The organism is Nonomuraea sp. NPDC049141, assembly GCF_040648415.1.
In the GTDB taxonomy this organism is placed as follows: Bacteria; Actinomycetota; Actinomycetes; order Streptosporangiales; family Streptosporangiaceae; genus Nonomuraea.
The window spans coordinates 1-57,671 of the sequence record NZ_JBEZDR010000031.1 but is presented as its reverse complement, the minus strand read 5'-3'; the positions used below and the strand labels follow the sequence as shown (position 1 = coordinate 57,671).

The window sequence follows — 57,671 nt, the reverse complement described above, 5'->3', positions numbered from 1 at the left end:
TAGGCCTCCACCGCGGCCTGGCTCTCGGTCTGCGTGTTCTGGGCGGCGGTGTCGGCGGTGGTCCACGGCACGATGATCGCGATGGCGAAGACCAGCAGGAACATGGCGGACAGCATCGCGCCCGCGTGCCCGGCCGACGGTCCGCCGGCGTCGTTGTCGTCGCTGCCCTTCTTCGCGAGCCGGAACAGCGTGGCGGCGACAGCTACCACGCCTACCGCGGCCGCGGCCGCGATGATGTATTGCAGCATAAGGATCTCCCCAATCCCCACCGGACACTGAGCGTGACATTACTATCACAGATAGCACGGCTACTCAGGGGATACATTGCGGTACAGGACGTCACCGAATGGTCTCGGCCGGGCGCGAAGGTGAGGTCACCGGTCAGTCCGGCACTCAAGAGCCGGATTCGTGACAAGTCCCGATTCGTAGCCCCTGCGGCTGGACGGATCGCCGACGAGATCATGGCGCGGGGAGAGAAATGTCCAGGCTGACTCTCCGTGTCATGAAATATCGGGACCATGGGCGGCGTGAACCTTCTCAACGGCCGCAGATTCGTGATGGTGAGTTCGACGGCGAGCGTGGTGGACCTGGAGCGGCCCACCGAGTTCGACTACTGGGAGGCCGACGGGGTGGTGTGGGGCAGCTACACCGGCGACACCGTCGCGCACGGCCGTTTCGTCGGCACCAGGGACGGCGACGTCGTCTCCATCGCCTACGCGCACGCGCTCAAGGCCGGCGGCAAGGCGGGCGGCCAGAGCAACAGCCGTATCGAGACCGACGCCGACGGCCGGCTGCGCCTGATCGAGGAGTTCCAGTTCGAGGGCGACGACACCCGGCACGTCAGCGTGTGCACGGAGGTCGTCACCCCCTGACCGCCCAAAGCACGGTGAAGGCCCGGCCGATGCCAGGTCAGCCGTCCTTGCGCAGGGCGGCCCTGCCCTCCGCGGCGCCGACGAAGCGCATCTTGCCGAGCGGCACGTCGCCGGGGGCCTCCTGGGCCGCCCGCCGTACCGGACGGGCCTTGTCACGGTCGCTGGGCAGCACGTACGGCCGCCTGAGCACCTCGTCCAGGATGAAGACAGTCTCGGTCGCCTTCACGGCCGGGATGTTGGCCAGCCGGTCGGTCACCATGGCGTGCACCTCGGCCACGTCAGACATCCGCACCTGGATCATCGCGTCGTGCTGGCCGGTGGTGATCGCGCAGTACTCCACCTCGGGCATCCTGGCCAGCTCCGCCCTGAACTGCTTCCACATCTGCTGCCGCACGGTCACGAAGATCAGCGCGGTGATGCCGAGCCCCGTCCTGACGTGGTCGATCTCGGCGGTGAACCGCTTGATCGCGCCGTCGGCACGCAGCGCCTCGAAACGGGTGTACGCGTTGGCCCGGGAGATGCCCACCCGCTCGGCCAGTGCCGAGACCGAGATCCTGCCGTTCTCCCGCAGGACCTCGAGGATCTTCATATGGACCGCGTCGAGCTCGAGGCCGATGCCGATCCGTCCAGGCTGACCACCAGCACCGGCACCATTTCTGGAAATTTCACTCATAGTTACCCCCGGCCTATTTATATACGTCTCAGCGACCGCACAGCGCCTGGACGTTCTGCCGGACAATCCTCGGCATCTTTCGGCCAATCGTCCAACTGGAGGACTCAATGGCGACCCGCTCGCAGACGGCGGCTGTGCTGCTCGCCGGTGCACTCGCCCTCGCCGCCTGCGGAAGCGGCGGTTCCCAGACCCCCGCCGCCCAAGGTGGCGGCGGCAAGACCCTGGTGATCGACACCTCCTTCGACCTCAAGACGGCCGACCCCGGGCGTACGTACGAGCCGACGGGCCTGTTCGTGGAGAAGGCGATCTACGAGACGCTGCTCACCTTCGAGGGCGCCGACGTGACCAAGCCGGTCCCGGCGCTGGCCGAGTCGTACGAGCTGTCCAAGGACGGCAAGGTGCTCACGCTCAAGCTCAAGCAGGGCGCGACGTTCGCCGACGGCTCCCCCGTCACCGCGGACGACGTGGTGTTCTCGCTGACCCGGGTGCGGGACATGAAGGGCACCCCGTCGTTCCTGCTCGACGGCGTCGAGGTGGACAAGAAGGACGACTCGACGGTCACGCTGACCTCCAAGGCGGCCAACCCCGCGCTGCCGTTCATCCTGCCCAACCCGGCGCTCGGCATCATCAACAGCAAGCTCGCCAAGCAGCATGGCGCGACCGCGGACGCGCAGGACAAGGCCGAGCAGTACCTGAACTCGGCCGCCGCCGGGTCGGGCCCGTACACGATCGAGTCGTTCAACGTGAGCAGCCAGGTCGTGCTGAAGGCGAACGCGAAGTACTACGGCACCAAGCCCGCCTACGACAAGGTCGTCATCCGCAACGTCGAGGCCGCCACCCAGAAACTGAACGTCCAGCGCGGCGACAGCCAGGTGGCGCTCAACCTGTCGGGCGACCAGGTGACCGGCATGCCGGCGAACCTCCAGGTCAAGAAGACCGCCTCGGCCAACGTGATCTTCCTGCTGGCCAACCAGGACGACAAGGTCAGCAAGACCACGCCGAACGCCAAGTTCGTCGAGGCCGTGCGCAAGGGCGTCGACTACACGGGTCTGCTGGAGCTGGCCGGTGAGGGCTCCACGCAGGCGCCCGGCGTGATCCCGTCGCAGCTGCTCGGCGCGCTGCCCGCCGACCAGGCGGCCAAGCGCGACGTCGAGGGCGCCAAGGCGGCCCTGGCCGCGAGCGGCGTGGCCAACCCCACGGTGAAGCTGGAGTACCCGAGCGAGCTGACCGTGAACGGCCTGTCGTTCCAGCCGCTGGCCGAGCGGATCCAGGCCAATCTCAAGGAGGTCGGCATCACGGTGGACCTGCAGCCCGCGCCGGTCACCACCGCGCTGGACAACTACCGCAACGGCAAGGAGGAGATGGGGCTCTGGTACTGGGGCCCGGACTACCCGGACCCCAGCGACTACCTGGCCTTCCTGCCGGGCAAGACGGTGGGCCTGCGTGCCGGGTGGAAGACCGGCGCGGCCAAGGAGATCGAGGCCGCGGGTGAGAAGGCCGCGACCGCGATCGGCGACGACGCGCGCAAGCAGGCGTACGCCGACGTGCAGACGAAGCTGAACGCCTCGGGCCCGTTCATCCCGCTGATCCAGCCGAGCCAGAACATCGTGACGGCCGCCTCGGTGACCGGCCTTGAATACCACCCGGTCTGGACGGTCGACGTCGCCCGCCTGGGCGCGAAGTAAGCATGTCCGCCACGGACGACACGCCCCGCGCGCCCCGGCGGCGCGGGGCGCACCCCCTCGCCCGGTTCCTGATCCGGCGCATCCTCCTGGCGCTCCTGCTGGCCTGGGGCATCACGCTGGTGACGTTCGTGCTGACGAACCTGGTGCCCGGCGACCCGGTGGCCGCGAACCTGGGTCAGCGGGCCCTGGGCGACCCGGCCATCGTCGCGCAGTGGCGCTCCGAGCACGGCCTGGACAAGCCGCTGTGGGAGCAGTACCTGCTGCACCTCCAAGGCGTCGTCCACGGCGACCTCGGCACCAGCCAGCAGAGCCATCGGCCGGTGAGCCAGGACCTGGCCGAGTTCGTGCCGGCGACGCTGGAGCTGGCCGGGGCGGCGATCCTGGTCTCGCTCGTGCTCGGTGTGGCGTTCGGCGTGATCGCCGCGCTGCGCAGGGACCGGCTGGCGGACCACGCGCTGCGGGTGCTGAGCCTGATCGGCATCTCGGTGCCGACGTTCTGGCTGGCGCTGGTGGCGTTCTACGTGTTCTTCTACCGGCTGCAGATCACCCCGGGCAGCGGCAGGGTCGACGCGGCGCTGGGCTCGGCCCCGGCCGTCACCGGCCTGCAGACCGTGGACGCGCTGCTCGCGGGCCGGTGGGACATCTTCGGCTCGGCCGTCGGCCACCTGATCACGCCCGCCCTCGTGCTGGCCCTGTACACGATCGGGCTGCTCACCCGCTTCACCCGCTCCGCCGTGCTGGAGGTCCTCGGCCAGGACTACGTGCGGGCCGCCAGGGCCAAGGGCCTGCCCGGCCGGACGATCCTGTTCCGGTACGTGCTGCGCTCGGCGCTGGTGCCGATCATCACGGTGGCGGGCCTGGCGTTCGGCAGCCTGCTGTCCGGCACGGTCCTGGTCGAGGCGATCTTCGCCTGGCCGGGCGTCGGCCAGTACGCCTACAAGAGCGCCACCACCCTCGACCTGCCCGCCGTCATGGGCGTCGGGCTCGTGGTCGGCGTCGTGTACCTCGTCATCAACCTGATCGTGGACGTGCTGTACGGCGTCATCGATCCCCGAGTGAGGCTTCAGTGAAACGGGATCCCCTGGCCCGCAAGGGCCTGACCGGGCGGCTCCCCCACGCGTGGCGGCAACCGCTGGCCGTCATCGGCGCCGTGATCGCGATCCTCTGGCTGGTGGTCGCGCTGGCCGCGCCGGTGCTCGCGCCGCACGACCCGCTGGCCCAGGACCTGCCGCGGCTGGCGGCCCCCGGGCCCGGGCACTGGTTCGGCACGGACCAGCTCGGCCGCGACATCCTCAGCCGGGTCATGCACGGCGCGCGGGTGTCGATCCCGCTGACACTGATGCTGGTGGCGCTGTCGGTGCTGGTCGGCGGCCTGCTCGGCGCCTGCGCCGGATATTTCGGTCGATGGGTGGATGAGACGATCATGCGGGTGGCGGACCTGGTGTTCGCCTTCCCGACGGTCATCCTGGCCATGGTGGTGGCCGCGGCGCTCGGGGCGAGCCTGACCAACGCGGTGCTGGCCGTACTCGTCGTGGCCTGGCCCGCCTACGCCCGCGTGACCCGCGGGCTGGTGCTGGGTGTGCGGGAGCGGGAGTTCGTGCTGAGCGGGCGGCTGCTGGGCTTCTCGGCCTGGCGCTCGCTGCGCGTGGACGTGCTGCCGAACGTGACGGGCCCGGTGCTCGTCCTGGCCACGCTCGACATCGGCACCGCGCTGCTGCTGCTGTCGGGGCTGTCCTTCCTCGGCCTCGGAGCCAAGCCGCCGTCTCCGGAGTGGGGCGCGATGGTGGCCTCCGGCGTGGAGGTCTTCGACAGCTGGTGGGTGGCGACCTTCCCCGGCCTGGCGATCCTGACCGTGGTGCTGGCCTTCAACTTCCTCGGCGACACGCTGCGGGACGCCCTCGATCCCCGTACGGCCCGCGCCATCAAGGAGCGTGCGCTTTGACATCCTCCACCCGCCTGAAGACGGGGGATTTCAACAGCGACTACCTCGCGAGGAGGAGGTCGCGTTGAGGTTCGCGGTTCACGGGCCCGCCCAATGGCGAGCTTCCCCGCGCAGCAACGGCATGCCCTGCCGCCGTGTCGCGTACGTTCTTGGCCGCGTTGACGTCGGCGTTGTCCTGGTGCCCGCACGCGACGCACAGGAAGGGGGCTTGGCTCTCGCGGCTCTCCCTGGCGATGTGCTTGCAGGCGTTGCAGGTCTGCGACGTGTAACGCGGGTTAACCGTCTGGACACGACCCGGAGCCTTGTGCTCCAGCCGGACCGCGAGTCGGCCCCAACCGGCGGCGAGGATTGCCCTGTTGAGCCCTGCCTTCTGGCGGACGTTCCTGCCAGGCTCGGCCAGGGTGCCCTTCGCGGAGCGGGTCATGTTGCGAATCTGAAGGTCTTCGATGGCGATCATGTCGAACCGGCGGGCCAGATCGGTCGAGGTCTTCTCGATCCAGTCCTTGCGCCGGTCGCTCTCGCGGGCTTTAAGCCTGGCGATGGCCTGCTTGACCTTGACGCGGCGCTTCGACCCGCGCTGTGCGCGGGCCAGCTTCCGCAGCACCCGCAGCAGACGCACCTTCTCCGTGCCGTGGTATGTCGGCACGGACAGCAGTTCGCCCGTGGACAGAGCCGCCGACACGCAGACACCCCGATCTACTCCGACGACCTCGCCCGTACCCGGCGCGGGGATAGGCTTTGGGATCGCGGCGAAGGCGACATGCCAGCGGCCCGCCCGGTCACAGGTGATGCGATACGACTTCATTCCCTCGGGCATGTTGCGGGACCAGCGGAACCGAACCCAGCCCACCTTGGGCACCTTGACTTCGCCCACGTTGCGGGACAGGCGGCGCACATCTCCCGCCTTGACCGCCACGATCCGGAAACCTTCTCCCCGTCCGCGCTTACGCCAACTCGGGCGCCTGTGGGTCTTGCCGAAGAAGTTCGCCATCGCCTGCGCAAAGTCTTTGAGCGCCTGCTGCTGCACGATGATCGACCCGGCACGCAGCCACGCGAACTCTGCTCGCGCCTCCGTCAGTTGGCGGCACTGCTCGGCGAAACCGGGCGCGCTCGCGCCCCCCGCCTTCCAGTGCTGATGCTGCTCGACCGCGAGATTCCACACGAACCGGGCATGCCCGCAATGCTCGAGCAACGCCGCCTCTTGGGCAGGCGTGGGCTGGAGCCGGTAGCGGGACATGCCGATCAAGCTACAGATCAACACCGACAAAACCGGGAGCCAGAGTGTCTGTCCGCTTCGCGTTTCCTCCCTGTCCTAAAGGACGGGGCATCCACGCTGAAGGTGCTTGGTGACCCTGGACATCACCGATCTGAAGGTGACCATCGGCGACAAGAAAATCCTTCGCGGCGTGGACCTGTCGCTCCAGGAGGGCAGGGTGCACGGGCTGGCGGGCGAGAGCGGGTCCGGCAAGACGATGACCGGGCTGGCCGTCCTGGGCCTGCTGCCGCACGGCTCGCGGACCACCGGCAGCATCGCGCTCGGCGACCGTGAGCTGCTCACGCTGCCGCCGAAGGAGCTGAACCGGGTCCGCGGCGGCGAGGTGGCCATGGTCTTCCAGGACCCGGCCACGAGCCTGCACCCGATGCTCACGATCGGCAAACAGCTCACCGAGCACATGCGCCACCACCTCGGCGTCGACAAGCGGGAGGCCCGGCGGCGGGCCGTCGAGCTGCTCGGCAAGGTGCGCATCCCCGGCGCCGAGGAGGCGTACGGGCGCTTCCCGCACCAGTTCTCGGGCGGCATGCGGCAGCGCGTCGCGATCGCCATCGCGCTGGCCTGCTCCCCCAAGGTGCTGATCGCCGACGAGCCGACGACGGCGCTGGACGTGACCGTGCAGGCGGGGGTGCTGCGGCTGCTGCGCGGGCTCTGCGACGAGCTGGGGCTGGCCGTGCTGCTCGTCACCCACGACCTGGGCGTCATGTCGGCGGTGGCGGACGAGGTGAGCGTGATGAAGGACGGCCTGGTCGTGGAGACGGGGCCGCGCGGCCAGGTGCTGCGCGAACCCGCCCATCCGTACACCCGCTCCCTGCTCGACTCGCTGCCCGAGACCTCACTGCCCGAGACCTCACTGCCCGACGCCGAGCCCTCTCCCGCTCCCCGTTCGGAGGATTCATGACCCTGCTGGCGATCGACGACCTGGTCGTCGAGCACCGCTCGCCCGGGCGCCCGATCGTCAGGGCGGTCGCCGGGGCGAGCCTGTCCGTCGGCCCCGGCGAGGTCGTCGGCCTGGTCGGCGAGTCCGGCTGCGGCAAGTCGACGCTGGCCCGCGCCGTCTGCGGGCTGAACCCCGTCACCGAGGGGTCGATCACGTTCGACGGGCAACCGGTCACGCCGCTCGGGCTGCGCAAGCGGAAGCTGACGGGCATCCAGATGGTGTTCCAGGATCCGTACGCGTCGCTGAACCCGCGCCGCCGCGTGGGCGACCAGATCGCCGACGGCCTCCGTACGTCAGGCGACACCGCCACCGCGCCCGCCGACCTGCTGGAACGCGTCGGGCTGCCGCGTGACGTCGCGGGCCGGCACCCGCACGAGTTCTCGGGCGGGCAGCGGCAGCGCATCGCGATCGCCAGGGCGCTGGCGGCCAGGCCCCGGCTGCTGATCGGCGACGAGCCCATCTCGGCGCTGGACGCGTCGGCCCAGTCGCAGGTCGCCACCCTGATGCGCGACCTGGCCGTGGACTCGGGGGCGGGGCTGCTGTTCATCAGCCATGACCTGTCGGTGGTGCGGCTGATCGCCGACCGGATCGCGGTCATGTACCTCGGTAAGATCGTTGAGGTGGGCAACACGGCCGAGGTGTGGGCGAACCCCCGGCACCCGTACACACAGGCGCTGTTGCGCGCCATCCCCAAGCCCGACGGGATGGGCGTGCTGCCCGCCGAGCTGCCCGGCGACGTGCCGGATCCGGCGCACCCGCCGCGGGGCTGCCGGTTCAACCCGCGCTGCCCGCAGGTCATGGACGTCTGCCGGGACAAGGAACCCGACTTCGGACCGGTCGCCTGCTGGCTGCACGAGCCTGCGACGTGACCGAGCCCATCCTGGACGCCGTGCGGGCGGCCATGGTCGAGGCCGAGGTCGACGCCCTGGTTCTGCGGCCCTCACCCGACTTCAGGTTCCTGGGTGGGAAGGGCGAGGGGTTCCTCGTCGTCACCCTGGACACGGCCGCCGAGACCGCCGATCCCGGCCCGCTCGTGCCCCGCGCGGCGCGGCGGGTCGGCGTGGACCCCGAGATGCGGGTCCGCGAGCTGTTCGGGCTCACGATCGAGGCCGAGCTGGTGCCGGCCACGGCCGTGCTGGCGCCGCTGCGGCTGCGCAAACGGCCGGAGGAGATCGAGGCGGTCCAGCGCGCCGTCGTGGCCGCCGAATCGGTGCTCGGCCAGGCCCGTGAGCTGGCCTGGTTCGGCGCCACCGAGGGCGCGATGGCCGCGCGGCTGCGGCGGCTGCTGCTGGAGAGCGGCTGCGAGGAGGTCCTGTCGCTGCGGGTCGCGGCGGGTGAGCACACCGCGCGTCCCGCGCACCAGCCCGGCGGCCGGGTGATCAACCCCGGTGACGCGCTGCTGGTCTCGCTCTGCGGCCGATGGAACGGCTACTGCGCGGAGGTGGCGCGCGTGTTCGCCGTCGCCGAGCCGCCGGAGGACTTCGAGGCCATGTACTCGGTGGTACTCGCCGCGCGGGCCGCCGCCCTCCGCTCGGCACGGCCGTCGGCCGCCGCCGAGAGCGTGGCCAGGGCGGTCAGGGACGTGATCGACGGCAGCGGGTACGGCCGTTTCGCCGCCGCGCACTTCGGCCGGGGCGTGGGGCTGGGCCATGATGAGGGCCCGCGGGTCGTCCCTGGTGACGACACGCCGCTGGAACCGGGGATGACCCTGTGCCTGGAGCCCGCGATCTACGTACCGGACCTGTTCGGCGCCCGGGTGGCCGACGTGGTCGCCATGACGGCGGAGGGCCCCGTCGCCCTCGGCTCCGGCCACCACACCCTGCACGTCCTCGACCGCTGACGCCGCCTCCCCCACGGCTGACGCTTCACCGAGGCCGTCCGTGAGCTCGGCCGACCACCCGTCTAGGCTGATTCGGGGGATCATCGGAGGGCGTCTTGGACCAGTTCGTGCTGCTCATGCTCATCCTGCTGGGCGCACTGATCACGGTGCCGCTCGGCGACCGGCTCGGGTTGCCGTCGCCGGTGCTGATGACGCTGCTCGGCATCGTCCTGGCCCTGCTGCCGTTCGTGCCGGACGTGGACGTACCGCCCGACATCGTGCTGCCGCTGCTGCTGCCTCCGCTGCTGTACGCGGCCGTGCGGCGGACGTCGTGGCGGCAGTTCGCGGCGAACTGGCGGCCGATCTTCCTGCTCGCCGTGGCGCTGGTGTTCGTGACGACGGCGGTCGTGGCGGTGACGGCGCACGCGCTCATCCCAGGCCTGCCGATCGCGGCCGCGGCGGCGCTCGGCGCGCTGGTGGCGCCGCCCGACCCGGTGGCGGCCACGGCGGTGGCGGGCCGGCTGGGGCTGCCCAGACGGCTGGTGTCGCTGCTGGAGGGCGAGGGTCTGTTCAACGACGTCACGGCGATCGTGCTGTACAAGGTGGCGATCACGGCGGCGGTCACCGGCGTCTTCTGGTGGCCGGGCGCGCTGGGCGAGTTCGTGCTGTCGGCGGTGGTGGCGGTCGCGGTGGGTCTGACGCTCGGCTGGCTGGCCGGTCGGCTGATGGCCGTGCTCGGCGACGCCACGCTGCAGGTGGGGCTGTCGCTGCTGGTGCCGTTCGTCAGCTACGCGCTGGCCGACAGGTGGCACGGCTCGGGGGTGCTGGCCGTCCTGACCACTGCGTTCTACCTGAGCGAGCACATGTCGGACGCCGACGACGTGAAAGGCAGGTTCGCCTCGGCGACGTTCTGGCAGATCGTCGACACGCTCGTCACGGGGGTGGCGTTCGGGCTGATCGGGCTGGAGCTGCACACCGTGTTCGGCACGCTCGGCGGGCGGCTGGGCGAGGCGCTCGGCTGGAGCGCCGCCGTGGTGGGCGTCGTGGTGGTGGTACGGCTGGCCTGGCTGCTGCCGGCCGCCTGGCTGGCCAGGAAGACCCGCCGGGCCGGGGACGACGAGTCGGAGGTGCCGCTGAGCTGGCGCGAGACGGTCGTCATGTGGTGGGCGGGCATGCGTGGCGTCGCCTCTGTGGCGCTCGTCCTGGCGATCCCGCTGCGGACGGATGACGGGGCGCCGTTCCCGCAGCGGGCCATGCTGGTGTTCATCGCGTTCGCGGTCATCCTGGCCACGCTGGTCGTACAGGGGCTGACGCTGCCCTGGCTGGTGTCCAAGCTGGGCGTCAAGTCCGACACCGCGGCCGAGCGGGACCTGGAGCGGCGGCTGGCCATCAGCGCGGCGACCGCGGCCAGACGGCGGCTCAAGGAGATCGACGAGGCCGAGGACCTGCCCGAGGAGGTGGTGGAGCTGCTCGCCAAGCGGATGACGGACATCGGCATGCGGATCAGCGCCGAGGCCGCCGATGCCGAGCGGCGCGCGGCCTACGAGAAACGCGCCGAGCGGGTACGCACGGTCAGGCGGGTCGAGTCGGAGATGATGTCCGCCGCCCGCCAGGCGGTGCTCGACGCGCGACGCGACCCGAACGCCGACCCGGAAGTGGTCATCCGGGTGCTGCGCCTGCTCGACGCGCGGAGTCTGCACTGACCGTCATGCCGGCGCCGCCTGCCCGGTGAGGATCGACTGATGCAGCGCGGCCAGCCGCTCCCCAGGATCGAGCCCGAACTCGGCCCGCAGGTGCCGGGCATGGGAGCGGTAGGCATCGAGCGCTTCGGCCTGCCGCCCGGCCAGGTAGAGGGCGCGCATCAACTGGCTGTTGAGGCGCTCGCGCAGCGGGTGCCGTCTGGTGACCGCGATGAGCTCGGCGATGAGTTCATGATGGTTGCCGTGCGCCAGTTCGAGCTCGAAACGCTGCTCGCTCGCCTGAAGGCAGCGCTCCGTCAAGGCGGGGACCACCTGGTCGTGCAACGTCATCGACGGCACATTCGGCAGCAGCGGGTCGCGCCACAATGCCGCCGCCCGCCGAAGAGGGCTCAGCATCCGAGCCGGATCTCCGGCAGCCTTTCTGGCCAGCTCGCACAGCGTTTCGAACTCGGCGAGGTCCACCTCACCATTCAGCAGATAGCCGTCCCCCGAATTGTGGATCCCGTGGTCGTGGCCGAGAATCTGCCGCAGCCTCGAGATGTACACCTGAATCGCGCACCGCGCGCCGGCCGGTGGCTCGTCGTCCCATACGCGTTCGATCAATGTCCGCACCGTTACCGGATGGCCGGCGGCCAACGCCAGGCTGGCCAGAATCGTGCGCTGCTTGGCGGCGGGCACCGCGACGACCCGCCCGTCCCGTACGACCTTGAGCGGTCCGAGCACTTCGAACCGGAGAACGCTCCCCATGGGAACGACTGTGACCGATTCCAGCGTCGTGGGGCTGTCCGCCCGCTGACGCCGACCTGACGCCGCCTCAGTCAATCAGCAGGAGCCGCGACCAGGCGAGCGGCTCTCCGGCGGCGGCGGACAGCAGGGCGAGCGCCACGCCGGCCGCCCCTCTGAGCAGGCCGGGATGGTCGACCGCCACTCCGTTGTCCTCCACGTCGAGGTAGCCGAGGAGCGAGTCGGACCGGTAACGATTGAACAGTTCGCCGACCAGCCGCTGCACGGCGTGCCGGAAAGCGGGCTGGTCGGTGTCATGGGCGAAGGCCAAAGTGATGAGGAGCTGTCCGGCCGTACCGTGGCAGAGGTTGGGAGAGGGCAGCCACGGCGGTAGCGCGCAGTGGGTCAGGAAGGCGTCCACCGCGAACTCCTGATAGCGCGGCGCTCCGACGGCGGCGCCGGCCAGGTAGAGCGCGCGGGCGATGCCCGAGCCGCCGTGGCACCAGGATCCGGCGTTGACCCGCGGCCGGTCGGAGCTGCCGCTCGGATCCAGTTCGACGGCATCCGGCCAGAGGACCACCCCGCCCTCGGCCCCGGCCTGAGCCATCAGCCACCGGGCGCCCCAGTGGATGGCGGTCTCGACGTCGGGCCGCTGGAAGCGGTGGTGCCGTTCGAGCAGGGACAGCGCCGCGAGCGGTCCTGCCACACCGTGCGCCAGCCCGCAGTCGACCAGCCTGGCTCCCTCCCCCGGCCGGAACCGGTAGCTCAGCCGAGGGAGCCCGTCCTCGCTCAGGACCGCGACCAGCGCGTCGGCCACCGAGGCCGTGACCCGGTCGGCCTGTTTCGAGCCGGCGCGGCTACGCAGGTAGCCGCACCAGCCGGAGATTCCCGTGACCGTGTCGTATCCGCGAGGCGCGGGCCGCTCGTCGGCGGCCAGCCCCTGCGCGAAGCCGCCCATCCTGGCCAGCAGCCGGTCCTCGAAGGACAGGAACGACGCGCGGTGGGCACCGAGACCGGGCTGCCAGGCCGCGGTGGCGTAGCCGACGGTGCCGGAGAACAGCGACAGCGTCGCGTCCGGCGCCCTCGCCTGATCGAGGCCGGCCGCCAGGAACTCCTGTCCGAGCGCCTCCCACCCCGTGTCCGGGAACCGGTCGGCGAACGCCGCGGACATGAGCCCCAGCCCGGCGTCCCCCATGGACAACCCGGCCGCGGACCAGGTGTTCGCCTGCCGTTTCGCCGTGACGCGCGCCAGTGTGGCCAGAGCTTGCCGGCGCAGCCGCGCATCCGCCACCTGCCCGGCGACCTGCCGCGCGCACACCGCGATGAGCGTGTTCATGGTCAGCAGAGCTTCGATCCTGCTTCGCAGCAGGTGTCGTAACACGTCGCCCAGACCGTGCCGCACCCTTCCACGCCGTCCAGGCACAGGGTCTGATGCACCGTGTCCGCCATCGGGACGGTCGCCGCGACGGCCGGATCAGGCAGGCTGCGTAGCTGCAGATCAAATGAATTATCCATGTATCGAGTCCTCGAGTCTCAGCAGACGGTGGGCGGCGACTGGCAGGTGTCCTTGCAGGTTTGGTAACAGGTGGCGCCGCTGACGGTGGGGCAGTTGCGCGTGTTGCACATTTCGATGGTCATCGACATGTCATGGATCCCGTATTCCGCGGATTTCGTCGGCAGGCTGCGCAATTGCAGGTCGAAAAGCTTTTCCATGTTCCACTCCTCCGGCTGGCATTCGCATGCAGAACCCAGAACGTATCTCACGCTTCCTTCGTATCGTTTACGCGCCGCCTACGCGGCTCGCGAAATCGGCGCGTAAGCGGCAGGTATGCGCGGCCGATTAATCTGGGGGCGCGGTAATACCAAATGAAGGGGTTTCTGTGCCGGAGGAAATTGAATTCGCCGTGGCCGACTTCGCCCTGCTGCGTACGCCGGCCCTTTCCGCCGGCCATGCCGCGGTGACCCTCGAGGACCTCGACCCCGACGATCCGGGGCAGTGCGATCGGATGATCGACTATCTGCGTCGAGTGTCGGCGCCGCCGCTGGTCCGCGAGGCGCTGGAGGTGTCCAGCCGGTCCTTGGCCAGGATTCTCGGCAAGGTGGAGCGCGGCGAGGACGTCTCTCACGCCAGGCTGCGCCGGGCGGTCTACGCGGTGACCAAGTACGTGCTGCGCATGTCCACCAGGCCGACGCCCTTCGGGCTGCTGGCGGGCGTGGAGATCGCCGGGTTCGGCGACCGGACGCGGGTGTCGCTCGGCGGCGCGCACCGTAAGGTCGTGCGGCCGGACATGGACTGGCTGCTCGCCGTCGTTCGCAGGTGGGAACGGGATCCGGAGATCCTCCGGGGGCTCCGGGTGGTCGTCAACGATCTCGCGCAGGTTCGCGGGGATCGGCTGGTGCTGCCGTACATCCGCGCCGACGACCAGGGCGGGCACGCGCACGAGACCTCCGTGCGGCACTCCGCCGCGGTGCGCAGGGTCTGCGAGCTCGCCGGCACGGCGACGCCGTACGCGGAGCTGGTGGCGCTGCTGACAGCGGAGTTTCCCGAGGCGTCCGAGCAGGTCGTCGAGTCGATGCTGGCGGAGCTCGTCCGGCACGAGTTCCTGCTGACCGACCTGCGGCCGCCTTCGTACGGCCGCGATCCGGTCCGGCATGTGCTGGACCGGGTCGGCGCGAGGGAGCCGGAGGCCGTCGCGCTCGCCGAGATCGACCGCGCGCTGCAGACCTACGCGCGGCGGCCGCCCGGGGAGGGGATCGCGCAGCTCAGGGCCGTCATGACGGCCATGGACCGGCTGCGGGCCGCCGACCAGCCCGTACAGGTGGACCTGCGGGTGGACGCGCGGGTCACGCTCCCGGCCGCGGTGGTGAACGAGCTGGAGCACGCGGTCACCACGCTGCGGCGCGTCACGGCCGACACCGGGCTCACGCACCTGTCGCAGTACCACGAGGAGTTCGTGGAGAAGTACGGCATCGACAACCCGGTGCCGCTCAAGGAGCTCCTCGACCCGGCCAGAGGACTTGGTCCACCGGCGGGCTATCTGCGGCCGTCCGGCTCCCGGCGTCCGGCTCCGCATGCCGACGTGCCGTCCGGCAGGGCCCGGCTGCTGGCCAAGCTCGCGCAGCAGGCCGGCCGGGACGGGCGCCAAGAGGTCCTCCTGGAGGCCGACCACGTGCGACGGCTCAGCGTCAACGGCGCCGACGCGCCGCCGTCGGCCATGGAGCTGCCCGTGACGGTGCTGGCGGACTCGGCCCGCGCTCTCGACGAGGGTGATTTCCGGCTGGTGATCCCGGCAGCCTCAGGATCGTCGCAGTTGGGGGCGTTCTTCGGCCGTTTCCTGCACCTGTTCGCGGACTCGCCACGGCCGATCGCCGGCCTGCGTGATCTCCACACCACTACAGCCGGCGCGGTCGCGGCGCAGCTCACCTTCCAGCCGCACCGGACCCGCCTGGGCAACGTCTCCCAGGTGCCACGCGTTCTCGACCAGTTGGTCAGCGTCGGCGCCTACGTGGCGGATCCCGGTGTGCTGGGTGTGGACGACCTCGCCGTCTATGCCGACCTCGCGCGGCTCCGCGTGCTGTCCCTGTCGCTCGGGCGTGAGATCAGGCCGATGCCGTTCCACCTGATGAACCTGTACACGGGCGCGCCGAACGCCGCGCGGCTGCTCGCGGAGATCTCCCAGGCGGGCACGGGTGTCTGGCGCGGCTGGCAATGGGGCTCGCTGAACCATCTGCCGTTCCTTCCGCGCGTGCGGTACGGCCGGACGGTCGTGGCATCGGCGCGCTGGCTGCCGCCCGCGTCCCTGCGCGACCCCGCCCGGCAGGGCGGCCAGTGGCCCGGCCTGCTCGACGAGTGGCGAGCCCGATGGGCGGTCCCCGACCAGGTCAAGGCCACCCTCGGCGATCAGCGGATCACCCTCGACCTCACCTCCCCGCTGCATCGCGGGCTGCTCAGGCGCGAGCTGGCCCGGCAGCCGGACCTGGTGCTCCACGAAAGACCGTGCGGAGGCGAGCCGGGCACCGGCTGGCTGCACGGCCTGGCCAACGAGGTCGTCATCCCGTTCGTGCCCCGGCACCGGCCGCCGAGCGCACCCCGCGCTCCCGTCCGCCTCACCTCGTCCCGGCCCCGTCACCTGCCGGGCGGGCAGTGGCTCTACGCCAAGCTGTACGTCCCGGCCGAGCAGCAGGACGACCTCCTGGCCACGGCCGTTCCGCCGCTCATCGACGCGGTGCGATCCCGGATCGGCCGCTGGTACTTCCTCAGGTACGCCGACCCCGATCCGCATCTGCGGCTCCGCTTCCACGCCGGCCGGCGCGTGCTGCCGCTGCTGCACGACTGGGCGCGGGACCTGTGTGATTCGGGAAGGGCGCAGCGGCTCGTGCTCGACACCTACGAGCCCGAGGTGGCCCGCTACGGCGGGGAGAAGGCCATGGAGCTGGCCGAGCAGGTGTTCCATGCCGACTCCGAGGCCGTGCTGGCCCAGTTGCGGCTCCGGCTGGACGGGATGGACGGCCTCCCGTCCGAGGTGCTCGCGGCGGCCAACTATGTCGACATCCTGCGCGGGCTCGGCGACAAGTCGTGGCAGCAGTGGCTGCTGGCGAACTATCCCAAGGGCGCCCACCATCACGCCTTCCGCCGCCACCGCGAACCGGCCATGCGCCTCATCGATCCGGCGGGTGACTGGCACGCGCTGCGGGCGTACGAGAAGAACCTTCCGGCGCTCTGGGCACCCCGGTCGAGAGCGGTCTCCGAGTACGGCGAGGTGCTGCGCCCCGGAGAGCCGAGCTGGACGACGGCCGTCAACAGCCTGCTCCACATGCACCACAACCGGCTCGTCGGCGTCGACCGCGAGACGGAGAGCGCGTCCTACGCCATCGCCCGCGGCGTGGTGCGGGCGGCGCGCGACCGGCGGGCGTTCGGGACATGAACCTGCTCCAGGTGACGGCGGAGCACGTTCTGGGCCACGTCGCCGACGGACTGAGTGACCCGGGGCGAATGGCGAGCGCGGCGACCGTCATGTCGAGCCTGCCCCCCGATCTCAGGGTCATCGACACCGGCGCGCTGTCCATGAGCGGCGGCCACACCGGCGTCGCGCTGCTGTTCGGTGTCCTGGGCGACCGTGAGCGCGCCTACGCGCACCTCGCCAGGGCGGCTTCGCTGCCCGATCCGCCCGGCAGCGGCGGGCTGTGGACCGGGCTGCCCGCCCTGGCGATGGCGACCTGCCTCACCGCCGCCGCTCCCGGTGACTACGCGACACTGCTCGGGCAACTCGACACGTTCGTGGCCGGCGTCGTCCGGCGACGGCTGCGTGCCTTCCGCCAGGAGCTCACCCGGCGGCGGCCCCGAGGATTTCATCACTACGACATCCCCTACGGGCTGACCGGCCTGGGCAGGTATCTCCTCCTGCGCGGGGAACACGACCTCGTCGCCGACGTACTCGCCTCATTGGTCGAGCTCACCCGGCCCATCGCGGTTGGCGGCGACGAGCTCCCCGGCTGGTGGGTCGAGGGCGGTCCCACGCTGAGGGACGTCGACGGATACGAGCTCGGCCACGGCAACCTGGGCGTCGCGCACGGGATCACCGGGCCGCTGTCGTTGCTGGCCATCGCCATGGAACAAGGGGTCCGTGCCCCCGGCCAGGACGCGGCCATGGAGCGGATCGTGGAGTGGCTGCTGGACCGGCGCCTTGAGGACGGTCATGGCCCGTTCTGGCCGGCGACCGTGACGCTGCCCGAGCAACTGGGGATCCGGCCGCGGTCCGACACGGCGTTCCGGGCGAGCTGGTGCTACGGCACGCCCGGCATCGCCCGCGCCCTCCAACTGGCCGGGCGGGCCCTGGGGCGTTCCTCGTGGGAAGAGGCCGCCGTGGGCGCCATGCGGGCGATGCGCGATCGGCCGGTGGCGGACTGGGGAGTCTCCGGTGCGTCGCTGTGCCACGGGTGGGCCGGGATACTCCGGACAAGCTGGCGGATCGCCGAGGATTCTGGAGATAGCGCGGTCCGCTCCATCGTCGGCACCGCGGCCACCCGGTTGCTCGCCCTGTACGACGCCGGGTCGCCCTTCGGCTTTCGATACCCGCTCGGACACGGAGTCGAGATCGACGTGGCCGGCGCCATCGAGGGTGCGGCCGGGATCGGCCTCGCGCTGCGGAGCTGCCTCCTCGCGGAGGCACGCTCCGACTGGGACACGCTCCTTCTGCTGAGCTGACCGAACGGGCCGCGCCGGGGAATCGCCCCGGCGAGGCCCGCATTCGGCCCGATCAGCAGCACCTGGTCACGGTCACTGGATCTTGTGAGTCTCGGTGACCATCGGCGTGTCGGACCCGCCGTCGGCGGCCTGGGCCACGGACGCGGCCCCGTACACCGTCACGGCCGCGAACAACACGGCCCCGATCATCGCCGCCACTCTCGATCTGCCGCGCATAGCGACTCTCCTTCGCCTTCGATGGGATGTCTCCATCTTGGAGATCTCGCATGTCGTGCTCCTGGCGGCGCGATGTCGTCACGCCGACCGGTGCGCCGTCACCGCGGGCTCAGGCGCCGTACCACCACACCGACCAGCCGATCCGCGGCCACGTACCCGAAATGCCGCGAATCCAGTGACTGATCGGGGTTGTCGCCTACCAGCACCAGCCGACCCACCGGCACGGTGTCCCCCGCCACGTCACGCAGCGCGGGGACGCGGTCCCTGGGCACCGGGTCGCCGGGGATCGCCACCGCCCGCTTCAGCAGCCACGCCCCGTCCTCGGAGGCGCCGGTGACCACCACGACCTGCCCGCGCCGTACCTTGCCCGCGGTCGTACGGCGCAGCAGCACCCGCTCACCCTGCCGGTAGGTCGGCCGCATGCTCGGTCCCCGCACCACGACCACCACATAGCCGGTGCGCCCCCACCACAACGCCCCTGCCACGGCGATGGCCAGGACGGCCCACCCGATCATCCCGACCGCGCCATCGCGTAGCCCTGGGCCTGCAACGTGAACAGCCGCGCGTACGTCCCGCCCGCCGCCAGCAGGTCTGCGTGGCTCCCCCGCTCCGCGATCACCCCGTCCACCAGTACCGCGATCAGATCCGCCGCACGCACCGCACCCAGCCGATGCGAGATCAGCACTCCCGTACGGCCCGCGCGGATCTGCCGTAACCGCGTGTGCAGGTCGTACTCGGCCTCGGCGTCCAGCCCCGCGCTCGGCTCGTCCAGGATCATCAGATCCCGGTCCTCACGCAGGAACGCCCTGGCCAGTGCGAGGCGCTGCCACTGCCCGCCCGACAGTGTCACCCCGCCACCCGGGTCGTCGGGATCCTGGTGGAACATCCGTGTCAGCAACGTGTCATAGCCGTGCGGCAGGGCCTCGACCATCTCGTGCACCCCGGCGTGCCCGGCCGCCGTCTCGATCCGCCCCTGATCACCGAGGGCCGCCAGATCGCCCACCGCGATGTTGTCCGCGGCGCTGAAGTCGTAGGCCATGAAGTCCTGGAACACCGCCCCGATCCGCTCGCGTAGCCGCCCCACCTCCACGTCGCGGAGGTCCACCCCGTCCCACAAGATCGCACCGCGGGTCGGGTCGTAGAACCGGCACAGCAGCTTGACCAGCGTGCTCTTGCCGCAGCCGTTGCGCCCGACCAGAGCCACCGCTTCGCCGTACGGGATGAACAGGTTGAGCCCCCGCAGCACCCACGGATGCGCCGGGCTGTAACGGAACCACACGTCACGCAGCTCGATGCCCCGCCGTAACACGGGCAGCGCGCCGGCGGGCGAGGCGGCCGCCGGCAGATCCGGATCGGCCTCGACCACGTCGACATAATGGCCGAACATCAGCAGTTGCTGATGCGCGCCGGCCGCCGTGCTCACCAGCCCCGCGACCGCCGACTGCACACCGGCCGCCGCCGCCGCGAACATCGACACATCACCCACGCTCAGCCTGCCCTGACCCGCGCTGACGAGCACCCAGATCAGCCCGCCACCGGAGATCGCCGCCGACAGCAGCGACAATCCCGCCTGTGCCGACAGCTCCCGCCGCTCCAGCCGCCGCTTGGCCGCCGTCGACGTACGCAACTCATCGATCATCCTGCCGCGCAGGAACGGGCCGATGCCCAGCAGCCGGATCTCCTTGGCGGCGTTCACCGTCGACAGCAGTTGCCCGTAGAAGAACTCTCGCCGCTCCACCGGGCCGATCTTCCACATCACGTCGGCCCGCCGCCGCGACAGCCGCAACTCCACCATCAGCGCCGGAACGGCCGCCACGACCACCACGCCGGTGAACACCGGCGTGAGCACCGCCAACGACACCACGAACCCCACCAAGGTGACCACACCGCGCGCCAGCCCGAAACACGAGTCGACCATCAGCTGCAGAGCCCGCGCGCTCTCCTGGGCGAACCTCAGCCGATCCAGGAAGGCCGGGTCCTCGAACCGCGCCAGACCGTCCAGCCGCTCCACCGACGCGAACAGCTCGTCCTTGGCCACCAGCGTCGTCCTGCGGCTCACCTCTCCGCGCAGGTACTGGCTGCCCTGCAGGCTGACCGAGGTGAACAGGCCCGCCACCGCCAGCCCCACCGCCAGCCCCAGCAGCACCCCCGGCGGCCCCGGAGCGGCCACCCGGTCCAATGCCAGCTTGGTCAGCCACGCCACCACGATCGGCACCAGACCGGCGACCAACGTCACCGCCAGATAGCCCAGCACCGGCACCGGAGCCGCCCGCCACACCAGCCGGGCCGCGACCAGCGCCTGCCTCACGACCGGCTCGGCGCGGGCAGGACCGCCACGTTCACCGACGAGGCCGTGACCACCCCGTCCGCCACCTGGCAGAACGACGGATAGCCCCGCACCCCGAACGCGTCGTTGACCGCCTTGCCCAGCGGCTCCAGCACGATGTCGGCGACCCCCGCCAACGGCTCGACGAGCTGCGCCGCCTCGGCCTCCGGCCCGGACACGACCGCCACGATCCGCTCCCCGCGATGTTCACGCGCCCGCTCCAGCAGCCGCGGAATCTGCGGGCCGCACCCCCCGCAACCGGCGCTCAGGAACGCCACCAGCGCCCCCTCGCCCAGCGACTCCCGCGACAGGATCCGCCCGTCCCGCGCCGCCACCTCGAACTCACCCACCACCGCCCCCGGAACCGGCAGGCCGACCGGCGACGACGTCCCCTGTCCTTCCTTCAGCCGCCGGATGACGCCGAACGTCAGCAGCAGATTCACCACGCACAGCACCCCTGTCAGGGCCACCGCGACCGCGAGCATGCTCATCACCATCCTCCTTATGCGACTGTGGAATCCTGGCGGGCCGCGCTGTCGTGACCCTGTCGGCCCGCTGACGCGGCCATTAGAGAGAAAATCCAGGCCGGTGCGAAGACTCCCGGCCTGGGTTTCCTGTGAATGGGCGTCCGTGATTACGGCACCTTCCACCAGAAGTAATAGTAGTGCGCCACATTCGATTAAAGGCAGAGTCCGGTCAGCGGGTCGGTCTCGTACCGCGATCGGGTGACCGCCAGATCGATATTGCAGAGAAATTGGACGTCGTAGGTGGCGAAACGCCACTCCTCGGCCGTCACCGCCGCCGAGGCTGACGGCGGGGAGTCGGCGTTGGCGGCCGCGGGCATCATGGCCCCGAGCCCCAGCGCGGCGACGAGAATCGCCGATCGGGCTGACTTGCGCATTGCGCCCTCCACTTGTTCTCGCGACGACGATAAAGTCAGGCGCAGTTACGCACCTCCCAGTCGTTGGTCACCAGAGGGTCGGCGAAGTAGCCGAAGCTGTACCCCGGTATGTAGTGGCACCCGGCCCAGCTGTACCGCCCAGCGGTCGGGAAATATATCTGGACGTTGATTCCGCCCGAGCACTTGTTCCGGACGATGTAGGTGAGCTGTAGCCCGGGGCCGGCGGTGGTTCCGTTGCGGACGCCGCAGAAGCCCGGGTCCGCGAGGGCTGAATTCGGCGAGACCGGAATGAACAATGCGGCCGCCGCGGCTGTCGCGGCGAGCTTCCCCGCCCAGCGTTTTGTCGGTGATGACATGATCGCGATGCTCCTCCGACCAGATCTAGCAGGCCCTGATGGTCCAGTTCGAGTCGTCAGCGGGGTAGGTGTAGGTCTGGTAGCCGCCCGGCAGAACATAGTTGCAGGACGTGTCCCGCCCGTTGCCGGGGAGATGGACCAGCAGGTTCAGCCCGTAGCCGCATTTGTTCCTGACGGTATAAGCCCAGTAATAAAAGGTGCCCCCACCCGTTATGGGCGTCGGACCTTGTACGCGTACGCCGCAGAACCCTGGGTCGGCCACCTTTGCCGCCTGGGCCGATTGCGCGGGGAGCGCCATGGTGGCGGCGCATACCAGCAGAGCCGTTGTTGCGATGATTTTCATCTTTTCTCCGTCGACTCGTTCAGCAGCAGTTGGTGCACACGCCGTACCAGTTGTTACAGTGAACGCCGTCCCTGGTCAGGCAGCAGGTCCGGTGATAATAGACCGACCCTTGCGAGTCCCGGTCGCACCAGTAGTCCTCCCAGCAGTCGATGGCGTGCGCTTGAGTCTTGGGCAGGAAAGCACCCAGCATTCCGTCGATCAGTTTCTTGACCACTGTTTCTCCCCTCGTCGGCTGATGTACGCACACTGTCGTATTCGGCTGTCGCGTCCCTGACCTCGTGCTGACTCGGCGGCCGGAACACGGCTGTCGCGTCGCTGTCGTCACGCCCATGGCTCCTGCCTGGCCGTCTTCAGCCGCGAGGATCCCGGCGGCCCAACGGCGTGAGGGGGCTGAAAGAGAAATGTGAGTGGAACGTGAGGGCTGATCGTTACGATCGAAAACCACCGCTGTGACGTCAGGATCATTGTGGATACAGAATCAGAACCGTTCTTCCATTTCGGGGTGCTGGGCACACTGGAGATCTCGCGTGCCGGCCGACCGGTTTCCCTTCCAGCCGCCAAGCAACGGGGCGTTCTGGCCACCCTTCTCCTGCAGGCCAACCAGAAGGTGTCGCACGACCAGCTGATCGAGCGGATCTGGGACGGCACACCGCCGAACGACGCCCGCGGCGCGCTGCACACGCATGTCGCGCGGCTACGGCGCGCGCTGGGCGACGGCCACCATGACGCCCGCCGCCTGATCCATACCTTCAACGACAGTTACGTCATCAACCTCACGCCGGGCAGCCTCGATCTGTCGACGTTCCGGGATCTGACCGTGCGGGCCGCCGCCACCCAGGACGCCACCGGTAAGGCCGATCTTCTCCGGCAGGCGCTGGCGCTGTGGCGGGGACCCGTGCTGGCCGATGTCCCGTCGGAGTCGTTGCACCGCGACGAGGTGCCCTGGGTCATGGAGGAACGGCTCCGGGCCATAGAACGGTGGTTTCAGCTCGGCCTTCAGCTCGCCCGTCACGACGAGACGATCATCACGCTGAAGGAGGCGACGGCGGACCATCCCTACCATGAGCGACTGTGGGCCCAGTTGATGATCGCGCTCCACAAGGCCGGTCGCCGGGCGGAAGCGCTGGAAGCCTATCGGACCATCGACACCCTGCTGCGGAAAGAGTTCGGCATCGACCCGACCCAGGAACTGGTCCGGGTCCATTCCGCCATTCTGAACGACGATCCCGAACCCGCCCGGATCCTTGACGAGACTCAACCGGGGCAACTGGTGTCTCCTCGGCAGGTGCTCCCACCCGACAGCGGCGAGGTGCCGGATTCAGAAGTCAGCGATGGCGTCCCTCAGCAGCTTCCGTCCGGCATCGCCTATTTCACCGGGCGCGACAAGGAGCTGAAAGCTCTCGACGGTCTCCTCGCGGGCGACGACCACGAGACGTCGCCGCCCATCGTGATCGCCACGATCAGCGGCATGGGCGGCGTGGGCAAGACGACGCTGGCGGTGCACTGGGCCCATCGGGTGATGGACCGGTTTCCGGATGGGCTCCTCTACCTCGACCTGCGCGGCTTCGGGCCGGGCGGGCACGTCGACCCCGGCACCGCGCTCGAACTGCTCCTCCACACGCTCGACGTGCCGGCCGAGCGGATCCCCGCGCGAACGGACGCCCGCTCGGCGATGCTACGCAGCGTGCTGGCCGGACGCCGGGTGCTGATGCTGCTCGACAACGCCCGCGACTCGGCGCAGGTGCGGCCGTTGCTGCCGGGTTCGCATGCCGTCGTGCTGGTCACCAGCCGCAGTCAGCTGCGTGGACTGGCCGTCCGCGAAGGGGCGCACCGCGTCCTGCTCGACCAGTTCTCCCCCGCCGAATCCACTGCCCTGCTGACCAGGATCCTCGGCCCTGAGCGGATCAGCGCCCAGGCGCGGGCCGCCGAGGAGCTGGCCCGGTCGTGTGTTCACCTGCCGCTGGCTCTGACGATCGCCGCCGAGCACGCCACCTGCCGTCCTGGCAGCTCTCTGAAGGACCTGGCCGACGAGGTACGGGACCAGCGGACCGCCTTGGACACGCTCGACACCGCCGACGACCATGAGGCCAGTCTCCGGGCGGTGTTCTCCTGGTCGTACCGGGCGCTGGAACCGTCGGCCGCGCGCATGTTCCGCATGCTGAGCCTGCACCCGGGCGCCGACTTCAGCCCGCCCGAAGCGGCGGCGCTGGCCGGCGTCACCACCCCCGAGGCGCGGCGGCTGCTCGAACTCCTCACCGATCGGTCTCTGCTGGAGCGGACCCCCCGTGATCGGCACCGGTTCCACGACCTGCTCCACGCGTACGCCATCGAGCAGTCCCACCAGGAGGACAGCGAAACCGAGCGGACGACCGCGATCCGCCGCGCGCTGGACTGGTACCTCCACACCGCCGATCGCGCCGCCGACCTCCTCGAACCCACCAGGAGACGCTTCCCCCTGGCGATCACCCATGAGCCCGCCGACCCGCCCGTCCTGGCCGGCCCCGCGGACGCGATGGCGTGGCTGGACGAGCAGCGGGCCAACCTCATCGCGGCCATCACACTGTCGGCCGAGTACGGATGGCATGCCCTCACCTGGCGGCTCCCCCATGTCCTGTGGCGGTTCTTCTTCGTCCGCGGGCATGTCAGCGACTGGATCGACACGCATCTCCTGGCCCTCGACGCCGCGCGGAACGCCGGCGATCCGCGCGCGCTGGCCGAGACGACGAAGAATCTCGGCTTCGCGTACTGGCGATCCGGGCACCTGTCCGAAGCGCTCAAGCATCATCACCGGGCGCTCATCCTGGACCAGGAGAGCGGCGACTGCTGGGGCGAGGCCAAGACGCGGAACCATCTGGGTTTCATCTATGACCGCTCGGGCCGATTCGCCGAGGCGCTCGACCAGCAGCACCGGTCTCTCGCCCTCTATGAGAAGGCGGGCGACCGGTGCGGCCAGGGTCGCGCCCTCATCGGCATCGGCAACGCCTACCGCCAGCTCGACCAGCACGCCGCGAGTGTGCCCCCGCTGCAAAGGGCTCTCGCCATCACCCGGGAGATCGGCGACCGCTGGGGCGAAAGCCTCGCACTCATCGCCATCGGCTTCACCTACCTCGCCACCGGCCGCCACCCCGAAACCACCGACCACCTCCACCAAGCCCTCGCCATCACCCGGGAGATCGGCGACCGCTGGGGCGAAAGCCTCGCACTCATCGCCATCGGCTTCGCCCACCTCGCCACCGGCCGCCACCCCGAAACCACCGACCACCTCCACCAAGCCCTCGCCATCACCCGCGAGACCGGTGACCGGTGGGGCGAAAGCCTCGCACTCATCGCCATCGGCTTCACCCACCCCGAAACCACCGACCACCTCCGCCAAGCCCTCGCCATCACCCGCGAGATCAACGGCATGGGCGACGACGGCCTGCTCGAAGAGCCGCACTTCGCCCCCGTCCATGGCCGTGAAGCCGTCATCTCCGCCTTGCACCTGCACACCCGGCTCCAGCTCGCGTCGGCTCGGGGAGACTCCCTTCCCTCTTCCGCGTAGGGCTTCCGCGTAGGGCTCGGCGACGAAGAACCCTCGCCTCTTGGTGGGCCGGCACGAATCCGGCCGCCCTCACTCTGGCGTACGGTCGCGGGTGACATCGACGACTCGGAGGGCCGGCAGGTTGATCGCGGTCAGGGAACTACAGGAGATCGCGGAGTTCGAGGGACTGTTCGCGCTGTTCGACGGCATCTGGCGGTTCGACCAAGGCGGCCAGCCGATCACGGTCGAGCTGATGCGGGCGCTGTCGCACGCGGGCGGCTACGTCGCGGGCGCCTTCGACGGCGACCGGCTGGCCGGCGGGTCCGTCGGGTTCCTGGCGGCGGGCAACGCGCTGCACTCCCACATCACCGGCGCGTCCGCCGGACGCGGGGCCGGGTTCGAGCTCAAGCTGCACCAGCGCCGGTGGGCGCTGGAGCGCGGGCTGGAACGCGTCACCTGGACATACGATCCACTGGTGCGCCGCAACGCCCATTTCAACCTGGCGAAGCTGGGCGCCCGGCCGCACGAGTACCTGCCCAGCTTCTACGGCACCATGGGGGACGAGATCAACCAGGGCGACGAGTCCGACCGGATGCTGGCCATCTGGGAGCTGTCCGCGCCGCATGTCGAGGCGCTGGCCAGGCGGCAGCCGCGTCCCGTCCACGTGCCGCGGGACGCGGTGGTCGGCCTGGCCGACGACGGGGGCCGGCCGGTGCCGGGCCGTACGGACGCCGAGGTCGTGCTGGTCGCCGTGCCCGCGGACATCGAGGGGTTGCGCCGGGCCGACCCGGGAACGGCCAAGGCATGGCGTTATGCCGTACGGGACGTGCTGGGCGGTCTGATGGCCGAAGGCCGTATCGTCACCGGGTTTCACCAGAAGTCCTCTTATGTAGTGGAGTCAGGATGAAGATCACAGGAGTTGAGCTGCGGCGGATCGCGATGCCGCTGGTGGCGCCGTTCCGCACCTCGTTCGGCACCGAGACGGCCCGTGACGTGCTGCTGGTCCGGGTGGTGACGCCCGACGCCGAGGGCTGGGGTGAGTGCGTGGCCATGTCGGAGCCGTTCTACTCCAGCGAGTACGTCGACGGCGCGGCCGACGTGATCCGGCGCTTCCTGCTGCCCGCCCTGCCCCGCACCCTCGACGCGAACGCCGTCGGCCGGGCCCTGGAGCCGATCAAGGGGCATCGGATGGCCAAGGCCGCCCTGGAGACGGCCGTGCTCGACGCCCAGCTCAGGGCGGCGGGCGAGTCGTTCGGCCGGTTCCTCGGCGCGGCCCGCGACCGGGTGCCGTGCGGCGTCTCCGTCGGCATCATGGACTCCATCCCGCAGCTGCTCGACGCCGTCGAGGGCTACCTCGACGAGGGGTACGTGCGGATCAAGCTGAAGATCGAGCCCGGCTGGGACGTGGCGCCGGTCAGGGCGGTGCGCGAGCGGTTCGGCGACGACGTGCTGCTCCAGGTGGACGCGAACGCCGCCTACACGCTCGTGGATGCCCGCCAGCTGGCCAAGCTCGACGACTTCGGCCTGCTGCTCATCGAGCAGCCCCTGGCCAACGACGACTTCGTCCAGCACGCCAAGCTGGCCACCCAGCTCAGGACGCCGATCTGCCTGGACGAGTCGATCGAGTCGGTCGAGCACGCCGCGGCCGCGATCGCGCTGGGCTCGTGCTCGATCGTCAACATCAAGCCCGGCCGGATCGGCGGCTACCTGGAGGCCCGCCGCATCCATGACCTGTGCCGGGCGAACGGGATCGCGGTGTGGTGCGGCGGCATGCTGGAGACCGGGCTCGGCCGGGCCGCGAACGTGGCGCTGGCCGCGCTGCCCGGGTTCACGCTGCCGGGCGACACCTCGGGGTCGCGCCGCTACTTCGCGACCGACATCACCGAGCCGTTCGAGCTGAGCGACGGCCACCTGGCGGTGCCGACCGGGCCGGGCCTGGGCGTCGCGCCCATCCCGGCCGTGCTGGACGAGGTCACCACCGCCACCGAGTGGATCACCCTGTAAGCCTGGGTACCGCCTCCAGCAGGGCACGCGTGTAGTCGTGGGCGGGCTCGCCGACGACCTGCTCGGTGGGTCCCGTCTCGACGACGCGGCCCTGGTGCATGACCGCGACGACGTCGGAGACGTACCGGACGACGGCCAGGTTGTGCGAGATGAACAGCATCGACAGGCCCAGCTCGTCGCGGAGTGAGCGCACCAGGTTGAGCACCGCGCCCTGGACGGACACGTCGAGCGCGCTGGTGATCTCGTCGGCGACGAGCAGATCGGGGGCGGCGCCGAGCGCCCTGGCGACGGCGACCCGCTGCCGCTGGCCGCCGGACAGCTCGCGCGGGTAGCGTCCGGCCAGGTCCGCGGGGAGCGAGACGAGCCCCAGCAGCCGCTCCACCTCGGCCCGCCGCCCCGCGCGGTCGCGTCCGCCTGGCCATCCCGCGCGGTCACGCCTGCCCGGCCGTCCCGCGCGGTCCGGCCGCACCCCCTCCCCCACCGAGTCGCCGACCGTCATGCGCGGGTCCAGCGAGACGTACGGGTCCTGGAAGACCATCTGGACGTTGCGCGCCCCGTCGATCCGGCCCGTGTACGGCACCAGCCCGCTGACCGCCCTGGCCAGGGACGACTTGCCCGACCCCGACTCGCCGACCAGCCCGACGATCCGGCCTGGGGGGATCTCCAGGGTGACCCGGTCGACCGCGGTGAAGGCGCCGAAGCGCACGGTCAGGTCTTCGATGATCACGTGACCTCCCAGCAGGCCACGCGGCCCGCCTCGCCGTACGGGATGAGCGGGGGACGTTCGGCGGCGCAGCGGGTGCTCACCAGGGCGCACCTGTCCGCGAAGGCGCAGCCGGGGCCCACGTCCGAGGGTGCGGGCTGGCGGCCGGGGATGCTCGCGAGGGGCCGGTCCCGGTCGGTGTCCATGTCGGGCAGGGAGGCGATGAGCGCCCGCGTGTACGGGTGCGCGGCCTCGGCGGCGAGCCGGGCGACGGGCAGTTCCTCCACCACCCGGCCCGCGTACATGACCATGACCCGGTCGCACAGCTCCCCCACCACGGCGATGTCGTGCGAGATGAACAGCGCGGCCGCGCCGGTCTCCTCGGTGACCTCGCGCAGCAGCCGCAGGATCTGCCGCTGTACGGTCACGTCGAGCGCCGTTGTCGGCTCGTCGGCGATGATCAGCCGCGGCGTGGCCATGAGGCCCATCGCGATCACCGCGCGCTGCCGCATGCCCCCGGACAGCTCGTGCGGGTGCTGCCGGGCGCGCGCGGCCGGGTCGGGCAGGTGGACGTGGCCGAGCCGGTCCACGGCCCGCCGGTTCGCCTCGGCACGGCCGGCGCCCTGGTGCACGATGGCCACCTCGGCGAGCTGCCCGCCCACCCGGAGCGCCGGGTTGAGCGAGGCCATGGGGTCCTGGAACACCATGGCCAGCGCGGTGCCGAGCTCCTTGCCCGACAGAGTGGCGACGTCCCGGCCGCCGAGCAGCAGCCGTCCGTAGGTGACCGTGCCCGGGTAGGGGACGAGCCCGCCGATGGCCGCGGCGGTCAGGCTCTTGCCGCTGCCCGATTCCCCCACCAGGCCGACGATCTCGCCGGGCGCGATGCTCAGCGACAGCTCGCGTACGGGTGTCGCGCCGCCGGGGAACGCGACGGTCAGGCCCCTGACCTCCAGCACCGCGCCGGGATCCGGCTCGCCGGGCTCGGGCGGCACCGCCGCGATCCGCTTCTTCCCGGCCGGGGCGGTACGGGCGGCGGCCTTGGCCATGGCGTCGCCCAGCAGGTTGAACCCGATGCCCGCGAGCGCCACGGCCGCCGCCGGGCCGAGCGCGACCTCGGGCGTGACGTAGATGCGGGCGAACCCGTCGAACAGCAGCCTGCCCCAGTCGAAGGACGGCGGCTGCACGCCCAGGCCGAGGAACGACATCCCGGCCAGGCCGAGCAGGGCGCCGCCGAGCGACTGGGTGAGCTGCAGGATGAGCGGCTCGGCGATGTTGGGCAGCACGTGCCCGGTCAGGACCCGGCGGCGGGACACGCCGAGCATGCGGGCGGCCGAGACGTAGTCCGATCCGGCGACGGTGGCGGCCAGCGTCTGGGTGAGCCGGGCGAAGCCGGGCGCGATGGCGACCCCGATGCCCAGGACCGCGCCGCGGGCGCCCAGCCCGCTGACGACCGCGGTGAACATGGCCAGCAGCAGCCCGGGGAAGGCGACCAGCGCGTTGACCGCTCCGGTGATCAGCCGTGCCGCCCGGCCGGGCAGCACCGACGGCAGGGCGCCTAGCACGATCCCGGTCAGGCCACCGATGAGCGTGGCGGCCAACGCCAGGGCCAGGGAGAACCGCCCGGCCACGAGCACCCTGGCGAGCAGGTCGCGGCCCAGGCTGTCGGTGCCGAGCGGGTGGGCGGCGGACGTGCCCTGGAGGATGGCCGCCGCGTCGATGCGCTCGGCGGTGGCGCCCCAGATGGGCGGCCCGGCGATGGCCAGCACGACCATGGCCGCGACCAGCGCGGCTCCGGCGACGGCGGCGGGCGTGCGGGGTGCGCGGGGCAGGCGAGGCGGGCGGGGCAGGCGAGGCTTCACTTACGCCTCTCTGATCTTGGAGGTGGGGTCGAGCGCGGCCAGAGCCAGGTCGACGGCGAGGTTCACGACGAGCACGATCGCGCCGTAGACGAGGATGACGCCCTGGGCGACCGGATAGTCCTTCTGCGTGATCGACTCGACGATCTTCAGGCCGAGCCCCGGCCAGGCGAAGACGTACTCGACCAGCACGCTGCCCGCGATCAGCGCCGACAGCAGCAGGCCGCCCAGCGTGAGGGTGGCGGTGAGCGTGTTGGGCAGCACGTGCCGGAGGTAGAGGCGGGCGGCGGGCAGGCGTTTGGCGCGCGCCAGCCGTACGTAGTCGGAGCCCAGCTCGCGCAGCGTCTCCGCGCGGGAGATGCGGGCGATAATCGCGACCGGGCCGATCGCCGGGGCGAGGACGGGCAGCACGTACGAGGCGGCGCCCGCCTTGCCCGCGGGCGGGAACGCGCCGAGGCCGATGGCGAAGACGGTCACCAGCGCGATCGAGTAGAGGAACTCGGGCACCGCGACGGCGGTGCCGGTCACGGTGGTGAAGGCGTACTCGGTGCCGCGGTTCCTGCCGTTCTCGGTGCGGACCGCCGCCCACATGCCGAGCGGCACCGCCACCAGCAGCGCCACCGCGGTCGCCAGCAGGGCCAGGGCCAGCGTGTTGGGCAGCCGTCCGGCGATGACCTCGCCGACCGGCTCCCCCGACAGGAACGAGGTCCCGAAATTTCCGGACAGCACGTTGCCCGTGTAGGTGAGGAACTGCTCGGGGATCGGACGGTCGAGCCCCAGCGCCGCCGTACGCGCCTGGACGACCTCGATCGGCGCGGCCGGCCCGAGCGAGGCCCGGACCGGATCGCCGGGAATGAGGTGGATCATCGCGAAGGACGCGACGAGCAGCGCGGCGAGCGAGACGGCGAACCGCACGGCCTGCCGCACCGCCCAGCGCGGCCCGCGTGCCCGTACCCTCTGGAGGCCGCGCACTCAGCCTCCCTGCGTGAGGCGGATCGAGGTCGGCACGACATCCCCGGCCGTCATGGTGAACGTGGCGTTCTTACCGGCGGCCAGGACGGTGTTCTCCACGACCGGCACCAGATCACTGTTCTCGAACAGCGCCGACTCGGCCTCCAGCCACAGCTCGCAGCCTTCGGCCGCCGGCAGTTTCGCGGCCCGCGCGATGAGCGACTCGTAACGGGTGTTGGCCAGTTGGGCGAAGTTGGCGCCCTTGGGCGCGGCCGGTCCCGACAGGAAGCCGACGAGCTGGGTCGGCAGGGTGACGGAGATCGGCAGCCAGATGGCGTCCCAGTCCTGGGTGACGTTGAGCGACTCCGCCAGCTTGGCGTCGATGATGCCGTTCAGCTTCACCTCGACGCCGGCCTTCTTCCAGGCGGCGGCCAGGTACTCGGCTGCGGCCTGGACCCCGGATCCCCTGGTGGTGGGGTAGACGAAGCGCAGCGTCAGCCGCTTGCCGTCCTTGACCCGGACGCCGTCGGCGCCCGCTCTCCACCCCGCCGCGTCCAGCGCCGCCCCGGCCGCGGCCTGGTCGTAGGCGGGCAGGTGCCCGGTGACCGTGTCGCCCTGGCAGGGCCGCGGGTCGAGGATGAGCCCGGTGACGGTCCGGCCGGTGCCGCTCGCGGCGATCCCGGCCAGTTCCTTGAGGTTGACGGCCTGGGTGAGCGCCTTGCGTACGGCCGGGTCGTGGGCGGGCCGGTCGTCGCCCTGATGGTAGAAGAACTGACCGTTCCCGAAGGGCAGGACGTTCTTGACGACTCCCGGGGTGGCCGCCACGCGGGCGCGGTCGGGGCCGTAGAAGGTGGCGCCGTTGAGCGTGCCGGAGACGAGCAGGTTGGCGGCGGTCTGCTCGTTGGGCACGACCTTCAGCGTGACCGTCTCGGGCAGGTCCTTGGCCGTGGTGCCGCCGGGACCCCAGACGTACTCCCTGCGGGCCTTGAACGTGTAGTGGTCGCCCGAGACCGCCTCGGTGAGCCGGTACGGGCCGGAGCCCGAGGTGCCGTGGGCGAGCACCGAGCGGTCCTTGACGCCCTTGCCGCACACGATGTACATCGCCCGGGTGCTCTCCAGGATGAAGCTGAAGGGCTCGGGCGTGGACAGGGTCACGGTGCCCGCCGCGTCGTCCGCCTTGGCCTTCATCCCGATGGGCACGAGAACGCCGTAGATGGGCGACTTGGTGGCGGGGTCGGCGATGTGGTTGACGGTGTCGGCCACATCGGAGGGGGTGAGCTTGGCGCCGTCCGCGCAGGTGGCGTCCCCGCGCAGGGTGAAGGTCACCGAATCGGGCTTGACCTGCCACTTCTCGGCGAGCCCCGGGACGGTCCTGCCGTCGGCGCCGACGTCGACGAGCGTGTCGTAGGCGAACCTGAGGACCTGGTTGGTGACCGACAGGATACCCATGGCGGGGTCGAGCACGCCGGGATCGGCGCTGATGGCGAAGGTGAACGTACCGCCGGTGACGGGCGCGCCCGTCTGTGTGCCCGTCTTCGTGCCCGCCGTGCCGCCGCACGCCGCGGCCAGCAGGGCCAGCGCGACGAGCGCCGCTGGTGTTCTCATGTGAGGCGCTCCAGGGGAGTGTGGTCCGGGGCACCACCCTCGCCGCTGGCCGTTGATCGTTCTTCGTGCCCGGCCACGAAAAGCGCGGCGGGCATGGTGCTAGCGCCCGAAAATGCGCATCTGGAGCATGACGGTGAGCCGGGCGTCGGCGTCGGACAGGTCCAGTCCGCTGATCTCGGTGAGCCGCTTGAGCCGGTACCTGAACGTGTTGGCGTGCACGTGGACCCGCGCCGAGGCGGCGTTGACGTCGCCGAACGCGTCGAGGTAAGCCCGCAGCGTGGCGACCAGCTCGCTGCCGTGCTCGGCGTCGTGCTCCAGCAGCCGCTGGTAGGGGCCGGTCGGCGCCTGGTCCTCGGCGGCCGCCACGTCGGCGACCTGGAGCAGCAGCGACTCGAAGTGCACGGCCGTGTAGCCGGCGACCCGGCCTGCCGCGCCCCGGGCCAGCAGCACGCGGAGCGCTCTGTCGGCGTCCGCGCGGGACCTGGCGACCTGGGCCAGGCTGGCGGCCAGGCGGCCCACGCCGATGCTGGCGGAGTGCCGCGGCCCGACCCTGGCCAGGAAGCTCTCGGCGACGCGTACGGCCCGCGTCTCCTCCTCGCCGCCCGCCTGCAACGGCAGCACGGCGTAGGCCACCGAGCCGACGAGCGCGGCGGCCGCCTTTGGGTGGATGGCGCCGACGTGCAGCGCGAGCGCGTCGGCGAAGCGCTGCCGGTCGCTCTCGCCGCGCGCCGGGTCGTCGTCGGCGCCGCGCGCGAGCTGGGCGGCGAGCACGCACAGCCGGGCGGTGGCGATGCCGAGCCGCGCGGCGGCCTCGGGCGCGTCGGCGCCGCCCGCGAGCACGGTGGACAGCAGGTCGGCACGGAGCCGCCGCTGGGTGTCGGCCCCGGCCCGCTCACGCAGCAGCTGCAGGGCGACGATCTTGGCGGCGTCGGCGAGGGCGTGCTGCCGCTGGGCGGTGAGCGGCTCGCGGACCGCGACCCAGATCGAGCCGAGGATCTCGTCACCCGTCCGCACGGCGATGGCCACCCGGTTGATGCTGCCGTCGTGGAGCTCGACGTAGACGGGCTCGCGGCTCTGGTAGAGCTGCTTGAAGAAGCCGAGCTCGTCGAGCATCCGCTGGTAGCGCTCGGGCACCTGGCGGCCGAGCACGGTCTCGATCCGGCCCGGGTCGGCCTCGTGCTGCCGTTCGGAGTAGGCCAGCACCCGCGAGGACCTGTCCTCGATCGTGACGGGCGCGTCGAGCAGCGCGCAGACGGCGTTGGCCAGCGAGAACAGATCGCCCTGCGGTCCCTCCCCCGGCCCGGCCAGGTCGTCCTCCGCCAGCAGGGAGCGCACCAGGGCGGCGACCTGGGCCCAGGAGGCCGCCCTGGTGAGCCCGAGGACGGCCACGCCGGTCTCCAGCACGGTCGCGCGTACCTGCTCGTCCACGTCCACGGGCAGCTTGACCACCACGCCGGCCGCCCCCGGAACCCGCGTGAGCAGCTCGCGGATCTCCGCCGTGCCGTGCACGCCGACCGCCAGCAGGATGCCGCCCGGCGGGACGATCAGCTCGTCGAGCGGGTCGAAGATGTGCACCCCGGTCACCTCGACGTCGAGGTCGCCCGGCGAGGCGGCCACGTCGATCACCGTGCTGCCCAGGTCGTGCAGGATCCGTCCGAGGCTGGCGCGTGGGCGGTCGTTCATCCACTCACCGTAGTCGGGTCCTGGATCGGCGTGCGGGCGGCCGGTCGCCCGCACGATCAGCTGATCTTCGGAGTGGCGCGCGCTCCCACATGGATGTACGGCGAGCCGTCCGCGAGCCGGTAGAACACGGCGGACATCCACTCCGGGTCCCCCGCCCGGCGGCCGACGAAGGTCACCTCGTCCACGGGGACGAACTTCATCTCCATGGGCTCCTGGAGCGCGGCGAGAGCGCCGGTGGCCTCGCCGTACATCCACAGGTCACCGTCGCGGACGGTCAGCGTGGTGCGGAACCCGGCCCGCTCGTACACGCCCGCGTACCCCTCGACCTCGACCTGGACGGGCGTCTCCGGCGGGCCGAGCCTGGCCGGCACGGTCAGGCCGTCGAGCTCGGCGAACAGTTCGGTGGCGACGGCGTGCGTGAACGCGCCGCTGTGGCCACCGTTGGCGGTGACGCACACGATCGTGCCGGTGTCCGGTACGGCCCAGAGCATGGCGTGCTGGCCGATGGTGTTGCCGCCGTGGGAGATGACCTGGTGACCGTCCCACTCGTCCAGGATCCAGCCGATGCCCCACTGCTTGCCCAGCGCGTACGGGTTGGGGATGTCGACCTGCGGCTCCCACATGGCGCGCGGGTCGGCCAGGAGGCCGCCTTCGAGGTGGGCGCGGGCGAACGCGACCACGTCGGCGGGCCGCGAGCAGATGAGCCCGGCGGGCCCGGCCGAGCGCATGAGACCCCAGACGGGGGCGGTCCTGCCGTCGACGTGGCCCATGGCGGCGCGGAAGCGCAGCACGTCCTCCGGCAGGGTCCAGGTGTGGGTGAGGCCGAGCGGTTCGACGATCTGCTCGCGCAGCACGTCGTCCCAGCGCTTGCCTTCGAGCTTCTCCAGGATCCGGCCGGCGATGGTGAAGCCGGAGTTGCAGTAGGACTGGGTGGCGCCGAGCGGGTGGTTCTGGGCCAGGTCGGCGCAGGCCTCGACGTACTTCTCCACGCAGTCGTCGCCGCGGCCGGTGTCGAGGAACAGGTCGCCGTCGATGCCGCTGGTGTGGGAGAGCAGGTGCCTGACCGTGACGGCCTTGGTGACCTCCGGGTCGGCCACCCTGAACTCGGGCAGCACCTCGGCCACCGGCGTGTCGAGCGTCAGCCTGCCGCGTTCGACCTGGCGCATGAGCAGGGTCGCGGTCCACACCTTGGTGACGGAGCCGATCTGGAACAGCGAGTCGGGAGTCGCCTCGACACCGGTGTCCTTGTTGAGCGTCCCCGCGGCGAACTCGTGCACCTCGCCCTCGTGCAGGTAGGCCAGCGCGGCCCCCGGCACCTCGTGCTCGGCGATCAGCTCGGCGAGCCGGTGACCCATTGCTCCAGCCACGTGATGATCCTTTCGTTGAGGTCGTACCGGTGTGAGGGGCGTCCGTTGAGGAGGAACAGGTGTGCGGCGTTCGGATAACGCACCAGCCGCACGGGTACGCCCCGCTCGCGCAGCGCGGCGAACCACTGCTCGGCCTGGCCCACGGGACAGCGGTCGTCGGCGTCGCCGTGCAGGAGCAGGGTGGGGGTGGTGACGCGGGCCACCTGGGCGATCGGCGACTGGGCCTGGAGGTCGCCCCGGCACTCGTACGCCTTGATCAGCGACCCGAGGTCGGACGTGCCCGCCATGCTGGCGAGGTCGCTCACGCAGCCGCCGGGGATCGCCGCCTTGAACCTGTCCGTCCTGGTCGACAGCCAGCACGCCATGTAGCCACCGTAGCTGTAACCGGCGACGGCCAGCCGATCAGGATCGGCGACGCCGTCCGCGACCAGGTCGTCGACGGCCGCGAGGAAGTCCTGCTCGTCGGCCAGCCCCCACGCTCCGACCGTGGCGGTGTAGAAGTCCTCGCCGTACCCGTCGCTGGCGCGCGGGTTGACCAGCAGGACGGTCCAGCCGTCGGCGGCGAGCCGCTGGTGGTAGAGGTGGGCGCCGTCGAAGGCGGGCGACCACGCGTTGTGCGGGCCGCCGTGCACGTCGAGCAGCAGCGGGCCGGGGCCGGTACGCGTCTCGTCGCGCAGCACGAAGCCCTCGACGGTGGTGCCGTCGGGGGCGGCGAAGGTGCGGGGGCGCGGGGTGAACAGGTCGACGTCCGGGAGGGTGTACTGGGTGAGGGGCTCGCCGTCGAGGTAGACGTCGCCCGCGCTCGTCGGGGAGGAGGCGATCCAGGCGACGCGGCCCGCGGCCGCGGACATGCCGGACACCGTGAAGTCGCCGTCGACGATCTTCTCAACAGGTCCTTCGCCGGCCGGCAGGCGGTACAGGTGGGTGCGGCCTTGGTCGCGGGCGCAGAACAGCAGGTCGTCGCCCAGCAGCGCGGGGACGGCGCCGGGGTAGCCGGGAGCGCCGATCATGACGTTGCGGTCGAGCCCGGTCACCACCTCGTCGAGTCCGCCGGGGCGCAGCGCGTACAGGCGGGTGTGGCCGATGACCTCGCGCAACCCGGCCACCATCAGCCGGTCACGGCCACCGCCGCCGTTCCGGCCGCCGTCGCTCTCCAGGCTGCGGTCGCCGTCGCCGTGCCACCACGCGCCGACGCAGATGACGCCTGGTTCGGTGAGCCGCTCCGGCTTGCCCGGTGCCGGGCCGGTGGCGTCGACCGCGTACACCGCGCTCTCCACCACCAGGTCCCGATCGGGCGCCATACTCGCCACGAACGCCAGCCGCCGCCCGTCCGGCGACCACGACGGCTCCCCGGCGTGGAACCCGCCCTCGGTCACCTGAACGGTTTCGCCCGTCGCCACGTCCGCCACGAACAGGTGTGTGGTCAGGCCGCGCAACAGCCCGGTGCCGTCGGCCTTGTACTCCAGGGTGTCCGCGACGACCGGCGCGTTCGGGTCGAGCTCGCCGTGCGGGCCGCCGTACGCGATGCGAGCGCCGTCGGGCGACCACACGGGCGCACCGGCACCCAGCGGCGCCGAGGTGAGCAGGCGCGGCTCACCGCCCTCCATCGGCAGCAGATGGATCTGAGCGCACCCGCCGACAGGGCGCAGGAAGGCGAGCAACCGACCGTCGGGCGACCAGCGCGGCGTGCTGCCGGCGGCGAGGCGGCGAGGCTCGGCACCGGGGACGGCGAGCCAGACCTCGGCCCGGTTCTCGTCGGAGTCGCGGTCGGCGGTGCTGAGCGTGTAGGCGACGGCGCCGCCATCGGGGCGCAGCCTCGGGTCGGATGGGACCGCGATGCGGTAGAGGTCGTCGAGGACGAGGCGTGGCATGACCGAACCGTAGGCCGGACCAGCCCACGGCATCTTCGGCACATCCGACGAACGCCACCCCTCCCGTTGTGCGGAAGGCCAAAGCCCACGGGGGCGAGCGACTCCATGTACGTCGTCTACGACATCGGCTGGCCGTTCTAATCCTTTGATGATCTGGCAGCGGCCGGCCCGCGACTTCCGCGCGGGCCGGCCGCCTGAACGGGCGCGTCGCGCAGCCGGGCTCACCCGCCCTTCGCGACGGCGTTCCTGAGGTCCGCCGGGCGTGAGAGCGCCTTGTAGGCGCGGGCCAGATCGGCGACCCGCTGGAGCTCTGCCAGGTCCAGCTTGGCGGGATAGGAGCCCAACGCAACGTTCGCCGTCGTTGCCCTGGAGATCTTCGTGTACGAGGGCAGCACGTCGCGCACCTGCTCGGGGTCGCTCGCGATCAGGCGCTGGGCCTTGACCAGCGCGCGCTGGAAGGCCGCCAGTGTACGAGGGTGCCGGCTGATCCACTTGTCGGTGGCCGCCATGCCCGCGGTGTACAGGTTCGCGAACTCCTGGGTCATCGCGTCCTCCACAATCCGCGTACGCCCTTTCTCGCGGCCTGAAGTGAGGAACGGTTCGGCCAGCAGGGCAGCGTCGATCTGCCCCTTGTCCATCGCGGCGAGCATCTCGTGGTAGGGCTTCTCGACCTGCACGACGTCGTTCAATGTCAGTCCGGCCCGCTTCAGCACGGCTGCCAGCGCCAACGAGTCGAGCACCGCGAGGTTCGGGACCGCGACCTTCTTGCGTTTGAGGTCGGCCGCCGTCCTGATCTTCGACTTGGCGTTCACGACGATCGCGAAGCTTCCTGGCGCGGCCTGGTACAGGCTAGAGACGATCTTGAACTCTCCCACGCCAAGCTCGTTCGTCCTGAAGAGTGTGGCGTAGTCGGTCTGCGCCAGATCCAGTCTCCCGCTTGCGATCTGGGGCACCGCGGCCGCCGCGCCGGTGATGCCCCTCGGCTCCACCGTCAGCCCTTCCTCCTTGAAATAGCCCTTGGCCAGGGCCACGTACACGGGCGCCGACTCCACGGACGGCACCACGCCGACCGTGATGGTGGACAGCTCGGGCGGGCTGGACGGGCGGGCGGCGGCGCGCGGCTCCGTGGGCAGCGCCCGTACCCCGATGGTGGCGGCGAGCACGGTGATCACGACCACCGCGGCGGCGGTGAGCGCCACGAAGTTACGCCGCCTGCGCTGATGGGCCTCGATCGCCCTGGCGGCCAGGTCGCGCTCCGGCATGTCGTCCGCGATGCGGCCGAGTTGCTCTCCGAGCCAGGTCATCGGCGTGCCTCCTCACTGTGGGCGTCCAGAACGGGCAGCTTCGGCGCCAGCTCGGGAGCCAGAGCGCGCAGGCGGGCCAGGGCGTGGTGCGCCTGGCTCTTCACCGTGCCGACGGAGCATCCCAGCAGGTCGGCGACTTCACGTTCGGTCCGATCCTCGTAGAAGCGCAGGACGAGCACGGCGCGCTGCTTGGGTGTCAGCCGCATGAGCGCCTGACGCAGGACGATCCGCAGGATGGCGGAGTCCTCGGACGAGTAGGCGCGGTCGGGCGGCTCGGCGCTCGGCACCTCGCCGGAACCACGGCGCCGCCGCCATGAGATGAACTGGTTCACCATGGTCTTGCGCGCGTACGCGTCGAGGTTGTCTATGTGGTCCAACTTCGCCCAGCGCCCGATCATGCGGACCAGCACACTCTGTACGAGGTCCTCTGCGAGGTGGACCTCTCCGGTGAGTAGGTAGGCCAGGCGCATCAACGGGCGTTGGTGAGCATCCACGAACGCCTGGAAACTGGCATCGCGATCCAACGTCTCTCCTCATGTCGATACCCCCCAGACGCTGTGGGCGCGGCGAAAGGTTGGCACTCCTGAGGTCAGATGGCTTCACGTCGCCAGGCGGTAAACGGACACGTGGGAACGCGACTCGGCGGTGAAGTCGGCTCCGGCCCAGTCGGCATGCCGGGTCTCCAGCTCGAACCCCGCCAACTGCGCCATGAGGTCCAACTCGGCCGGCCAGATGTAGCGGTGCGGGCTACGGAACAGCTCGGCCTGTCTGCCCTCGTCGAACCTGAAGTGGTGCGAGACGACGTGCTGGCGCAGCACGTCGTAGGTGTCCAGGCCGATGTAGCCGGGCTCGCAGTGGTAGACCGTGGCCTGCTGACCCGGTGGCAGCTTGCGCAGTTCGGGCACCCAGAGCTCGATCACGAACCGGCCGCCCGATGAGAGGTGGCGGGCGGCATTGCGGAAGCAGGCGACCTGCTCGGCCTGGGTGAGCAGGTTGGAGATCGTGTTGAAGACGAGGTAGACGAGCGTGTACGTCCCCGGAGCGACGGCGGTCGCCATGTCGCCGACGACCACCGGGATCGTCGCTTCGTCCGCCTTCACCCGCAATTGGTCGATCATCGGAGGCGACAGCTCGATGCCGGTTACGGGCACCCCTCGCTCGACGAGCGGCACGGCCACGCGGCCGGTCCCGATCGCGAACTCGAGCGCCCGTCCGTCGCCCGCGAGCTCGGCGAGACGGCCGACGGTCGGCTCCAAGACCTCGGGCGCGAACATCCCGGTGCCCGGCGTGTCGTAGCGCTGGGCGGTCTCGGCATCCCAGATCTCCTCCTGCTGCATGCCGCCCACGATGCTCAGGGGTGTACGCGTTGTCCAACGATTTTGCGGCGTGGCGCAGGTCACATCACCGCGCTGTCACAAGGAGCGGGTCACCGGCATCTTCATGTTCGCCGGAACGCCGCGCGAACGATCCGCGCACGCGAGTCCACCGTGTTCACCGAGGCCGAGCGGGCCGCGCTGGCGCTCGGCGAGGAGGGCACCCGGCTCGCCGACGCCCACCTCGGCGTGTCCGACGAGACCTGGGCCCAGGTGCGCAAGCACTACGACGAGGACCAGATCGCCGCGCTGGTCTACCTGGTCGCCATGATCAACGCGGCCAACCGGCTCGGCGTGATCGCGCGCACCAAGGGGGGCTCCTACGAGCCGGGCATGTTCGCCGGCATGTCGAGCTGATCGGCGGCTGCGGTAGAAGCCCGGGGGTGCGATTCCCCCGGGCGACCCGACCAGATGGTGTGAGCAGCTCCTATTGCCCTACCCGGCCGTCGATGCATTCGCGCAGCAGATCGGCGTGCCCGCAGTGGCGGGCGTACTCCTCGATCATGTGCACCCACAGCTCCCGGACGGCGATGCCGTCCTGACCCACCCGCGCGCCCAGATCCGGATACGCGGCCAGCACCGCGTCGAATGCCGCCTGTTCGCGAGCAAGATCGGCGAATGCGCCGTCGACCACCGCCTGCTCCCCCACGGCTCCCTCGAAGTCACCACCCGGTCCGTACAGCTTCGGTGCCGGGTCTCCTGGCGCGATCCAATTGCGCCAGTCTCGCTCCACCTCGGCAAGATGGCGGACCAGACCCAGCAAGGACATGGTCGACGGTGGCACCGACCGTCGTGCCAGTTCCTCCGGATTCAACCCCTGGCACTTCAGCCGCAGGGTCAGCCGGTAGTTCGTCAGATAGTCCTGCAGCGTCGCCAACTCGCCGTCCGGGCTGACTCCGTCGTTGTTGCGGGGATCCTCGTCGGGATCCGCCCACATGTCGGGATAGACACTGGCCTTGCTCCACCGCTCGGGCATGTCGCTCACCGTGATCACTATGCTGAGCGGCGGCCCGCCAGGCAAGCGAGTATTTCAGCCCGGCGTCAAAGAGCGAGCGCGCGGACCACCTGCTCGTCCACGCCGATCCCCAGGCCGGGGCCGGTGGGCACGTGGGCGACGCCGTCGGCGATGGTGATGACCGGATCAGTGGCGTAAGGGCTGGTGATGAACTGCCGGCCGTTGAGGTCCACGGGCGTGTCCACGCCGAACGCGGCGAACAGGTGGAGCGAGGCCGCCAGCCCGATGTCGGACTCGGTGAGGCCGGAGCCCATGATCGCCAGGCCGCTGTCCTCGGCGAGCTGGCACTGGCGCAGAGCCAGGGTCAGCCCGCCGCAGCGCTGCACCTTGGCGACGGCGACGTCGATGGCGTCGAGCCGGACGAACGTCGCCAAATCGCTCGGGTGGCGCAGGCTCTCGTCCACGGCCACCGTGATGGGGCTGTCGTCACGCAGGCGGCGCAGGCCGGCGATGTCGTTGGACGGCACCGGCTGCTCGAAGACGGCGATGTTCAGGCCGGCCAGGCGCCTGGCCACCCGGAGCGCGGCGGCGGCCGTGTAGCCCTGGTTGGCGTCCACCCAGAGCACGGCGTCGGGGGCGGCGGCGCGCACGGCCTCCACGATGGCCACGTCCTCGTCCTCGTCGTGCAGGCCGACCTTGACCTTGAGGTGGCGGTAGCCGTGCGCGCGGCCCTCGGCCACCGAGTCGGCCGCCTCGGCCGCCGACTCGGTGGCCACGATCCAGGCCAGCTCGATGGTGTCGCGCCGGCGCCGGCCCCACAGCTCACCGAGGGACACGCCCAGGCTGCGGGCGAAGGCGTCGTGGCAGGCCACGTCGACCGCCGCGCGCGCCAGCGGCATGCCGATCGAGAAGCCGTTGCTGATGGTGCGGTCGAAGGTACGGCAGAGCCCGTCGAGGTCCCACAGCGGGCGGCCGACGGCCGCCGGGGCCAGGTAGCCCTCGATGGTGGAGACGATGGACTCGGTGGTCTCGTACGTCCAGGAGGGGATCGGGGTGGCCTCGCCCCAGCCGAAGGCGCCGTCGTCGGCCGTGACCTTCACCAGGACTCTGACGGCCGGGCGACCGCTCTGGACGACGGACCCGCCCGCGACGGCGAAGTCGCGCAGCGAGGGCAGGCCCACGGTGAAGGTCTCGACCTGTGCTATCCGGTTCACGTGACACGAACCCCTTCAGTACCATTCGGACTTGTCAACCAGATTGATCAGTTCTCGCCCGCTCACGAAGCGCCGGGCGTTCTCCAGCAGTACGGCGAAGCGCCGCTCGTCAGCGTGCGGCCCCACGCCGCCCACGTGCGGGGTGATGAGCACGTCGGGACGCCGCCAGAGCGGGTGGTCTGCGGGTAGCGGCTCGGTCTCGGCGACGTCCAGGGCCGCGCCGGCCAGGTGCCCCGCGGACAGGGCGGCGGCGAGGTCGTCGAGCCGGACGGTGGGGCCACGGCCGATGTTGACGAAGTACGCCCCGGGCTTGGCCAGCGCCAGCCGCCGCGCGTCCATCAGGCCCTCGGTGGCGGGGGTGTGCGGAACCGTCAGGATGACCAGGTCCGCCTGCGGAAGCAGCCGGTCGAGGGCGTCGGCCGGCAGCACCTCGGCGTAGCCGGGCACGGGGCCGCCGCGCCGGGCGTCCACGCCCACGACCCTGGTGCCGAACGCCGCCAGCAGCCTGCCGACCTCGGCCCCGATCGCGCCCACCCCCACCACCAGGGCGGTCGCCTCGCTCAGGGCGAGCACGGCGTCGGGGTCCCAGTCGGGCGCCCAGTTCGCGCGGGCCTGTTCGCGGGCGTACCTGGGCAGGCCCCTGGCCAGCGCGAGCACCAGCGCCAGTGTGTGCGCGGCCACGTGGTCGGTGTAGGTGTCCCGCATGTTGGTGACCCGCACGGGGTGCGCGACCAGGGCCGGATGGTAGAACCCCGGAGGCGGGCCGGCCTGCGGGGCCTGCAGCCAGCGCAGCCGCCCGGCGTGCGCCAGCAGGTCCGGGGGCAGGGTGCCGTAGGCGGCGTCGGCCTCCGCCAGCGCGTCCGCCGCCTCCTCTCGGGTCCGCGGCCGGCGCACGACGAGCTCCGGCACCGCCTGCCCCAGCCGGTCCGGCCAGCTCTCGGTGGCCGGATCGTGCGGTGGGAGCAGCACCAGGGTGGTGGTGCTCACGCCCTTCTCGCCAGGCCGGACTCGGTGATCTCGTACAGCAGCGGCTCCTCCGCGACGTAGCGGGCGAGCTCCTCGGCCATGGTCTCCCCGTGGCGGCGCCGCTCGTGACCCAGGCTGCCCGCCACGTGCGGGGTGACGACGATGTTGGGCATCGTGAACAGCGGCGACCCGGCGACGGGCGGTTCCGGGTCAGTGACGTCGAGGACGGCGAACAGGTCGGTCCGCCGGCCCAGTACGTCCACGAGCGCGGCCTCGTCGACCAGGCCGCCGCGCGCCGAGTTGATCAGTGTGGCGTCGTGCTTCATCGACTCCAGCAGTTCGGTGCCGACCAGGCGCTCGGTCTCAGGGGTGAGCGGCGAGTGCAGGCTGACCACGTCGGACGTGGCGAACAGCTCCGCCAGGCCGACGAGGCGCACCCCGAGTGCCTCGGCCTGCGCCGGGTCGGCGTACGGGTCGTAGGCCTGCACGTCGAGCTTGTGGTGGGCGAGCAGCCGCGCCGTGGCCCGGCCCGTGGCGCCGAGCGAGACCAGGCCGACCGTCGCGCCGTAGGCCCCGAGCTCGGGTCCGCGCGGGGCGGAGGCGGCGGCGGCGCGCGCGGCCAGCACGTAGCGCCAGCCGTGTTTGAGCGCGTACAGGATCTGCGAGAGCGCGAACTCGGCCACAGGCTCCGCGTTGGCGGTGGCCGCCGAGGTGACGCGCACTCCCCTGGCCCACATCTCCGGGGTGACCATCGGCTTGATGGAGCCCGCCCCGTACAGCACCAACGAGAGCTTGGGCGCGGCGGCGAGGAACTCGGCGTCCAGCTTGGGCGCCCCCCAACCGGTCACGAGCACCTCCAGGCCGGCCAGCACATCAGGGGTGAGCTGGTCACGGGTGAGCAGCGGCGAGTCGATGGCCAGGTGCCGCTCGATCGCGGCCCGGGCCTCCGGGCCGTAGACGTCGTCAAAACGGTTCGGGTCCATCACGTACAGGCCGTTCATCATGGTTTCTCCTTCAAGCGAGCCGCCGCTCGCACACTGGCCAGGCGGGCGGGCGAGCCGAGCCCGGCGTGGTAGTAACGTAGCTGCCGCGCGCCCGCGGCGATGAGGTCGGCGGCCAGGACCGGGGTCCGGGCGTGGCCGTCTTCCAGCACGGTGAGGTTGGCGACGAGGGGGGTTTCTGTGCGGCTCGCCGCGGCCTTCATCTGGGCCAGGGCCGCCTCCTCCTGGCCCCAGCACTTGAGCACGTAGGCGTCGACCGGCGCGTCGAAATCGGCCAGGTCGATGCCCACGTCGGGACCGGTGACCTGCGGGTCGTCGGTGGCCATGAGCAGCAGCTCGCGACCGCCGGCCAGCGCCGCCACGGCGCGGACCAGCTCGGCGATGACCTGACCGCGATGCGCGTACAGGGCCTGGGCGCGCTCACGGCCGAGCGCTTCGTCCAGGCTCGTCCCGGCCGGGACGCCCTGCTGGAGCTCTCCGTCCACGGCGGCGCGCACGTCGCGCGCCAGCTCCTCGACGTCCAGGCCGCGCCCGGCCAGCCCGGCCCGGCAGGCCGGGCAGAGGCAGAGGGACAGCAACGCCCTGCCGCAGGCGGACAGGGAGGCGCCGGAGGTCTTCTCGTGGTGGCCGGCGTGCTCCATGCCCAGCCAGCCGCACGCCTCCAGCATCAGCGCGGGCACATCGTACTGCTCGCAGACCTCGCGTACGAGAGTGAGCGCGTAGTCGTGCACGGCGGGCTGGGCGGGGCAGAGCGCGTGGGGGAAGGTCTCGCCGTAGGCGTTCATGACCGTCAGGTCGGGCGCTTCGCCGCCCAGCACCGAGGAGTGCGTGAGCACCATCCAGGCCTCGGTCCGCAGCCCGGCCCCGGCCAGCGCGGCCAGCGCCGTGCCGAACCTGTCCTCGTCGGGCACCCCCCAGTTCGGCGGGTACGGCCGGAGCCGCCCGCGCCAGCGCTCGGGGCGCAGCCGGAAGTAGGCCGCCGCGTGGTCGGCCCGCACGATGCGGTGGCGCGGATGCCACGGGGTGGTGGCCCGGACCGAGTGGTAGGCGGCCTGCAGGGTCACCGTGCTCACGCCGAGGCCGGCGATGCGCTCGGCCCCCGCGGGGTCGCCGACGATGTCCCAGGTGTAGGCGAACGCGCCGTGCCTCAACGGGAACGTCACCCTTTCGTGGCGCCGGCCAGGCCGCGCGTGAAGTAGTTCTGGAAGAACAGGAAGATCATCAGCATCGGCAGGAACGAGATCGTCATCCCGGCGGCGAACCCGGTCCAGTCGGTGGCGTGCTCGCCCTGGAAGGAGAGCATCCCGACGGCGAGGTTCTGCAGGTCGGGCTGGCCGAGCGTGAACACCAGCGGGATGTTGAACTCGTTCCAGCTACTGATGAACTGGAAGATGACCACCACCGCGATGACCGGTTTGGCCAGCGGGATGATGAGACGGAACGTCTTGAGGAAGCCCGCCCCGTCGAGCTTGGCCGCCTCGAACAGATCGGTCGGGACACTGGAGAAGAACCCGACGAACAGCAGCACGTAGAGGGCGCCGGCGCCGCCGGACATGGCCAGGATGACCCCGGCCCGGGTGTTCAGCAGGCCGAGCTGCTCGATCAGCACGAACTGCGGGACGATGATCGAGGCGACCGGGATGAACAGCGTCCCCACGATCATCCGGTAGAGCAGGGTGCGGCCGGGGAACTCGTACCTGGCCAGCACATAGCCGCACAGAGCGGCCTTGACCAGCTCGACGAGGGTCGAGGCGACCGAGTAGAGCACCGTGTTGACGAAGTATCCGGAGAACCCGGCGTTGACCCAGGCCCGGACGAAGTTGTCGAAGTTCAGCTGGTCGGGCACGAGGCTCGCGCCGCTGGTGAACATCCCGGCCTGGGTCTTGAACGCGGCCGAGATCGTCCACAGGAACGGATAGACCCACACGAGCCCGACGACCAGCAGGATCGGCAGGGCGATGAGGTTGGCCCGCACGGCCTGGCTGCGCCCGGTGGGCTTGGTGTGCTTGGCGGGCTTGGTGTGCGCGGCGGGCTTGGTGATCGTCGCCATCAGACGCCGTACTCCTTCCTGAGCCGCTGGGCCCGGCGGACCGCGACACCCTGGGCGGAGACCAGGACGAAGGCGATGACGGAGAACAGCAGCGCCGCGGCCGAGGCGTAGCCGTAGGCGAACGGCACCGCGCCGAAGGCGTTCTGGTAGATGAAGTAGGACACCATGTAGGTACTGGTGCCGGGCCCGCCCGCGGTGAGGGTGACGACCAGGCCGAAGACGTGCATGGCGTTCACGAGGCCGAGCAGGGTGATGATCACCGCGACCGGCCTGATCATCGGCAGCGTGATGCGGGTGAGCTTCTTCCACTCGCTCGCGCCGTCGATGGCGGCCGCCTCGTAGACCTCCTCCGGCACGTTCTGCAGCGCCGCGATCCAGTAGATCATGTACTGGCCGAAGATCTGCCAGACGGAGACGAGCACGAGCACGAGCAGCGCGCTCCACCGGTTGGCGAACACGTCGAACCCCTCGTCGACCAGACCGAGGTCGCGCAGGATCGCGTTCAGCGCGCCGTTGGACGGGTTGAGCAGGTACGTGAAGACCAGGCCCGCCATGGCGACGGGGATGATGAGCGGCGCGAAGAACATGGTCCGGAAGAACCGCTTGCCGCGCAGCCACTTGCGGGTGAGCAGGATCGCCGCCAGCAGCGAGATCGGCAGCTTGATGGCGGTCGTCAGCAGGGCGAAGACCAGGGTGTTGACCACCGAGAGCCAGAACAGCGGATCGACCAGGATCGAGCCGTAGTTGCCGGCCCCGACGAACTGGTCGATCGGGCCGATGCCCGACCAGTCGAAGAAGGAGTAATAGATCGTCGCGACCAGCGGCCAGATGGTGAAGCCGAGGTAGAGCAGGAGGAAGGGGGCCAGGAAGACGATCAGCCAGACCCTGTCGAGGCCGCGGACGCGCTCGCGGGAGTGATCGGCGCGTTCGGGCGCACGCTTGGCGGGCGACCGGTCCCTGTCCGTCACCTTCTCCCTGCCGGGGGCGGGAGCGGTGGTTGTCATGGATGTCCTCACGAGCAAGAAGGGGCGCCGCCGGCGCGCGCGGCCGGCGGCGCCGTCCGGTCAGTTGCGGTACTTGTCGGAGGTGTAGTCCTTCATGTAGTCCCAGTCGGAGAAGGTGTAGCAGTCCATCGACACCTTCAGGCCGCTGGCCGCCTCCTGTTTGAGCCCTTCCTCCAGGGCGGTCTGCCGCTGCTTGACGATGGCGGCGCCCACGGTCGCCAGCGACTGGCCGCTGTTCAGCGCCTCACCCATGGCCGCCCACTCCCCGTCGGGGTTCTTGGCCAGCGCGTTGACGTACGCCTTGGACTTGGCGATGTCCGGGCACTTGAGCAGGGGCACGGGAAGCTGGACCCGGTAGCCCGGCTGCGCGGCGATCTGCATGATCTGCTTGAGCGCCGGGTCGGTGACCATCTTCTGGTTGTCGACATAGGCCAGCGTCCCGAAGGCGCTCTTGTAGTACTGCTTGACGAAGTAGCCGTTGGGGTCGGTCATCCACTGGATGAACGTCCACATTTCATCGGGATGCTTGGTCTGCGAGCTGACCCAGTACTTGTTGCCGTCGTACTTACGACCGGCCGCGCCGGTCTGCCCCTCGTCCGGGTGGACCCGCGGCGCCACCACGTACTTGTCGCTGCTGAAGCCCTGGCTGGCCCACACGCTCGGCACCCAGGTGCCGTCGAAGAAGATGCCGGACTGCCCGGCGGCGAACTGCTGGCGGGAGAAGTTCTTGTCGTTGGTGCCCGGCGCCAGGTACCCGAGCTTCTTGAGTTCCTGGAGGAAGGCGAAGGTCTTGACCTGCCCGGGCTCGGTCAGGTCGAACTTGCCCGTCTTGTAGTCGAAGAACTCGTCCGTCGAGACGCTGCCGATCAGCCCGAACCAGGGCCGCTGCATGTCCACGCCCTTGGTGGGGGCGCCGATGCACTGCGCCTTGGTCTTGGCCTTGATCTGCGCGCAGGTGTTCTTGAGGTCGGTCCAGGTCTTGGGCGGGTTGTTGATGTCCAGCCCGGCCTCCTGGAAGACCTGCTTGTTGAGGAACATGTAGCCGGGGCCCCAGTACAGGTTCTCCGAGAACGGGAAACCGTAGGTCTTCCCGTCCTGCACGTTGATGCCTTCCAGGAAGGACCCGTCCGGCCAGCGCTTGGTGAAGTCGGCGGGGATGGTCCCGCTGGGGTTGAGCGGGCGGATCCACTTCTGGTCCAGCAACTGCGACAGCCCGGTCGCGTTCCAGTAGAACATGTCCGGCGCCTGGTTGCTCTGGAAGGCCAGCGGCAGGGTCTGCATGTAGTCGGCCTGGGTGATCGAGCGCCACTCGATCGTGATGTTGGGATGTTCCTTGGTGAACTGCTTGGCGATGTCCTTGTGGAAGTTCACCTGTTCGGCGGAGAAGTCCCAGATCTGCAGCTTGGTCTGCGAGCCACCTCCGCTCCCGTTGCTTGAGGTGCCGCACGCCGTCACGAGCAGTGACGCCATGGATACGGCGATCATCGCGGCGGTCCAACGCCGATGAGAATTCATGGACCCTCCAAAGGAGGCGGAGGTCAGGGGGGTTTCAGGCGGCGGGTAAGCGCTTACCCGAGGGTGGGTCCGAGGGTAACCCGCCTCATAACCTGATACAAGGCTTGTGAGAAAGCGATTTCAGGTCGATGCTCACTTGTGAAGGTCTGCCGATCGATGCCTTCCCTGGCCCACCGATGCCCGTTATACAGGGATTTCTCAGCAGAATCGCGCCGGGAAGGCCTCGGAAGGGTTGCCACGATCGGCGCCTTGGAAGAAGTTCAACAAGCGCTTTCTCACTTCAGGAGTACGTGTTGCGGCTGCTCGCCTTCACCAAGCCCTTCGGCCCCATCGACGCGGCCCCGCTGGCCGAGGCCGTGGCCTCGGTCGGCGCCGAGGGGGCGGACCTCCTCGTACGCGAGGGGCAGACGGTCGGCCCCGCCGACCCCGGCGGCATCGCCGTCGTCGCCAAGGAGCTCGAACGCCGCGGGCTCACCCTCGACATCGTCACCACCGACCTGCTCGACGCCGGCCTCGACGCCGAACCGATCATCGCGGCCTGCGGCGAGAGCGGCGTCCCCCTCATGCGGACGGGCTTCTACCGCTACGACCCCGCCGTCGGGTACCGCCGCGGGCTGGAGGAGTCCAAGGCCGCGCTGGCCCGCCTGGCCGACCTCGCCGCCCGGCACGGCGTACGGCTGGCACTCCAACTGCATCAGGGTACGATCCATCCATCCGCCGCGCTCGCCCTCGCACTCGCGGGCGACCTCAACGACGTGCGCGTCTACGCCGACCCCGGCAACCAGGTCAAGGAGGGCAGCGAGGCATGGGCGCTCAACTTCGATCTGCTGGGCGATCGGGTGGCCTGCATGGGAGTGAAGAACGCCGTCTGGCGCTCCACCGCGGACGGCTGGGTGTGCGACTGGCAACCGTTCGCGGACGGGGGCGTGGTCCGCTGGCCGGAGATCATCTCCGGGTTGCGCGCACGCGACTACACCGGGCTGCTGTCGCTGCACGTCCACTACCCGGCGGCCGACCCGGTGGCGGCCGTACGGAGAGATCTGGATCATCTGCGCGGGCTGCTCGGCTGACCGGCGCCGCACGGGGCTAGGAGGAGCAGGTGCGCAATCCGCGGCAGGGCCGCCCGACCCGGGTGACGATCAGCGACGTCGGGGCGGCCGCGGGGGTGTCGGCCTCGACGGTCTCCCGCGTGCTCAACGGCACGACCAAGGTCGACCCCTCCCTGGCGGCGCGCGTCCACGACGCGGTCAGGCAGTTGGGCTACCGGCCCAACGCCGCGGCGCAGGGGCTGGCCCGCGGGGAGTGGGGCACCATCGGCGTGCTGGTCCCCGACCTGGCCAACCCCTACTTCCCCGAAGTGCTCAAGGCCGTCTCGGCCGTCGCCCGCTCCCACGGGCGCCGCGTCATGGTCATGGAGTCGGACGAGGACCCCTCGATCGAGCACGACCTGGTCGAGGACCTGATGCGCAGTTGCGACGGGGTGCTGCTCTGCTCCCCCCGCATGGAGCGCGCCGACCTGGTCGTCCTGACCGCCCGGGACCATCCGCTCGTCCTGCTCGACCGGATAGTCCCCGGCCTCGCCGCGCCCGCGGTCTCCGCCGACTTCTTCGGCGGGATGATGCTGATCTGCGGCCATCTGGCGCAACTGGGCCACCGCCAGGTCGCCTACCTGAGCGGGCCCGAGGTGTCCTGGGCCAACTCCGAGCGGATCAGGGCGCTGGAGGCGGCCAAGGCGTTCGGCCTGTCCGTCACGATCCTGCCGTGCGGGTCCACCAGCCGCTGCGGGTACACGGCCGCCGCCGAGGTGCCCGCCACCGGCGCCACCGCGCTCACCACCTACAACGACCTGGTGGCCCTGGGGGCGGTGACCCGGATGCGCGAGCTCGGGGTGCGGGTGCCCGAGGAGCTGTCGGTGGTCGGGTTCGACGACATCGCGCTGGACCACGTGGCGCACACGGGCCTGACCACGGTGTCGGCACCGCGGGGACAGCTCGGCAGGCAGGCGGCCGAGATGCTGGAGACCCTCATGACCGAGCGGCACGATGGGGAGCCGGTGTACCTGCCGATGGAACTGCACGTCCGCGACAGCACCGCCCCGCCCCGCGCGACGCGCGAACTCGCCGGCTGACCGCACGGTCCTGCGCGAACTGGCCAGGCGACCGTACGGTCATGCGGGATTCGGCCGGTCAGGCGGGATCTGGCCGGGTGATCGTACGGCCGCGCCTTCCACGGCCGTACGGCCGGGCTGTTGACAATCGAGGGCGACGGCGGGAACCCTGTCTGTGAAAGCGCTTTCCCAGCAGAGGAGCTAGCCTGTGGACACCGACCACCGCGCAGGACGGCCTGGCAGCGACCGAGACGACCTGCGGCACCAGGTCCTTGACCTGGTAGCACCGCTGATCTCCCGGTTCAGCCCGGGCCGGGGGCGGCTGCGGCTGGGGGTCAGCACGGCGCACTACGACCGGGAGTCCGCCGAGCTGGAAGCGTTTGCACGCCCGCTGTGGGGGCTGGCGCCGCTGGCGGCCGGCGGCGGGACGTTCGATCACTGGGACCTCTGGCGCGATGGCCTCGCCGCCGGAACCGACCCTGAGCACCCCGACTACTGGGGCGCGGCCTTCGACCGGAACCAGCGGCTGGTCGAAACCGCCGCACTCGGCCTGACCCTCGCCCTGGCTCCCGAGCAGATCTGGGACCCGCTGACCGGTCGGCAACGCGACACGGTGGCCGCCTGGCTGCGGCACTCGGTCACCGTGGAGCCGAACGACAACAACTGGCTGTTCTTCCCGGTCATGGTGGGGCTCGGGCTCGACCGCGTCGGGGTCTCCCACGACCACGACGCCAACAGGGCCAGGCTCGACCGGCTGGAGGAGTTCGACCTCGGACGTGGGTGGTACTCCGACGGGCCCAAGTGGCAGCGCGACTACTACATCCCGTTCGCCATGCACTACTACGGCCTCATCTACGCGGCGCTCGGCGACGACCCTGCCCGGGCCGAGCGCTTCCGCGAGCGGGCCGCGGCGTTCGCCCAGGACTTCCAGCACTGGTTCACCGGCGAGGGGGTCGCCGTCCCGTTCGGCCGGAGCCTGACCTACCGCTTCGCGCAGTCGGCTTTCTGGGGGGCGCTGGCCTTCGCCGGGGTGGAGGCGCTGCCTTGGGAGGTGACCAAGGGGCATCTGCTGCGGAACCTGCGCTGGTGGTCCCACCGGCCCATCCGTGATTCCTCCGGGCTGCTCACCATCGGTTACGGCTATCCCCAGCCGCACATGGCCGAGCAGTACAACGCGCCTGGCTCGCCGTACTGGGCCATGAAGGCGTTCCTGCCGCTCGCCCTGCCCGCGGAGCACCCGTTCTGGGCCGCCAAGGAGGCCGACGCGCCCCCGCTGCCCGAGGTCAGCACCCAGCCGGAGGCGGGCGTGGCGCTGCTGCGCTGCGAGGAGGGGCGGCACGTGGTGATGCTGAGCGCGGGGCAGCACGCCCCGTGGGCGCGGCACGGTGCGGCCAAGTACGCCAAGTTCGCCTACTCCACGCGTTTCGGCTTCAGCGTGCCCGCCGGGACGCTGAAGCTGGAGCAGGGCGCCTTCGACAGCACGCTGGCGCTCAGCGAGGACGGCGAGCACTGGAGGCCGTGCGAACTGCCGTACGACGTCTCCGCCTCCGACGGCGTGCTGCACGCGCACTGGACTCCCTGGGACGACGTGGAGATCGAGACCTGGCTGGTGGCGCTGCCCCCGTGGCACGTACGGGTGCACCGGATCAGGACCGGACGGGCGCTGCGCACGGCCGAGGGCGCCTTCGCGGTCGACCGGGACCGACCGCCCACCCGGGTCGACACCGGTCCCGGCCGGGTCCGGCTCGACTCGCCGAACGGCCTGTGCGTGATCGAGGACGTGTCCGGTGGACGGGAGGGGGCTCTGGTCGCCGCCCTGTCGGGCACCAACGTGCGGCGGGAGGGCGTCCTGGTCACGCCCCTGCCCGGCACCAACGTGTTCGCCCCGCGTACCACGATCCCCACGCTGACGGGCGACCTGCCGCCCGGCGAGCACCTGCTGGCCTGCGTGGTCATCGGCCTGGAGGGCCGGGACGCGGGCTCAGCTTCGGCATCGGCATCGGCATCGGCGGGACCGGACGCCGCGGGTGACGACGGGTGGCCGGAGCCTCCCACGTGGGATTCCATCGAGCCCATGCTCAACCCGGCGCCCACACCATGAGGCCGCAGGGCCTTCATCCTTAGGTCAGGCGGCCGGTGGGAACGCAACCGCCCTCTCACACCTGCGGGCCTCAGCCGAGGCTTTCAAGCGCGGCGGCGGCATGGCCGCGCTCGTCCTCGTCGCCGGTCTCGGCGGCGATCTCCAGCGCCAGCCGGTGCCGCTGCGCCGCCTCGCCGTCACGGCCCATGGTGCGCAACGTCTCACCGATCGCGTTGAGGACACTCGCCTCACCGTACCGGTGCTTGGTCGACTGGAAGATCTCGAGCGCCTGCTCCAGGTGCCACAGGGACTCGTCGAATTTCGCCTGACGGCACAGGGCGGTGCCGAGGTTGCTCAGCGCGGTCGCTTCCCCGTCACGGTGCTCGATCTCGCGGAACAGGCTCAGCGCCTCGCGCAGTTTCGCGACGGCAAGAGTGTCCTCGCCCAGCGAGCTGTAGATCTGGCCGAGGTTGGACAAGGCGATGGCCTGTCCGGCACGCTCGCCGAGCGCGGCGAAGATGTCGTGCGCGGCCAGGAAGTGCTGCGCCGCCTCGGTGTCCTCGCCGATCGACTCCTCGAGGTTGCCCAGGTTGGTCAACGCCGCCGCCTGGCCGAAGGGGTCGTCGATCTCGCGGTAGAGCGAGATGGCCTCGCTGTGCCGGGCGGCCGACGAGGCGAACTCGCCGAGGCGTTCCTCGATGATGCCCAGATTGGACAGCGCGCGGGCCTGGCCGTGGCGGTTGCCGGTGCGCCGGCACAGTTCCAGCGCCTCGCTCAGTTCCTCAACGGCCGAAGCGTACCGGCCGAGCAGCCGCAGGATGACGCCGGCGTTGGTCCGCAGATGCGCCTCGGCCTCCGTGTCTCCCATCTCCCGCGCGGCGTCGACGGCGCACTCGTAGATCGACAGGGCCTCGGTGCCGTGCCCCGCCTCCAGGTAACGGTGTAACGCGGCGGCAAGGGTGACCGCCCGCTCCGGCCGTCCCTGCCTGACCGCGAACTGGCAGATCGTGCCGAACGACGCCAGCTCGCTGTCCAACCACGACAGTGCCGCGCCCGGCGAGAGGGCGACGCCGCTGGGCTTGAGGGCGAGCCCGGCGTGCCGCCAGCTCCCGCTCCACCCTGGGTAGAGGGCGCCGCTCGCCTCGACGGCGGTCCCGCAGTAGTGCTCCAGCAGCCTGTCCATGGCCGCCTGCCGCTCGGCCTCACCGTCCGTGGCAAGGCTCATCTCGGCGGCGTACGCACGCAGAAGGTCGTGAAACCCGTAGCGCCCCAAGGCATCGCATCGCAGCAGGTGGGCCGAGGCGAGCCGGTGCAGGAGCCGGGCCGCGCCGATCTCGTCGACGTCCGACAGCGCCGCCACGCAGGCCAGCGTGGAGTGCGGCGCCGGGTTCAGGCTCAGCAACCGGAACAGGCGCTGCGCCTCGGCGTCGAGCAGCCGGTACGAGCAGCCGAAGACGTGCCGGATCGCCGCCCCGCCACCCGGGTCGAGCAGATCCAGCGGTCCGGCCCGGTGCAGCCGCGTCACCACGCCGGCCAGCGGCAGGTGCGCCACCGCCCCGGCGTACTCGGCGGCCAGGCGCAGCGCCAGCGGCAGGCGGGCGCAGATGGTGGCAAGCGAGTCGACGCTGTCGGGATCGGTGCCCGCCCGCTCGCCCAGCAGCCGGCGCAGCAGGTGGACGGCGTCGGTGCGGGGCAGCAGATCCAGTTCGATGCGGTGCGCACCGTGCAGGGCGACCAGGGTGGCCAGCCTGTCCCGGCTGGTGATCAGCATGAGGGTGTCGTGCGTGCCGGGCAGCAGTGGCCGTACCTGCTCGGCCGAGGCCGCGTTGTCAAGCAGCACAAGCAGCCTGCGGCCGTCGGTCTCGGTGCGCCAGCGCGCGGCCCGTGACTGGGTGTCGGCAGGAATGTCCTGATCGGACACGCCGACGGCGGTCAGCAGGCGGCCCAGCGCCTCGTGCGGGGGCAGCGCGTGTTCGGCGTGGTCGCCGCGCAGGTCGAGGTAGATGCGCCCGTCGGGGAACAGCTCGCGGTTGTGGTGACCCCAGTGGACGGCGAGCGCCGTCTTGCCCACGCCCGCGGTGCCGCAGACGACCGCGATCCCCGGTGGGCGGCGAACGTTCGTGGCGTCAAGCAGGGCCAGCTCGTCGGCGCGTCCGGTGAAGTCCGGCACCGGCGCCGGGAGCTGCTGCGGAATCCTTGGCACACCACGGCTTTCCTGCTCCTCGAGCAGCTGCCGGTGCGCCCGTTCGAGCTCCCCGCTCGGCTCCACGCCCAACTCCTCGGCCAGCACGAGGCGGGTGGCCTCGTACCGCTCGAAGGCGATCGTCCGCTGGCCCGTCGCCTGGTACGCGCGGATCAGCGTGGCCTGCACCGCCTCGTCGAGCGGGTTCGCCGCGCCCTGCACCGCCAGCGCGGCGATGACCTCCGCGGCGTTGCCCGCCCGCAGCATCAGGTCCCAGTAGGACAGCTGCGCGCGGCGGCGCTCAGCTTTGAGGCCCCACACCTTGGGGTGGCCCTCGAGCGCCGGCACGTCGCACAGGGGATCGTCGCCCTCCCACAGCCGCAGCGCCTCGCGGAAGAGCGCGGCCGCTCGCGCCGGGGCGCCGTCGCTTCCGGCCTGCTGCGCGGCTGCCACCATACGCCGGAAGCGCAGCAGGTCGAGGGCGTCCTCCGGCAGGCGGAGCAGGTAGCCGTCGCCGACGGTGGAGAGCACGCCGCCCTGGTCGCGTGGGCTGTGCCTCGGGTCGAGCAGGCGGCGCAGGTGTTTGGTGTAGGTGTGCACCATGCTGACCGCGCTTGACGGCGGCCGTTCGCCCCACAGTGACTCGATCAGCTCCCGGCGGGTGGTCAGCCGCCCGGCGTTGAGCGCCAGGACCCCCAGCATCAGGCGGCGGGCGGGCGGCCCGGCATCGACCTCGCGATCATCGTGCCACACGCGCAGGCGGCCAAGCACCTGGATGACAAGCACCGCCACAGTGTAGTGGCGATGTTCAGTAAAGATCCAGAGCCTGTCCAGCGGCTGACGATCTCCTTCGCCCAACGCTCTTCCACGAAGGGAGTACCCATGGCCAGATGGAAAGCGGGGATCGCGAGCGTCGCTTTAGGACTGTTAGCCCTGCTCGTCCCCGCCACTCCGGTGACGGCGGAACCGGACAAGCCCGCACCGGAACCCGCCGTCTCAGAGGAGTGCGGCGCCGACCTCAAACAGCACGCGGCGAAGCTCGCCGCGACCGGGAAGTCCGGGACGGCCACCTGTATCCGCAAGCAGGCGAGGAAAGCCGACAAGGACACGACCGGCGCCAAGATCGCCGCCGACATCTGCGGCGGGAGCCCCACGCTGGCCCGGACGGCCGCATGCGTGATCGAGGACGGCATCCTGCTCATCTTCACGGTGCCCAACGGGGTCGTCATCGGCTCGATACAGTTCACCGTCTCCAGCTTGACGACCCTCGACTACGGTTCGCTGCAGTGGAGCCAGTCGTGGCACTACCAGGCCAACTCCGTCGCCGGCCCGGCGATCCCGGCGGTGCTCGACACCTTCGTCTACGCCGAGCCGGAATGCCTCGCCAGCTGCACGGTGTCCAGCAGCGGACTGGTCGGCGGGTCAGCGCTTCCGGGCCATGTCCACTCGGCCACCACGTACTTCGCCAGCCCGCCCGGCGGCTACAAGTGGAACGCGCACGGTGGGATGAGGTACTGGTTCGCCAACTCGGCGTGGGTCAACCCGACGTCAAACGCCTCAATCACCGCGCCGGCCGTGCATCGCTGCGACGACGCGCTGCCCGGCTACAACAAGGGCTGCGTCTACGACTCGGTCCGCCCGATGCACGACGTCCTGTCGTATCGCTATCCGTCGTACGCCTACCACCTCCAGCTCGCCATCAAACATTTCAAAATGACGGACGTCCTGACCAGGACCCAGAACCAGACCATCATCGACAACAACTACAACACGGCATGCCCGCCGGGGCACCCCAAGCCCACGAAACCGGGAACTTGGTCCTGTGACGAGTACCCCTTCAAGTCCACCTACAACGGCGCGTACTCCCAGCCCTACGGCCGAAACATCTTCATCTTCAACTTGAGCACCGGGTACGAGTTCAACTGCGGCGCGTCGTGGCTGCCGGTCCGCGCCCTCAGCGACTCCGGCGGCTACAGCGTCTGCATGATTTCCCTGGCGGACAACGCTGGCGGCGGATCCGACCTGAGCTCCTTCTACTACAAGTCCCGGGTCCTGGACGGGGACCAGTTCCAGGTCCGCGTCATCTGACCAAGATCGGACAACTTGCCTGGCAATACACCGCTCCACCGGCTGCGGGAGCGCGACTTGCCAGGCAAGCCGCACGATCACGCCAGCCACTGCTCCCAGTGCTGTGGCCCCTTCTTGCTCAGCACCCGCAGCGGCTTGCCCCCACCGCAGCCGACCATCGAGCTGACGGAGTGCCGAGATCACTCTCGTTTGCGCCGGTGGCTGACCCTGTTGCTGAATTCTGATCAGGCGGTCAGGGTGAGGTCGAGGCGGGCCAGGTGGCTGGTGCGGGTCCGGTCGAGCGGGTGCCCATTCCACC

Annotated in this window: 52 protein-coding genes (1 of these 52 running past the window's edge); 18 read left to right on the top strand and 34 right to left on the bottom strand. The window is 70.8% G+C overall.

All coding sequences use genetic code 11. The features are described from left to right. On the bottom strand, positions 1-248 hold the 5' portion of the coding sequence (locus AB0B91_RS56640) for a hypothetical protein (protein WP_358340103.1). The gene continues 517 nt to the left of window position 1, outside the view; the window shows 248 of its 765 coding nt (coding positions 1-248); it begins with the start codon at positions 246-248; its stop codon lies beyond the left edge, outside the window. A gap of 279 nt (positions 249-527) precedes the next feature. Here AB0B91_RS56640 and AB0B91_RS56635 point away from each other — a divergent pair, with 279 nt between their 5' ends. Further along, entirely contained in the window at positions 528-872 is a 345-nt protein-coding gene (locus tag AB0B91_RS56635; protein WP_358340101.1) for a hypothetical protein, read from the top strand. A 37-nt stretch (positions 873-909) separates the two neighbouring features. On the opposite strand, the gene AB0B91_RS56630 is transcribed toward AB0B91_RS56635, so the two are convergent. Continuing rightward, positions 910-1,545 (bottom strand): Lrp/AsnC family transcriptional regulator, encoded by a 636-nt coding sequence (locus AB0B91_RS56630; protein ID WP_358340099.1) that lies wholly within the window; start codon positions 1,543-1,545, stop codon positions 910-912. 107 nt (positions 1,546-1,652) lie between these two features. Here AB0B91_RS56630 and AB0B91_RS56625 point away from each other — a divergent pair, with 107 nt between their 5' ends. From AB0B91_RS56625 to AB0B91_RS56615, 3 genes are read left to right on the top strand one after another with little or no spacing between them, the layout of a single operon-like run. Continuing rightward, positions 1,653-3,230, top strand: a complete 1,578-nt coding sequence (locus AB0B91_RS56625; protein ID WP_358340097.1) for an ABC transporter substrate-binding protein — start codon at positions 1,653-1,655, stop codon at positions 3,228-3,230. Between the two features lie 2 nt (positions 3,231-3,232). After that, positions 3,233-4,300: an ABC transporter permease gene (locus tag AB0B91_RS56620; protein WP_358340095.1), complete on the top strand. Its 1,068-nt coding sequence runs from the start codon at positions 3,233-3,235 to the stop codon at positions 4,298-4,300. Continuing rightward, complete coding sequence (locus tag AB0B91_RS56615) at positions 4,297-5,172, top strand: ABC transporter permease (RefSeq protein ID WP_358340093.1); 876 nt, start codon at positions 4,297-4,299, stop codon at positions 5,170-5,172. The genes AB0B91_RS56620 and AB0B91_RS56615 overlap by 4 nt, the downstream gene beginning before the upstream one ends. Before the next feature lie 40 nt (positions 5,173-5,212). Here AB0B91_RS56615 and AB0B91_RS56610 read toward each other — a convergent pair whose 3' ends face one another. Beyond that, on the bottom strand, positions 5,213-6,409 hold the full coding sequence (locus AB0B91_RS56610; protein WP_358340091.1) for a transposase: 1,197 nt from the start codon (positions 6,407-6,409) through the stop codon (positions 5,213-5,215). Between the two features lie 109 nt (positions 6,410-6,518). Here AB0B91_RS56610 and AB0B91_RS56605 point away from each other — a divergent pair, with 109 nt between their 5' ends. The 4 genes from AB0B91_RS56605 (at position 6,519) to AB0B91_RS56590 (ending at position 10,907) form a co-directional block, all read left to right on the top strand. Continuing rightward, positions 6,519-7,346, top strand: coding sequence for an ABC transporter ATP-binding protein (locus AB0B91_RS56605; RefSeq protein ID WP_358340089.1), 828 nt, complete (start codon positions 6,519-6,521; stop codon positions 7,344-7,346). Beyond that, positions 7,343-8,254 carry an ABC transporter ATP-binding protein gene (locus tag AB0B91_RS56600; protein WP_358340087.1) on the top strand — a complete coding sequence of 304 codons (912 nt, stop codon included), beginning with the start codon at positions 7,343-7,345 and terminating at the stop codon, positions 8,252-8,254. The genes AB0B91_RS56605 and AB0B91_RS56600 overlap by 4 nt, the downstream gene beginning before the upstream one ends. Beyond that, a complete protein-coding gene (locus AB0B91_RS56595) occupies positions 8,251-9,225 on the top strand; it encodes a Xaa-Pro peptidase family protein (RefSeq protein WP_358340085.1) in 975 nt (324 codons plus the stop codon). The genes AB0B91_RS56600 and AB0B91_RS56595 overlap by 4 nt, the downstream gene beginning before the upstream one ends. Before the next feature lie 95 nt (positions 9,226-9,320). Continuing rightward, the gene (locus AB0B91_RS56590; protein ID WP_358340083.1) at positions 9,321-10,907 is read left to right on the top strand and encodes a Na+/H+ antiporter; all 1,587 of its coding nucleotides are present in this window, start codon (positions 9,321-9,323) and stop codon (positions 10,905-10,907) included. Between the two features lie 3 nt (positions 10,908-10,910). Here AB0B91_RS56590 and AB0B91_RS56585 read toward each other — a convergent pair whose 3' ends face one another. From AB0B91_RS56585 to AB0B91_RS56570, 4 genes are all read right to left on the bottom strand, one after another. After that, positions 10,911-11,651, bottom strand: a complete 741-nt coding sequence (locus tag AB0B91_RS56585; protein ID WP_358340081.1) for a BTAD domain-containing putative transcriptional regulator — start codon at positions 11,649-11,651, stop codon at positions 10,911-10,913. 67 nt (positions 11,652-11,718) lie between these two features. Beyond that, positions 11,719-12,963, bottom strand: a complete 1,245-nt coding sequence (locus AB0B91_RS56580; RefSeq protein WP_358340079.1) for a lanthionine synthetase LanC family protein — start codon at positions 12,961-12,963, stop codon at positions 11,719-11,721. A gap of 2 nt (positions 12,964-12,965) precedes the next feature. Beyond that, a complete protein-coding gene (locus AB0B91_RS56575) occupies positions 12,966-13,142 on the bottom strand; it encodes a hypothetical protein (protein ID WP_358340077.1) in 177 nt (58 codons plus the stop codon). Positions 13,143-13,160: 18 nt separating this feature from the next. Next, a complete protein-coding gene (locus AB0B91_RS56570; protein WP_358340075.1) occupies positions 13,161-13,340 on the bottom strand; it encodes a hypothetical protein in 180 nt (59 codons plus the stop codon). Between the two features lie 167 nt (positions 13,341-13,507). Here AB0B91_RS56570 and AB0B91_RS56565 point away from each other — a divergent pair, with 167 nt between their 5' ends. Further along, the gene (locus AB0B91_RS56565) at positions 13,508-16,552 is read left to right on the top strand and encodes a lantibiotic dehydratase (RefSeq protein ID WP_358340073.1); all 3,045 of its coding nucleotides are present in this window, start codon (positions 13,508-13,510) and stop codon (positions 16,550-16,552) included. Continuing rightward, positions 16,549-17,832, top strand: coding sequence for a lanthionine synthetase C family protein (locus AB0B91_RS56560; RefSeq protein WP_358340071.1), 1,284 nt, complete (start codon positions 16,549-16,551; stop codon positions 17,830-17,832). The genes AB0B91_RS56565 and AB0B91_RS56560 overlap by 4 nt, the downstream gene beginning before the upstream one ends. A gap of 72 nt (positions 17,833-17,904) precedes the next feature. Here the strand turns inward: AB0B91_RS56560 and AB0B91_RS56555 are convergent, their stop codons facing one another. The 8 genes from AB0B91_RS56555 to AB0B91_RS56520 all read right to left on the bottom strand — a co-directional run bounded on the left by AB0B91_RS56555 (position 17,905) and on the right by AB0B91_RS56520 (position 22,188). Continuing rightward, positions 17,905-18,048, bottom strand: a complete 144-nt coding sequence (locus tag AB0B91_RS56555) for a hypothetical protein (RefSeq protein ID WP_358340069.1) — start codon at positions 18,046-18,048, stop codon at positions 17,905-17,907. A 98-nt stretch (positions 18,049-18,146) separates the two neighbouring features. Beyond that, complete coding sequence (locus AB0B91_RS56550; RefSeq protein ID WP_358340067.1) at positions 18,147-18,563, bottom strand: S26 family signal peptidase; 417 nt, start codon at positions 18,561-18,563, stop codon at positions 18,147-18,149. After that, complete coding sequence (locus tag AB0B91_RS56545; protein ID WP_358340065.1) at positions 18,560-20,356, bottom strand: ABC transporter ATP-binding protein; 1,797 nt, start codon at positions 20,354-20,356, stop codon at positions 18,560-18,562. The genes AB0B91_RS56550 and AB0B91_RS56545 overlap by 4 nt, the downstream gene beginning before the upstream one ends. Then, on the bottom strand, positions 20,353-20,865 hold the full coding sequence (locus AB0B91_RS56540) for a hypothetical protein (protein WP_358340063.1): 513 nt from the start codon (positions 20,863-20,865) through the stop codon (positions 20,353-20,355). The genes AB0B91_RS56545 and AB0B91_RS56540 overlap by 4 nt, the downstream gene beginning before the upstream one ends. Positions 20,866-21,053: 188 nt before the next feature. Further along, positions 21,054-21,275 (bottom strand): hypothetical protein, encoded by a 222-nt coding sequence (locus AB0B91_RS56535; RefSeq protein ID WP_358340062.1) that lies wholly within the window; start codon positions 21,273-21,275, stop codon positions 21,054-21,056. A gap of 35 nt (positions 21,276-21,310) precedes the next feature. After that, a complete protein-coding gene (locus tag AB0B91_RS56530; protein ID WP_358340060.1) occupies positions 21,311-21,631 on the bottom strand; it encodes a hypothetical protein in 321 nt (106 codons plus the stop codon). A gap of 25 nt (positions 21,632-21,656) precedes the next feature. Further along, positions 21,657-21,974: a hypothetical protein gene (locus tag AB0B91_RS56525; protein WP_358340058.1), complete on the bottom strand. Its 318-nt coding sequence runs from the start codon at positions 21,972-21,974 to the stop codon at positions 21,657-21,659. 19 nt (positions 21,975-21,993) lie between these two features. Next, the gene (locus AB0B91_RS56520) at positions 21,994-22,188 is read right to left on the bottom strand and encodes a hypothetical protein (protein WP_358340056.1); all 195 of its coding nucleotides are present in this window, start codon (positions 22,186-22,188) and stop codon (positions 21,994-21,996) included. Between the two features lie 252 nt (positions 22,189-22,440). On the opposite strand from AB0B91_RS56520, the gene AB0B91_RS56515 reads away from it, so the two are divergent. From AB0B91_RS56515 to menC, 3 genes are all read left to right on the top strand, one after another. Continuing rightward, complete coding sequence (locus AB0B91_RS56515) at positions 22,441-25,515, top strand: BTAD domain-containing putative transcriptional regulator (RefSeq protein ID WP_358340054.1); 3,075 nt, start codon at positions 22,441-22,443, stop codon at positions 25,513-25,515. 121 nt (positions 25,516-25,636) lie between these two features. Beyond that, a complete protein-coding gene (locus AB0B91_RS56510) occupies positions 25,637-26,401 on the top strand; it encodes a GNAT family N-acetyltransferase (RefSeq protein ID WP_358340053.1) in 765 nt (254 codons plus the stop codon). Further along, a complete protein-coding gene (gene menC / locus AB0B91_RS56505; RefSeq protein ID WP_358340051.1) occupies positions 26,398-27,498 on the top strand; it encodes an o-succinylbenzoate synthase in 1,101 nt (366 codons plus the stop codon). The genes AB0B91_RS56510 and menC overlap by 4 nt, the downstream gene beginning before the upstream one ends. On the opposite strand, the gene AB0B91_RS56500 is transcribed toward menC, so the two are convergent. The 10 genes from AB0B91_RS56500 to AB0B91_RS56455 form a co-directional block, all read right to left on the bottom strand. Then, positions 27,488-28,225 carry an ATP-binding cassette domain-containing protein gene (locus AB0B91_RS56500; RefSeq protein WP_358340049.1) on the bottom strand — a complete coding sequence of 246 codons (738 nt, stop codon included), beginning with the start codon at positions 28,223-28,225 and terminating at the stop codon, positions 27,488-27,490. The two genes, menC and AB0B91_RS56500, sit on opposite strands and share 11 nt — an antisense overlap. Next, positions 28,222-30,060, bottom strand: coding sequence for a dipeptide/oligopeptide/nickel ABC transporter permease/ATP-binding protein (locus AB0B91_RS56495; protein WP_358340047.1), 1,839 nt, complete (start codon positions 30,058-30,060; stop codon positions 28,222-28,224). Before AB0B91_RS56495 ends, AB0B91_RS56500 begins: the two co-directional genes overlap by 4 nt. Next, positions 30,061-31,029, bottom strand: a complete 969-nt coding sequence (locus AB0B91_RS56490; RefSeq protein WP_358340045.1) for an ABC transporter permease — start codon at positions 31,027-31,029, stop codon at positions 30,061-30,063. Beyond that, entirely contained in the window at positions 31,030-32,613 is a 1,584-nt protein-coding gene (locus tag AB0B91_RS56485; RefSeq protein WP_358340043.1) for an ABC transporter substrate-binding protein, read from the bottom strand. It abuts the gene before it with no gap. A gap of 99 nt (positions 32,614-32,712) precedes the next feature. Next, positions 32,713-34,296, bottom strand: coding sequence for a helix-turn-helix domain-containing protein (locus AB0B91_RS56480; protein WP_358340041.1), 1,584 nt, complete (start codon positions 34,294-34,296; stop codon positions 32,713-32,715). A 56-nt stretch (positions 34,297-34,352) separates the two neighbouring features. Then, entirely contained in the window at positions 34,353-35,663 is a 1,311-nt protein-coding gene (locus AB0B91_RS56475) for a serine hydrolase domain-containing protein (RefSeq protein ID WP_358340039.1), read from the bottom strand. Further along, entirely contained in the window at positions 35,627-37,534 is a 1,908-nt protein-coding gene (locus AB0B91_RS56470) for a S9 family peptidase (protein ID WP_358340037.1), read from the bottom strand. Before AB0B91_RS56470 ends, AB0B91_RS56475 begins: the two co-directional genes overlap by 37 nt. Positions 37,535-37,755: 221 nt before the next feature. Beyond that, positions 37,756-38,838 (bottom strand): ABC transporter substrate-binding protein, encoded by a 1,083-nt coding sequence (locus AB0B91_RS56465; RefSeq protein WP_358340035.1) that lies wholly within the window; start codon positions 38,836-38,838, stop codon positions 37,756-37,758. After that, complete coding sequence (locus AB0B91_RS56460; protein WP_358340033.1) at positions 38,835-39,362, bottom strand: SigE family RNA polymerase sigma factor; 528 nt, start codon at positions 39,360-39,362, stop codon at positions 38,835-38,837. Before AB0B91_RS56460 ends, AB0B91_RS56465 begins: the two co-directional genes overlap by 4 nt. A gap of 75 nt (positions 39,363-39,437) precedes the next feature. Further along, complete coding sequence (locus tag AB0B91_RS56455) at positions 39,438-40,175, bottom strand: class I SAM-dependent methyltransferase (protein WP_358340032.1); 738 nt, start codon at positions 40,173-40,175, stop codon at positions 39,438-39,440. 150 nt (positions 40,176-40,325) lie between these two features. Here AB0B91_RS56455 and AB0B91_RS56450 point away from each other — a divergent pair, with 150 nt between their 5' ends. Beyond that, positions 40,326-40,568 carry a hypothetical protein gene (locus AB0B91_RS56450; RefSeq protein WP_358340030.1) on the top strand — a complete coding sequence of 81 codons (243 nt, stop codon included), beginning with the start codon at positions 40,326-40,328 and terminating at the stop codon, positions 40,566-40,568. Positions 40,569-40,638: 70 nt separating this feature from the next. Here the strand turns inward: AB0B91_RS56450 and AB0B91_RS56445 are convergent, their stop codons facing one another. The 8 genes from AB0B91_RS56445 to AB0B91_RS56410 form a co-directional block, all read right to left on the bottom strand. Beyond that, the gene (locus AB0B91_RS56445; protein WP_358340272.1) at positions 40,639-41,187 is read right to left on the bottom strand and encodes a DinB family protein; all 549 of its coding nucleotides are present in this window, start codon (positions 41,185-41,187) and stop codon (positions 40,639-40,641) included. 65 nt (positions 41,188-41,252) lie between these two features. After that, entirely contained in the window at positions 41,253-42,380 is a 1,128-nt protein-coding gene (locus AB0B91_RS56440) for an enolase C-terminal domain-like protein (protein ID WP_358340028.1), read from the bottom strand. Between the two features lie 15 nt (positions 42,381-42,395). Continuing rightward, positions 42,396-43,367, bottom strand: a complete 972-nt coding sequence (locus tag AB0B91_RS56435) for a D-2-hydroxyacid dehydrogenase (RefSeq protein WP_358340026.1) — start codon at positions 43,365-43,367, stop codon at positions 42,396-42,398. Further along, positions 43,364-44,350, bottom strand: coding sequence for a hydroxyacid dehydrogenase (locus tag AB0B91_RS56430; RefSeq protein ID WP_358340024.1), 987 nt, complete (start codon positions 44,348-44,350; stop codon positions 43,364-43,366). The genes AB0B91_RS56435 and AB0B91_RS56430 overlap by 4 nt, the downstream gene beginning before the upstream one ends. After that, complete coding sequence (locus tag AB0B91_RS56425) at positions 44,347-45,510, bottom strand: hypothetical protein (protein WP_358340022.1); 1,164 nt, start codon at positions 45,508-45,510, stop codon at positions 44,347-44,349. Before AB0B91_RS56425 ends, AB0B91_RS56430 begins: the two co-directional genes overlap by 4 nt. Beyond that, the gene (locus AB0B91_RS56420) at positions 45,507-46,397 is read right to left on the bottom strand and encodes a carbohydrate ABC transporter permease (protein WP_358340020.1); all 891 of its coding nucleotides are present in this window, start codon (positions 46,395-46,397) and stop codon (positions 45,507-45,509) included. Before AB0B91_RS56420 ends, AB0B91_RS56425 begins: the two co-directional genes overlap by 4 nt. Further along, positions 46,397-47,401, bottom strand: a complete 1,005-nt coding sequence (locus AB0B91_RS56415) for a sugar ABC transporter permease (RefSeq protein ID WP_358340018.1) — start codon at positions 47,399-47,401, stop codon at positions 46,397-46,399. Before AB0B91_RS56415 ends, AB0B91_RS56420 begins: the two co-directional genes overlap by 1 nt. 60 nt (positions 47,402-47,461) lie before the next feature. Then, positions 47,462-48,916 (bottom strand): extracellular solute-binding protein, encoded by a 1,455-nt coding sequence (locus tag AB0B91_RS56410; protein WP_358340016.1) that lies wholly within the window; start codon positions 48,914-48,916, stop codon positions 47,462-47,464. A gap of 293 nt (positions 48,917-49,209) precedes the next feature. On the opposite strand from AB0B91_RS56410, the gene AB0B91_RS56405 reads away from it, so the two are divergent. From AB0B91_RS56405 to AB0B91_RS56395, 3 genes are all read left to right on the top strand, one after another. Continuing rightward, positions 49,210-49,986 carry a TIM barrel protein gene (locus AB0B91_RS56405; RefSeq protein ID WP_358340014.1) on the top strand — a complete coding sequence of 259 codons (777 nt, stop codon included), beginning with the start codon at positions 49,210-49,212 and terminating at the stop codon, positions 49,984-49,986. 29 nt (positions 49,987-50,015) lie between these two features. Continuing rightward, the gene (locus tag AB0B91_RS56400) at positions 50,016-51,044 is read left to right on the top strand and encodes a LacI family DNA-binding transcriptional regulator (RefSeq protein WP_358340012.1); all 1,029 of its coding nucleotides are present in this window, start codon (positions 50,016-50,018) and stop codon (positions 51,042-51,044) included. Between the two features lie 187 nt (positions 51,045-51,231). Beyond that, entirely contained in the window at positions 51,232-53,124 is a 1,893-nt protein-coding gene (locus tag AB0B91_RS56395; RefSeq protein WP_358340010.1) for a DUF2264 domain-containing protein, read from the top strand. 70 nt (positions 53,125-53,194) lie between these two features. On the opposite strand, the gene AB0B91_RS56390 is transcribed toward AB0B91_RS56395, so the two are convergent. After that, on the bottom strand, positions 53,195-56,071 hold the full coding sequence (locus tag AB0B91_RS56390; protein ID WP_358340008.1) for a tetratricopeptide repeat protein: 2,877 nt from the start codon (positions 56,069-56,071) through the stop codon (positions 53,195-53,197). Between the two features lie 96 nt (positions 56,072-56,167). Here AB0B91_RS56390 and AB0B91_RS56385 point away from each other — a divergent pair, with 96 nt between their 5' ends. Continuing rightward, complete coding sequence (locus AB0B91_RS56385) at positions 56,168-57,373, top strand: hypothetical protein (protein WP_358340006.1); 1,206 nt, start codon at positions 56,168-56,170, stop codon at positions 57,371-57,373. Positions 57,374-57,671 lie beyond the last annotated feature (298 nt).

Bases quoted from the DNA above. Each gene is read 5' to 3' on its own strand.
- AB0B91_RS56630 (WP_358340099.1), bottom strand. From the start codon at position 1,545: ATGAGTGAAATTTCCAGAAATGGTGCCGGTGCTGGTGGTCAGCCTGGA.
- AB0B91_RS56625 (WP_358340097.1), top strand. From the start codon at position 1,653: ATGGCGACCCGCTCGCAGACGGCGGCTGTGCTGCTCGCCGGTGCACTC.
- AB0B91_RS56620 (WP_358340095.1), top strand. From the start codon at position 3,233: ATGTCCGCCACGGACGACACGCCCCGCGCGCCCCGGCGGCGCGGGGCG.
- AB0B91_RS56610 (WP_358340091.1), bottom strand. From the start codon at position 6,409: ATGTCCCGCTACCGGCTCCAGCCCACGCCTGCCCAAGAGGCGGCGTTG.
- AB0B91_RS56600 (WP_358340087.1), top strand. From the start codon at position 7,343: ATGACCCTGCTGGCGATCGACGACCTGGTCGTCGAGCACCGCTCGCCC.
- AB0B91_RS56585 (WP_358340081.1), bottom strand. From the start codon at position 11,651: ATGGGGAGCGTTCTCCGGTTCGAAGTGCTCGGACCGCTCAAGGTCGTA.
- AB0B91_RS56580 (WP_358340079.1), bottom strand. From the start codon at position 12,963: ATGAACACGCTCATCGCGGTGTGCGCGCGGCAGGTCGCCGGGCAGGTG.
- AB0B91_RS56575 (WP_358340077.1), bottom strand. From the start codon at position 13,142: ATGGATAATTCATTTGATCTGCAGCTACGCAGCCTGCCTGATCCGGCC.
- AB0B91_RS56570 (WP_358340075.1), bottom strand. From the start codon at position 13,340: ATGGAAAAGCTTTTCGACCTGCAATTGCGCAGCCTGCCGACGAAATCC.
- AB0B91_RS56560 (WP_358340071.1), top strand. From the start codon at position 16,549: ATGAACCTGCTCCAGGTGACGGCGGAGCACGTTCTGGGCCACGTCGCC.
- AB0B91_RS56555 (WP_358340069.1), bottom strand. From the start codon at position 18,048: ATGCGCGGCAGATCGAGAGTGGCGGCGATGATCGGGGCCGTGTTGTTC.
- AB0B91_RS56550 (WP_358340067.1), bottom strand. From the start codon at position 18,563: ATGATCGGGTGGGCCGTCCTGGCCATCGCCGTGGCAGGGGCGTTGTGG.
- AB0B91_RS56540 (WP_358340063.1), bottom strand. From the start codon at position 20,865: ATGAGCATGCTCGCGGTCGCGGTGGCCCTGACAGGGGTGCTGTGCGTG.
- AB0B91_RS56535 (WP_358340062.1), bottom strand. From the start codon at position 21,275: ATGCGCAAGTCAGCCCGATCGGCGATTCTCGTCGCCGCGCTGGGGCTC.
- AB0B91_RS56530 (WP_358340060.1), bottom strand. From the start codon at position 21,631: ATGTCATCACCGACAAAACGCTGGGCGGGGAAGCTCGCCGCGACAGCC.
- AB0B91_RS56525 (WP_358340058.1), bottom strand. From the start codon at position 21,974: ATGAAAATCATCGCAACAACGGCTCTGCTGGTATGCGCCGCCACCATG.
- menC (WP_358340051.1), top strand. From the start codon at position 26,398: ATGAAGATCACAGGAGTTGAGCTGCGGCGGATCGCGATGCCGCTGGTG.
- AB0B91_RS56485 (WP_358340043.1), bottom strand. From the start codon at position 32,613: ATGAGAACACCAGCGGCGCTCGTCGCGCTGGCCCTGCTGGCCGCGGCG.
- AB0B91_RS56480 (WP_358340041.1), bottom strand. From the start codon at position 34,296: ATGAACGACCGCCCACGCGCCAGCCTCGGACGGATCCTGCACGACCTG.
- AB0B91_RS56470 (WP_358340037.1), bottom strand. From the start codon at position 37,534: ATGCCACGCCTCGTCCTCGACGACCTCTACCGCATCGCGGTCCCATCC.
- AB0B91_RS56465 (WP_358340035.1), bottom strand. From the start codon at position 38,838: ATGACCTGGCTCGGAGAGCAACTCGGCCGCATCGCGGACGACATGCCG.
- AB0B91_RS56455 (WP_358340032.1), bottom strand. From the start codon at position 40,175: ATGCAGCAGGAGGAGATCTGGGATGCCGAGACCGCCCAGCGCTACGAC.
- AB0B91_RS56445 (WP_358340272.1), bottom strand. From the start codon at position 41,187: ATGCCCGAGCGGTGGAGCAAGGCCAGTGTCTATCCCGACATGTGGGCG.
- AB0B91_RS56430 (WP_358340024.1), bottom strand. From the start codon at position 44,350: ATGATGAACGGCCTGTACGTGATGGACCCGAACCGTTTTGACGACGTC.
- AB0B91_RS56420 (WP_358340020.1), bottom strand. From the start codon at position 46,397: ATGGCGACGATCACCAAGCCCGCCGCGCACACCAAGCCCGCCAAGCAC.
- AB0B91_RS56415 (WP_358340018.1), bottom strand. From the start codon at position 47,401: ATGACAACCACCGCTCCCGCCCCCGGCAGGGAGAAGGTGACGGACAGG.
- AB0B91_RS56410 (WP_358340016.1), bottom strand. From the start codon at position 48,916: ATGAATTCTCATCGGCGTTGGACCGCCGCGATGATCGCCGTATCCATG.
- AB0B91_RS56385 (WP_358340006.1), top strand. From the start codon at position 56,168: ATGGCCAGATGGAAAGCGGGGATCGCGAGCGTCGCTTTAGGACTGTTA.